The following is a 55,674-nucleotide window of genomic DNA, read 5'->3' as shown; positions in this document are numbered from 1 at the left end:
TCTGTGCGCTGACGGCCGAGATCGGAGAGGATCAGCTCCACCTCCGGCGGCACGCAGACCGCCTCATTGAACGCTTCGGTCATCATGTTCAACGTGGCGCTGATGTTGCCCACCAGTTCGACATCCGGCCGATAGCAGGTGTCGATATCCGCCGGCAGCACGTCGATGTGCACCAGCTTCAGCCGCCCGTGGCTGTTCCACATGCAGGGATCGTATTCGATCGGATCATAGCCGACGCTCACCACCAGATCGGCCTTCTGCAACAGCTGATCGGCCGGCTGGTTGTTGAACAGGCCGACGCGGCCGGCGAAACGGGCGAAGTGGTTGACGTCGATCACCCCCGCCGCCTGATAGGTGCCGACCACCGGCATATGGGTGCGGTACAGCAGATGGCGCACCGCCTCGCTGTTCTCCGGCCGGCTGGCCTGCAAACCGAGCAGCAATACCGGGCATTTGGCCTGGCGAATCAGTTTCACCGCCGCCTGGATGTCGTCCGCCGCCGCGGCCCCCATGCGCGGCAAGCGGCAGCCGGCCAGCACCGGCGCGCTGACCGGTTCATTGACGATATCCATCGGCAGGCTGACGAATGATGCTCCCGGCCGGCCAAACTCGGCGCGGCGGAAGGCGTTGGCGATCACCTCGGAAATCGCCGAACCGGCATGCACTTCGGCGCAATACTTGGTCACTGGCCGGAACATGCTGACGGTATCCATGCTCTGGTGCGTCTGCTTCAGGCTGTCGGCGCGCTTCACCGCCCCGCCAAAGGCCACTACCGCGTCCCCCTCCGAGGTGGCGGTGGCCAGTCCGGTGATCAGGTTGGAGCTGCCCGGCCCGGAGGTGACCAGCGCCACCCCGGCCTTGCCGGTCAGGCGGCCGACCGCCGCCGCCATAAAGGCCGCGTTGGCCTCATGCCGCACCACCACCGTTTCAATCGATGGCGCGTCCTCCAGCGAGTCGAACACCCGGTCGATCTTGGCGCCCGGAATGCCGAAAACGTGTTTGACGCCCTGCGCTTCCAGATTTTTCACCACCAAATCGGCGCCGCATTGCCAGTCATTGCCTGTTTTTTCCTGTGCCATGGTTCCACCTCCTAAGAAAACGATCGCCGGGGTTAGCCCTCGGCGGAACGAATCGCGCGATCCAAATCCTCTGGGCAGAGGTTGGCGCGCAAGAAATCCGCATCATGCGGCAACTGAAGATTGAGACGGGTGATGACGCCGAACTGCAGGCGGCCGTGATCGAGCTGGTAATCCAGCACGTGGCCGCCGCCGCTGCGGTCGTCGGTAACGAAATGTTCGTGATAGCCGGCCACGCCGATGCCCTGCATGTAATCCGGCGATCGGAAGCCAACCAGCGTGCCGCGCCGTTGATGAAACGAGAAGGTCGGCTGCTCTTCTATCGCTTCCAGCATCGGGCGATAGGGCCGTTCCTGACGCGGCACGGTGCGGGTTTCCACGTGGCTGAACTCACCGTCGACCCGCACCGCGCAAAACAGGTTCGGCGAGGCGACCTGTTCATCGATGCACTGGTGCAGCTGCGCCTTGGTGATCGGCCGGTCGAACTGTTGGCTGATGCTGGGCTGGAAAAAGGTGACGACGGCGAAAGGGGTTTTCTGTTGCAAACCGGCTGGGCGGGCGCTGCCGTCGGCGCGCAGCTGGTGTATTTCCTGGTCGAAAGCGATCAGTTCGCCGTCCAGGTGATTGAAGGTGCCGAGGCCGAAATCACCGTGTTTGAGCAACTCGGCAATGGTGGTTTCACCCTCGTAGACCCCGTCGATGAGCGCGCTCATCAGCGAGATTTGATAGATTTCGCCCTCCCCGGCGTTGATCGACTGCCTGGCAAAACCCTGCGCCAAATGGCGCGCACAGGAACACCCGTGTTTTTCGTTCATGACTCACTCCTCCACCAGCGCGGGATCGCGATTCCGCGCGTTCAAAAGACCCACCGACGGTGGGCCAAGATGCCCCCCAAGGCGCGTTCATCAGTTGGAACGATTCAGCCTGAGGCGACAAAAAAACCGGCACGGCTGGCCGGCCGATATCCAGAACCCACGGCATGATGTGTGAAAGTAAAGGCTCACTAATCATTAATGCTGAGTCGGATATCAAATTGAACGGTTAATCTGGTGTTGGAGCGACAATCAACTCCGCAGGCGGCTCATGCAGCCTGGGAAAAACATCTGTTATTTAGTGCTAAGCGCCGCGAGGTTTATGCGTTTTTTCTCTATACGGCCAGGATGCGGCGGCGTTGAAGCCCGCCGTCAACCCGCAGCCAGAGTAGCCGCAGCGCCGCCGACAGAGAAGCGGGTATTCATAAGAAACGCTTTTGCATATAATGCAAAAATGAATGACGCCCGTTATGTTGAACATCTGCCGATCTTTCTCGACGTGGCCCGCCTGGGCAGCTTTTCCGCCGCCGCTCGCCGGCTGGGCATGGTGCCCTCCTCGCTGGTGCGCCATATCGACGCATTGGAAAGCGCGCTCGGCGCCGCGCTGTTCGTCCGCTCCACCCGTGGGCTGCTGCTGACCGACGCCGGCGAGCTGCTGCTGACGCGCGCCGCCGCGCTGATGGCGGACATTACCGGTATTCACGCCGAGCTGAGCGCGTTAAACGAAACGCCGCAGGGCACGCTGCGCATCAGCTGCCTGCCGACCTTCGGCAAAACCTATGTGCTGCCGCTGCTGCCGACGCTGGCGGAACGCCATCCGCAGCTGTCTGTCGATCTCGATCTGACCGAACGCCAGACCGATCCGACCCAGGAACGGCTGGACGCCGCCCTCCGCATCGGCGAACAGAAGGACAGCGCGCTATACGCCAGCCGTATCGCCACGCAACGCTGGGTGATGTGCGCCAGCCCCGCCTACGTCGCCCGCTATGGCCTGCCGAGCGATCTGGAAGCGTTGCCGCAGCATCGGCTGATCGCCCGCTACCACAAACAGCAGCCGGCCTGCTGGGCGCAGATCCTCGACGCGGCGCTGATGAGCCGCTGCACCATGGCGCTGCGCTGCGACGACTTCACCGCGCAGCGCCAGGCGGCGCTGCTCGGCCTCGGCATCGCCTTTCTGCCCAACTGGGTGGTGGGGCCAGACGTGCAGAATGGGCAACTGGTTCAGATGCTCGAAGATCCGCGCCATGAGCAGCAAGGCATCTATCTGCTGCGCCCGATGGCGAAGGTGTCCGCCCGGCTGGCGGCCTTCACCGCCCTGCTGCAGCAAACCCTCGGTCAGCCGCCCAGTTGGGGGTAAAGCGGTGTCACCCGGTTGTGCAGCGCCGGATTGTCGCTCTCGTCCTTCAGCTCGATGCCGCTCAGCCGCCGCTGGAACGCCTGCTCCAGCAGCCAGGCCAGACGGAACGCCGCATGCGGGTAATCCAGCCCCTCCGGCCGCACGTTGGAGATGCAGTTACGCTCGGCGTCCGTTCTGCGCGCATTCGGCTCCCAGGTTAAATAAATGCCCAGGCTGTCCGGCGACGACAGCCCCGGCCGTTCGCCGATCAGCACCGCCACCGCCCGGGCCTGCAGGCATTCGCCGATCTCATCCCCCAGCGCCACCCGCGCCTGATGCGCCAGCACCACCGGCGTCACGCTCAATCCCAGCGTATCGAGATAAGGTCGCAGCGCCTGCAGCAGCGGCAGCGCCTGACGGTGCACCGCCTTGGAGGAGAGGCCGTCCGCCACCACCAGCAGCAGATCGACACGGCGCGATGGTAAGCCGAGCAGCAGGCTGCGGCTGTCCGGCGCCAATCGCCGCCCCAGATCCGGTCGGCGCAGGTAGGCGGCGCGGTCGGCGGCCTGGCTGTGCACCGCCAGCGTGGGCCAACCGGCCTCGTGCAAATCCGCCGCCAGCCGCTCGCTGTCGAAAGGCTGATGCACCGCGTCGCGCGCCTGGGCATGGGCCAGGCCGAAGCGCAGCAGCTCGTCGGTCGGCAGGCTGGCGCCGGTGCGCCCCAGCGCGATGCGCGCGTCAGTAAAGGCGCGCAGCGCGTCCCAACTGTTGACGTGAACCGATTTGCTCATGTCCGTTCTCCCTGCAGCGCCAGCAACAACGGGTGATTGGCGGCGGCGTCGCGCAGCCGCCCGCGTTCGTCGGTGATGTTCATCGCCGCCAGCCAGGCGGCGAACTCCGGCGCATGCTTCAGCCCCAGCAGCTCGCGGATATAGAGCGCGTCATGGAACGAGGTGCTTTGGTAGTTGAGCATGATGTCGTCCGCGCCCGGCACGCCGATCAGGAACGTCAACCCGGCGGCGGCCAACAGCGTCAGCAGCGTGTCCATGTCGTCCTGATCGGCTTCGGCATGGTTGGTGTAGCAGACGTCGCAGCCCAGCGGTAGGCCGAGCAGCTTGCCGCAGAAGTGGTCCTCCAGCCCGGCGCGAATAATTTGCTTGCCGTCATACAGGTATTCGGGGCCGATAAACCCCACCACGGTGTTGATCAGCAGCGGTGAGAAATGGCGCGCCACCGCATAGGCGCGCGCCTCGCAGGTCTGCTGATCGACGCCGTGATGCGCGTTGGCCGACAGGCAACTGCCCTGCCCGGTTTCGAAGTACATCACGTTATCGCCCAATGTGCCGCGCCTAAGGCTCAGCGCCGCCTGCTGCGCCTCCGCCAGCAGCGCCAGGCTGATGCCGAAACCACGGTTGGCCGTCTCGGTGCCGGCGATCGACTGAAACACCAGATCCACCGGCGCGCCGCGCTCCATCAGCCGCAGCGTGTTGGTCACATGGGTCAGCACGCAGGATTGGGTGGGAATGGCGAAGCGCTGGATCACCTCGTCCAGCATATAGTTGAGCTTTTCCAGCAGCGGCAGGCTGTCGCTGGCCGGGTTGATGCCGACCACCGCGTCGCCGCTGCCGTACAGCAGACCGTCCAGCATGCTGGCGGCGATGCCCTGCAGGCTGTCGGTCGGGTGATTGGGCTGCAGCCGCACGCTGAGGTGGCCCGGCAGACCGATCGTGTTGCGAAAGCGCGTCACCACTCGGCATTTCTTCGCCACCAGGATCAGATCCTGATTGCGCATGATCTTGCTTACCGCCGCCGCCATCTCCGGCGTAATGCCGGCGGCCACCTGCGCCAGCATGGCGCTGTCCGCCTGCTCGCTCAGCAGCCAGTCGCGAAAATCGCCGACAGTGAGGTGCGAGATGGGCTCAAAGGCGGCGGCGTCGTGGCTGTCGATGATCAGGCGCGTCACCTCGTCCTGTTCGTACGGCACCAGCGCCTGCTGCAGGAACGCCTTGAGCGGCACATCCGCCAGCGCGATGCGCGCCGCCATGCGCTCTTCGGCGCTTTCCGCCGCCACCTCCGCCAGATAATCGCCGGAACGCGCCGGCGAAGCTTTCGCCATCAGTTGACGCAGATCGCCAAAGCGATAGCCGCGTTGGCCCACCGTTGCCTGATACATAGCCCCCTCCCTTGCCCCGGGTGACGAGATAACAGCCCTGCACCAAGTGTAGTCAGTGAAGCAAGAAAATTAATTTGCCTGCTATCGCCGCCATCGCGCATCCCCCCATTTCACCCGTTGCCGCTTCGGGTTACAGTAGCCGCGAAAACAGGAGGGGTGATGGATCCGCAACGTCAAATTATCAACTGGCTGCAACAGGATAACGCACGCATGGCCGCCCTGCGCACCGTGCGCCGGCTCGGCCTGAATGACTGGTGCCTTGGCGCCGGCTTTGTGCGCAATCTGGTGTGGGATCGGCGCCATGGCTATACGGAGCCCACGCCGCTCAACGATATCGACGTGATCCACTTCGATGCGGAGCGTGCGGACGCTGAGCGCGATCGCATGCTGGAGGCGCGGCTGCAACAGTGGCTGCCGCGGCCTTGGTCGGTCAAGAACCAGGCGCGGATGCACCTGCGCGGCGGCCGGGCGCCTTACCGCGACAGCGAAGAGGCCATCAGCTTCTGGACCGAAGTGGAAACGGCGATCGGCGCGCGCCTGAACGCCGACGACAGCATCACGCTGGTGGCCCCCTTCGGGCTCGCGGCGCTGTTCGACGACACCATCACCTTCAACGCGAAAAACGGCGATCGCGCGGCCTATGCCCAGCGCGTGGTCGACAAAGGCTGGCTGCTGCGCTGGCCGCGTCTGCGGCAGGTAAAGATTTAGCCGCCGCTGCCGATACCCTGAACAGCGAGATCCAGACTCAGGGAGAGCAACCATGTCGACCACCATCACCATGATCGTACCGATCAAGAATACCGTCCCCGGCGTCAGCAACGTCTTCAGCGCGCCGGGCCATCAGGGCGAATTGCTGATGGCCAAGCCGGTCAACAACCAGCCGCAAGGCGGCAAGATGGAGAAAAACGAACGCGCCAACGGCAATGACGAACCGGTTAATCTCAACGAAAGCCGCGCCTCGGCGCGCATCAAGGCGCTGAACCGGCAGATTCAGGCGCTGCAGCAAAAGCTGGTGGAACTGAAGGACTCCAACGCCGATCCTAAGGAAATCGAAAAGCAGAAACAGCTGATCGAAGCGCAGATCAAGATGTTGCAAGCCGAGATCGCGCGCATCCAGAAAGAAGAAATGGAAAAGCAGCAGCAGGAGCAAATGGAAAAAGCCGCGGCGCGAGCCGGCGACGGCGTAAACCGCCCAACGCCGCTCAACGCGGTGGACGTCTATATCTGAGTCAATATTCCGCGTTTTCCCGCCGGCGCTGTTGCAGCAGCGCCGCCTGCTGACGCGCCACCTGCCAGATGGCCTCCGCCGCCGGCGTCAGCGAGCGGTTCTTGCGCCGCACCAGCATCAGCGCGCGGTTAATTTCCGGCACCAGCCGCCGTACCCGAAGCCGCCCCCCTTCCGGCAGCGGCAGCGCCAACGCCGGGAAAATGCTGATGCCGATCCCCTCCGCCACCATCGGGAACAGCGTCGCCGGATGGCCGATTTCCTGCACCACCTGCGCTTCCACCCCCTGCTGCCTCAGCGCGCTGTCGATCAGCGGCCGGCTGCCCGACGCATAATCCTGCAGCACCAGACGGCAGCCGTTCAATGCCGACCAACGTACCGCCTGCTGCGCAGCAAACGGGTGATCGTCGCGGCACAGCAACAGGAACGGTTCATACAGCACCGCTTCGCACTCCAGATCCACCGCTTGCACCGGATCGACCACGATGCCGAAATCCACCTCGGCGTTACGCACGCTGTGCAGCACCTGCTGCTGCGCCTGATCGCGCAGCATGATGCGGATCTCCGGGTATTGGCGCTCGCCGGCGGCGATGCACTGCGGCATCAGATGGGCGGAAATGGTCTGGCTCGTCGCCACCCGCACCGTGCCGCTGCGCTGTACGCCAAAGCTGCGCGCATCCAGCAAAGCAGCCTGCAGTTCGTCCAGCAACCGTTCAACCCGGTTGGCCAGCCGCAGGCCGGCGTCGGTCAACACCACTTCACGCGTGGTGCGATCCAGCAAACGCACGCCGACCTCCGCCTCCAGCTCTTTCACGCTGTGGCTGACCGCCGATTGCGTCAGGCCGATCGCCTCGCCGGCGCGGCTGAAGCTGCCGTGGCGGGCGACAACGACGAACACCCGCAGCTGTTTGAGTGAGTAATTCATGTGTTTTATTCATAGATGAATTAAATAAATCAATTTAATTATTATATCCCCGCGCGGGAGAATAGCCCCATCGATTTTCTACCCGAGCGCATCGCCATGAGATTCCTGCCCGATCGTTTTACCCTGACGCTGATCGCCACCGTGCTGCTGGCGTCGTTCCTGCCGGCGCGCGGCGAGTTCGTCGGCTGGCTCAACGCCCTGACCATCGCCGCCATCGCCCTGCTGTTCTTCATGCACGGCGCCAAGCTGTCGCGCGAGGCCATCCTTGCCGGCAGCAATAACTGGCGGCTGCATCTGTGGGTGATGTTCAGCACCTTCATCATTTTTCCGGCGCTGGGGATGCTGTTCGCCTGGTGGGCGCCGATCGACTTCAGCCCCGAGCTGTACGCCGGTTTCATCTACCTGTGCATCCTGCCCGCCACCGTGCAGTCAGCCATCGCCTTCACCTCGCTGGCGGGCGGCAACGTGGCGGCGGCGGTGTGCAGCGCCTCCGCCTCCAGCCTGCTGGGGATCTTCGTGTCGCCGCTGTTGGTCGGCCTGCTGATGAACGTGCACGGCGATACCGGCAGCCTGCGGCAGGTGGGCTCGATCGTGCTGCAGCTGCTGGTGCCGTTCGTCGCCGGCCACCTGCTGCGGCCGCTGATCGGCGGTTGGATCGAGCGCCATCGCCCGCTTATCGGCAAAACCGACCAGACCTCGATTCTGCTGGTGGTGTACGCCGCCTTCAGCGAGGCGGTGACGCACGGCATCTGGCATCAGGTAGGGATGGGCTCACTGGCGTTTATCGTCGGCGGCAGCATCGTGCTGCTGGCGTTCGTGCTGGTGGTGAACACTTACATGGCGCGCTGGCTGGGGTTCAGCAAGGCAGACGAAATCACCATCGTGTTCTGCGGATCGAAGAAGAGCCTGGCGAACGGCATTCCGATGGCCAATATCCTGTTCCCGGCGGCGACGGTGGGGATCATGGTGCTGCCGCTGATGGTGTTTCATCAGGTGCAGTTGATGACCTGTGCGGTATTGGCGAAAAGGTATCAGCGCAAGCAGCAGGCGCAACAGGCGGTGCCCAACGCGCAGGCGACGCGCGGGTAAAAAAAGACGGGCCAAGGCCCGTCAGTTCAGTTTTTCTTCAGCGGCTTGACCAGGTGGTCAAGCCCTTCGATTTTAATCGCCAGCGTCATCTCCATCAGCATGCCGAGCTTGCCTTTGGGGAATTCGCCCTTGCGCGCGAACCACAGCAGGTACTCTTCGGGCAGATCGATCAGCACCCGCCCCTGGTACTTGCCGAACGGCATCACGGTATTGGCGATCTCCAGCAGGTTTTCCTTTTCCATCAGTCACCCAGCAGGCGGATCATTTCCGCTTCGTCGATCACGGCGATACCCAGCTCCTGCGCCTTCGCCAGCTTGGAGCCGGCCGCCTCGCCGGCGATCACCAGATCGGTTTTCTTCGACACGCTGCCGCTGACCTTGGCGCCCAGCGCCGTCAGGCGATCTTTAGCCTCGTCGCGCGACAGCTGGCTCAGCGAGCCGGTCAGCACCACGGTTTTGCCGGCGAACGGGCTGTCGATCTCTTCCGCCACCACCACCACCGGCGCCGGCCAGCGGATGCCGATTTCGGGGCCCACCAGCTCGTTGATCACCTGCTGATTAAGCGCTTCATCGAGGAAATTGCGGGTGTGTTTGGCCACCACTTCACCGACGTCCGGCACTTCTTTCAACGCCTCGATATCGGCGGCGAACAGCTTCTCCAGCGAACCGAAATGCGCGGCCAGGTTGGCAGCGGTCGCTTCACCGACCTCGCGAATGCCGAGCGCATACAGGAAACGGGCGAAGGTGGTCTGCTTGGATTTCTCCAGCGCGTTGACCAGATTCTGCGCCGATTTCGGCCCCATGCGATCCAGGCCGGTCAGAATGCCGGCGGACAGGCGGAACAGATCGGCCGGGTTCTTCACGTACTCCTTGTCCACCAGCTGCTCGATGATCTTGTCGCCCATGCCCTCGACGTCCAGCGCGCGACGGGAAACGAAGTGCTTCAACGCCTCTTTGCGCTGCGCGCCGCAGATCAGCCCGCCGGTGCAGCGCGCCACGGCCTCGCCTTCCACGCGCTCAACGTCGGAGCCGCACACCGGACAGTGCAGCGGGAACACCACTTCGCGCGCATCCTGTGGCCGGCGGTCTTCCAGCACCCCCACCACCTGCGGGATCACGTCGCCGGCGCGGCGCACGATCACCGTATCGCCGATGCGCAGCCCCAGGCGTTCAATTTCATCAGCGTTGTGCAAGGTCGCGTTGCTGACGGTCACCCCGGCCACCAGCACCGGCTCAAGGCGCGCCACCGGCGTAATCGCACCGGTGCGGCCAACCTGAAACTCCACTTCGCGCACCACGGTGATCTGCTCCTGTGCCGGGAATTTGAACGCCGTCGCCCAACGCGGCGCACGCGCCACAAAGCCCAGCGTTTCCTGCAGATCGATATCGTCAATCTTGATCACCACGCCGTCGATGTCGAACCCGAGCTGCGCGCGGTCCTGCTCGACCTGGCGATAAAACGCCAGCACTTCCTCGCTGCCGGTGCGGCGCTGGGCGCGATCGCTGACCGGCAGGCCCCAGGCCTTGAACTGCATCAGGCGCTCAAAGTGGCTGCGCGGCAGCTCGCCGCCTTCCAGCAGGCCAACGCCGTAGCAGAAGAAGGTCAGCGGGCGTTTGGCGGTAATGCGCGGATCGAGCTGGCGCAGCGAGCCGGCGGCGGCGTTGCGCGGGTTGGCGAATACCTTGCCGTCTTTGCGCCGCGCCTCTTCGTTCATCTGTTCAAAACCGGCCTGCGGCATGAACACTTCGCCGCGCACTTCCAGCCGGCGCGGGATATTGTCGCCGGTCAGGCGCAGCGGGATGGCGCGAATGGTGCGCACGTTGGTAGTGATGTTCTCGCCGGTGGTGCCGTCGCCGCGCGTCGCCGCGCGCACCAGTTCGCCGTCTTCATACAGCAGGCTGACCGCCAGGCCATCCAGCTTCAGTTCGCAGCAGAAGGTCAGCGGATCGCTGCTTTTGAGCCGGTCCTGCACGCGCTTGTAAAACGCCAGGAAGCTTTCTTCGTCGAATACGTTGTCCAGCGACAGCATCGGCACTTCGTGACGTACCTGGTCGAACGCCGCCAGCGGCGCCGCGCCCACGCGCTGGGTCGGTGAATCGGCGGTGATCAGTTCCGGATGCGCGCTCTCCAGCTCGCGCAGTTCGCGCATCAGGCGGTCATATTCCGCATCCGGCACTTCCGGCGCATCCAGTACATGATACTGGTATTCATGATGGCGCAGTGTGGCTCGTAGTTGATTGATTTGTTGGATTATCGATTCCATGGCTCACCATCAAAGATAAAAAACCCCCGGCTAGCGGGGGCTTTGTTGTTACGGATGTTCAGTGCGCGCGGCAACCCGGTCAGGCGTTGTTTTCCAACACTTCACGGATACGCGCTTTGTAGGTTTCCAGCTTCTGCGGCGTCATCATGCGGCGCTCGTCGTCCAGCACCACGCCGCCCACGTCGTCGGCGATGCGCTGCGCCGACTGCAGCATCAGCTTGAAGTTCTGATTGGCGTCGCCATAAGACGGCACCATCATGAACATCGACACGCCCGGCGTGGAGAAGTCGGACATCATGTCAGGATCGAACGACCCCGGCTTGACCATGTTCGCCAGGCTGAACAGCACCGGGCCGCTGCCGGCCGGGCTGATATGGCGGTGGAAGATGCCCATCTCGCCAAACTGGAAGCCCGCTTGCAACACGCTCTGCAGCAGCACTTCGCCGCCGATCACGCCGCCCTGATGGGCCGCGACATGCAGCACCAGCACGGTCTCTTTCAGTTTAGCCTGAACTGGCGCAGCGGCCGGCTGTTGCGGCTGCGGTGCAGGTTCCGACGCAGGCTTGACTTCCGGCGCTGGCTGCACAGGGGCGGGTTCGGCGTGGAATGCCGGTTCCGCCGCCAGCGGCGCCTCATGTTCATGCGGCAGATCGTCAACGCGCGGCTCGCGGCGCGCGGCCGGTTGCGATTGCTGCGGCTCGGCCGGTTCTTCGTCCGGCGCGTAGTTGTTCAGCAGGATGTCATCATACTCCGGCCGCTGAGACAGCGGAGGCGGCGTCTGATGAGCGGCCGGCTGAACGGCGCGGGGCGCAGGCGCAGCCGCCGGAGCGGGCTTCGGCGCGGCCACGGGTTCTTCGCGTGCGGCATCGAAATGGCCGAATGACGGCTCGTCTTGCGGGTGAGCGGCGCGTACGCGCACCTCACCGACGCCTTCTTCGAGATCGTCGATCGGAGTTTGTTCACGTTCCTTTTGGGAACGTTTGGCTGGGCGATCGCGGAAGAGCGCTGACCGTTCTTTGCGACTGGTCCACAGACCGTGCAATAACAGCGCTATTATGGCGATCGCGCCAACAACGATTAATATCAGACGCAAATCCTGCATCATTGCTATCTCTGTTGTTCCAATACATTGCCACCGCGGCAAACATTCACTCTTTAACTCTATTTGCCCGCGCACACAAGTGCAAGTCCGTGCTGAACTTTATGCCAATAAAGATGATTATACTGCCTTTTTCTGCTGGTTTTTCAGCCAACCCTACCCTAGCCAGTGGAAAATCATCCCTATATGATAATGATGCCTGTTCAGACAACGAGATAACTTAAGATATGTCCTATACGCAGCCCCCTCCCCGATCGACCAGCGGCATTCACTATTTCGCCGAAGGCTGGCGCCTGATTTCACGCCCGGGGATTAAACGCTATGTGGTCCTGCCGTTGCTGGTCAACGTGCTGCTGATGGGTTCCGCTTTCTGGTGGCTGTTCAGCCGCCTCGGCGACTGGATCCCGGCGATGATGAGCCACGTTCCCGACTGGCTGCAATGGTTGAGCTACCTGCTGTGGCCGCTGGCGGTCATTTCGGTGCTGCTGGTGTTCAGCTATCTGTTCAGCACCATCACCAATCTGATCGCCGCGCCGTTCTGCGGTCTGCTGGCCGAACAGCTCGAAGGCAGCCTGACCGGCAAACCGCTGCCGGACACCGGCCTGCTCGGCATCGCCAAAGATCTGCCGCGCATCATGGCGCGCGAATGGCGCAAACTGATGTATTACCTGCCGCGCGCGCTGCTGCTGCTGGCGCTGTACTTCGTGCCCGGCATCGGCCAGACGGTGGCGCCGGTGCTGTGGTTCCTGTTCAGCGCCTGGATGCTGGCGATTCAGTATTGCGACTATCCGTTCGATAACCACAAGGTGAGCTTTGCCGACATGCGCCGCGCACTGCGCCAGCACAAAACCGACAACCTGCAGTTCGGCGCGCTGGTCAGCCTGTTCACCATGATCCCGATCCTCAACCTGGTGATCCTGCCGGTCGCCGTCTGCGGCGCCACCGCGATGTGGGTCGATCGCTACCGCTCGCAATTCGTCCGATAACCGCCGTTTTTTGCCGCCGACAGCGCGGAAATTTTCGACAGGGCGCGCATTTCGCGCCCTTATCATTGTGCTTAAAACTTATTTCCTAATAACATATAGATATACCAATTCTTTACTTCCCTGCCGGTACTGTTAGCGTATGCTTTCGATGTTCCCCACATTTTCATAGAGTTAAAGGACGGGCTATGAGCAAGATATATGAAGACAACTCATTAACAATCGGCCATACGCCGCTGGTTCGTCTGAACCGTATCGGCAACGGACGCATTCTGGCCAAGGTTGAATCACGCAACCCGAGCTTCAGCGTCAAATGCCGCATCGGTGCCAATATGATTTGGGATGCGGAACAACGCGGTGTGCTGACCGCCGGCAAGGAACTGGTGGAGCCGACCAGCGGCAACACCGGCATCGCGCTGGCCTTCGTCGCCGCCGCGCGCGGTTACAAGCTGACGCTGACCATGCCGGAAACCATGAGCATCGAACGCCGCAAGCTGCTCAAGGCGCTGGGCGCCAATCTGGTGCTGACCGAAGGGGCGAAAGGCATGAAAGGCGCCATCGCCAAAGCGGAGGTGATCGTCGCCACCGATCCAAACCGTTACCTGATCCTGCAACAGTTCAGCAACCCGGCCAACCCAGCCATCCATGAAAAAACCACCGGCCCGGAAATCTGGGAAGACACCGATGGGGAAGTCGACGTGTTCATCTCCGGCGTCGGCACCGGCGGCACATTGACCGGCGTCAGCCGCTACATCAAGAACACCAAAGGCAAGGCCATCACCACCGTGGCGGTCGAGCCGACCGACTCGCCGGTCATCAGCCAGGCGCTGGCCGGTGAAGAGCTGAAACCGGGCCCGCACAAGATCCAGGGCATCGGCGCCGGCTTCATACCGGGCAACCTCGATCTTGACCTGGTGGATCGCGTCGAAAAAATCTCCAACGACGAAGCCATCAGCATGGCACGCCGCCTGATGGACGAAGAAGGCATCCTGGCAGGCATCTCCTCCGGCGCAGCGGTCGCAGCGGCGGTAAAACTGGCTGAAGAACCGGCGTTCGCCGACAAGACCATTGTGGTCATCCTGCCCTCTTCCGGCGAACGTTATCTCAGCACCGCGCTGTTCGCCGATCTGTTCACCGAGCAGGAATTGCAGCAGTAATTCCGCCACTGCACAAATCGCTAAAAAAGCACCCTGCGGGGTGCTTTTTTGTGGACTGGATCAAACTTTATAGCAGTCCAAGATTGCTTTTGCCCGTCGCCTTTAGTATTTAACGGTGCATTATTTCGATGCGCAAAATTAATCACTCTCCGAGCCTGGTCGAGGCTGAATCGATTTACTCATCTGTCGCCGACGCGGCGAATCGGGCATAATGGGGAGCGGATTGGAACGACGTCTAAAGCCGAGTTTTTTGATCTGAAGTGCCTAACGCGTCGTTTTCTGTTGCATCAACGTTCGCCCCTGTCCATAGTCAGGCGCTATAACCAGACAAGTTAAAGTCAGGCCCCTGGGCTAAACTTTAACTCCACAACATTAATCCAATAAGTTGGGGAAACATCAATGTTCCAGCAAGAAGTTACTATTACCGCTCCGAATGGTCTGCATACTCGCCCTGCCGCTCAGTTCGTTAAAGAAGCCAAAGGCTTCACGTCTGACATCACCGTGACCTCCAACGGCAAAAGCGCCAGCGCTAAAAGCCTGTTCAAACTGCAAACTCTGGGGCTGACTCAAGGGACCGTAGTGACCATCTCAGCTGAAGGTGAAGACGAGCAGAAAGCCGTTGAGCACTTGGTAAAACTGATGGCAGAGCTTGAGTAATCGGCCCGTCTTTTTAGTTAACACCAGTCAAGAGTAAGGTAGGGTTATGATTTCAGGCATTTTAGTATCACCGGGCATCGCTTTTGGTAAGGCTCTCTTGCTGAAAGAAGACGACATCGTCATCAACCGGAAGAAAATCTCTGCTGATCAAGTAGAGCAGGAAGTCTCGCGTTTTCTGGCTGGCCGCGCGAAAGCGTCCGAACAGCTGGAAGCGATCAAGACCAAAGCTGGCGAAACCTTCGGCGAAGAGAAGGAAGCTATCTTCGAAGGCCACATCATGTTGCTGGAAGACGAAGAGCTTGAGCAGGAAATCATAGCCCTAATCAAAGACGATCTGGCCTCCGCAGACGCCGCCGCCTACACCGTGATCGAAGGTCAGGCGAAAGCGCTGGAAGAGCTGGACGACGAATACCTGAAAGAACGCGCCGCCGACGTGCGCGACATCGGCAAACGCCTGCTGCAGAACATTCTGGGCATGCCGATCGTCGATCTGGGTTCCATTCAGGACGAAGTGATCCTGGTGGCCACCGATCTGACCCCGTCCGAGACCGCGCAGCTGAACCTGGACAAAGTGCTGGGCTTCATCACCGATCTCGGCGGCCGCACCTCCCACACCTCTATCATGGCGCGCTCCCTGGAGCTGCCGGCGATCGTCGGCACCAGCGACGTGACCAAGCAGGTGAAAAACGACGACTACCTGATTCTGGATGCGGTTAACAACAAAATTTACGTTAACCCGACCGCTGATGTGATCGATCAGCTGAAAGCCGCCCAGAACCAATACATCACCGAGAAAAACGATCTGGCCAAGCTGAAGGACCTGCCGGCGATTACGCTGGACGGCCATCAGGTTGAAGTCTGCGCCAACATCGGCACCGTGCGCGACGTCGCGGGTGCAGAGCGCAACGGCGCGGAAGGCGTCGGCCTGTATCGTACCGAATTCCTGTTCATGGACCGCGACTCGCTGCCGACCGAAGACGAGCAGTTCCAGGCTTATAAAGCCGTGGCGGAAGCCATGGGCTCGCAGGCTGTGATCGTCCGCACCATGGACATCGGCGGCGACAAAGACCTGCCGTACATGAACCTGCCGAAGGAAGAGAACCCGTTCCTCGGCTGGCGCGCCATCCGCATCGCGATGGACCGCCGTGAAATCCTGCACGCCCAGCTGCGCGCCATCCTGCGCGCCTCGGCGTTCGGCAAACTGCGCATCATGTTCCCGATGATCATCTCCGTGGAAGAAGTGCGCGATCTGAAAGGCGAAATCGAGACGCTGAAGGCGCAACTGCGCGAAGAAGGCAAGGCGTTTGACGAAAGCATCGAAGTGGGCGTGATGGTGGAAACACCGGCTGCGGCGGTCATCGCTCACCACCTGGCGAAAGAAGTCGACTTCTTTAGTATTGGGACAAACGATCTAACCCAGTATACTCTGGCGGTAGATCGCGGCAACGAGCTGATTTCTCATCTCTATAACCCGATGTCCCCATCAGTGCTTGGCCTGATCAAACAGGTTATTGATGCATCTCACGCGGAAGGCAAGTGGACCGGCATGTGCGGCGAACTGGCTGGCGATGAGCGTGCTACACTGTTGTTATTGGGCATGGGGCTGGATGAGTTCAGCATGAGTGCGATTTCAATCCCGCGCATCAAGAAAATTATTCGTAACACGAATTTCGAAGATGTGAAGGCGTTGGCAGCGCAGGCCTTGGCACAGCCAACGGCACAAGACCTGATGAATTGCGTCAATAAATTCATCGAAGAAAAAACGCTCTGCTAAACTTCCACGACACTGGAACGCCGCCCAATTTAATGCTTAGGAGAAGATCATGGGTTTGTTCGATAAACTGAAATCTCTGGTTTCTGATGACAAGAAAGACACGGGCACTATCGAGATCGTCGCTCCCCTTTCTGGCGAAATCGTCAATATCGAAGATGTGCCGGACGTAGTGTTCGCTGAAAAAATCGTTGGCGACGGTATCGCCATCAAACCGGCCGGCAACAAAATGGTTGCTCCGGTTGACGGCACCATCGGCAAGATTTTCGAAACCAACCATGCATTCTCTATCGAATCCGACAGCGGCATTGAGCTGTTCGTCCACTTCGGCATCGATACCGTAGAACTGAAAGGCGAAGGCTTCAAACGCATCGCCGAAGAAGGCCAGCGCGTCAAGAAAGGCGACGTCGTTATCGAGTTCAACCTGCCACTGCTGGAAGAGAAAGCCAAGTCTACCCTGACGCCGGTCGTTATCTCCAACATGGACGAGATCAAAGAGCTGATCAAACTGTCGGGCAGCGTGACCGTTGGCGAAACCCCGATCATCCGCATCAAGAAGTAATCGCGGATGAGCAAGAAAAACGGCGCCCTCGGCGCCGTTTTTTTTATCCCCTTCGTCTTTCGAACCGCAGCGTTGTTGGCCGCACGTGCTCACCCCGGTCACTTACCGGAGTAAGCTCCCGAAGATTCCCCCGCTTGCCGCCTAGCTGCAATTCGAAATCCTTTGGGTATGCCGCGGATAATAGACGTTATCGGCGCAGGCAGTTTGAACATGGACAGCGCGCAACCTTCGAAGCGTACACGCAGTACGTGACGAAGGCGTGCACTGCCCTAGTTCAAAATGGCAAGTAAGATAGTCTATTATTGCCAGCGCGGGATACGCAGGGTAATGACCAGCCCCTCTTTGTCGCCGTTGCGCGCCTCAACCTGGCCACCGTGCGTCAACACCACCTTGCGGGTAATCGCCAGCCCCAGGCCGTAGCCCTTGCCCGACTGCGCCGACTTCACGCGCACGAACGGATCGAAGATGCTCGACAGCTTCGCCTCTTCGACCCCCGGCCCCTGATCGCTGACGGCGATCTGGAACTGGTTATCGACGCGCGACAGCGCCACCGTCACCCGCTGCCCGTGGATGGAAAAGCGCAGCGCATTGCGCACGATGTTGTCCACCGCTCGCCGCATCAGCTCCGCATTGCCCTTGACGGTATACTCCACGTCCGATTCGGCCTGCAGCACGATATCCACGCCGGGCACCTGCGCCTCGTAGCGCGCATCGCTCACCACCGCATCCACCAGGCCGTACAGATCGAAATACTCTTCGTCCGGCAGGCTGCTGTGTTCGGTACGCGACAGCGCCAGCAGCTCGCCGATCATTTTGTCCAGCCGCCCCGACTCATGTTCGATGCGCTTGAGTGAGGTTTCGACGTTGCCGGCATTCTGTCGCGCCAGTCCGATCGCCAGCTGCAGGCGCGCCAGCGGTGAACGCAGCTCGTGCGAGACGTCGTGCAACAGCTGCTCGCGGGCGCTGACCAACAGCTCCAGGCGTTCGGCCATAGTGTCGAAATCGCGCGCCACGTCGGACAGCTCGTCATGGCGGCGCCGCATCGTCGGAAACAGCCGCACCGAGAGATCGCCCTGCGCCACCCGATCCAGGCCGCCACGCAGCTGACGCATCGGCCGGGTCAGGTTCCAGGCCAGCACGGCGCTGAACAGCAAACCGCCCAGCCCGCCGACCCACAGCATCGGCGCAGGAATGTTGAAGAAGTGGGAACGCCGCTCCGGCCGATACTCTTCCCGCAGCCCGCGCACGTCATAGCTCAGCCAGTAACCCTGCCCTTCCCCGGTCTGCACCCAGGCGGAAATCGCTTTCGGCATCCGCCGCCCTTCAAACACCGATTCTTCCGGTGCAGGCGGCGGTTGGGTCATTGGCGTCACCGACAGCAGACGCCGATCGTCCTCGGGCCAGTCGCGCATCAAGGCTTCCAGCGCCGGCATGCCGCCGCGGCGCAACTGAGCGGCGGCCGAGGTCAGCTGCAGGCCGATGACCCGCCGCGCCATGGCGTTCTCCGGCGGCACATAGCGATCGCCATAGAGAGAAAACGCCACCCACAGCGCCTGCGTCATGATGAGAAAGGTCAGCCAAAAGCCGAGTAAAATTTTCCAGAACAGTCTTCCACGCATGTCAGGTTACCGAATGCGATAGCCGATGCTGCGCACCGTCTCGATGCTGAGCTTACTGCCGGCCAGCGCGCTCAGCTTCTGGCGGATATTGCTGATATGCACGTCCACGCTGCGATCATAGGCCTCGCGCGGGCGCCCCAGCCCCTTCTCGGACAGTTCGTCCTTCGATACCACGCGATCCGGCGCGCGCAGCAACAGCTCCAACAGATTGAATTCCGAAGCGGTCAGATCAAACGCCTTACCGCGCCATTCGCTGCTGCGGGTTGAAGGGTTCAGCGTCAGCTCGCCGAAGCTGATGGCGGCCTCCTCGTCCGCCTCTTGCGGCCGCTCTTCGAAACGGCGCAGCACCGCGCGCAGACGCGCCACCAATTCGCGCGGGTAGCACGGTTTGGGCATGTAATCGTCAGCGCCCATCTCCAGGCCAATCACCCGATCGATGTTGTCGCCTTTGGCGGTCAGCATGATGATCGGCAGCCGGCTCTTTTTACGCACATCGCGCAGCACGTCGATGCCGCTCATGTCCGGCAGCATGATGTCGAGGATCATCGCGGTATAGTCGCCCGACAGCGCGCCCTCAACCCCCGCCTTGCCGGTCAGCACCAGCGTGGCGTCGAAGCCTTCGCCCGTCAGGTATTCGCTCAGCATGGTGCCAAGCTCCAGGTCATCGTCGACCAGTAAAATTTTCATGCCTTGCTCCTTCACCGATTTTCGTTATTTTCCCGCCAATTCCGCCGGCCCGCAGCCGGTTTTACTCAATCCTTACACATCGCTCTTTGCGTCTCGCCACCGTTATTGTGGTCGCTGCCGCGCAATTTCTCTACTTCAGTCATGGCATTGGCGCACGAGCAAGCGGCAGCTACCACGCAAGCGGGGCTGCCGTCTGTCGGAAGGAAAGTGGGAAAGATTCTCCCGACGGAACACACCGCCGGGAAGGAGCGATCAGTCGAACACGCCGGTAGAGAGGTAACGGTCACCGCGATCGCAGACGATCGCCACCACCACGCTGCCAGGATGGGCCGCCGCGATGCGCAAGGCGCCGGCTACGGCACCGCCGGAGCTGACGCCGCAGAAAATGCCTTCACGCTGCGCCAACTGGCGCATGGTCTGCTCGGCATCGCCCTGTTCGATATCCAACACCTGATCCACCAGCTCCGGGCGGAAAATCCCCGGCAGGTAAGCGGGCGACCAACGGCGAATGCCGGGGATGCTGCTGCCCTCCGCCGGCTGCAGGCCGACGATCTGCACCTGCGGGTTCTGGCTTTTCAGATAACCGCCCACGCCGGTAATGGTGCCGGTGGTGCCCATGCTGGAAACGAAGTGCGTGATGCGCCCTTCGGTCTGGCGCCAGATCTCCGGGCCGGTGGTGGTGAAGTGGGCATAGGGATTGTCGAGATTGTTAAACTGATCCAGCACCTTGCCCTGCCCCTGGCGCTGCATCTCCAGCGCCAGATCGCGCGCCCCTTCCATCCCCTGCTCACGGCTGACCAGGATCAGTTCCGCACCGTAGGCGCGCATCGCCGCCTGCCGCTCCAGGCTCATGTTCTCCGGCATCAGCAGCTTCAGCGCATAGCCTTTCAATGCAGCGATCATCGCCAGTGCAATGCCGGTGTTGCCGCTGGTAGCCTCGATCAGCACGTCGCCGGGCTTGATCTCCCCGCGCAGCTCCGCCTGCTGGATCATCGCCAACGCGGCGCGATCCTTCACCGATCCCGCCGGGTTATTGCCTTCCAGTTTGACCCATACCTCGCTGCCCGCCTGGGCGGCCAGCCGTTGCAGTTGTACCAGCGGGGTATTCCCGATGCATTGTTCGAGCGTTGTCACGATCTTTGCCTGTGTGTTGGTGTGCGTAAAGTAAAAAGGCAACCCCGGGGTTGCCTTGAAGAAAAGGACGGCTAAAACCTATCAGGCGCTTTTGGCTAACGCAACAGGTTGCAGCAGTTGATCGCCGGCATACAGCCGCGCATTGAGGCTGCCGACGTAATAACGGCCGCCGCGCACCGGCGTGGCGTTGCCTTCCGGCAACACCACGCCGATCGGTTCCTGATGCCAGCCGATCGGCTGCACCGTCAGCTGCCAGAAGTGACCACGCGGGCTGACTTCCAGCACCTGCACCGGCAGCGGGCAACGCTCGCTGCTTTCGGTCGCCACTTCCATTTCCCACGGGCGCAGAAACAGATCGACGCTGCCCTGGTGCATCGGCTGGAACGACAGCGGCCACTGGTGCGCGCCGACGAACAGCTGGGAGCCGCGAATTTCGCCGTTCAGGCGGTTCACTTCCCCCATGAACTCCAGCACGAAGCGGCTGGCCGGTTCGCGCATAATCTCTTCCGGCGACCCGACCTGTTCGATATTGCCCTGGCTCATCACCACGATGCGGTCGGCCACTTCCATCGCCTCTTCCTGATCGTGGGTGACGAACACGCTGGTGAATTTCAGCTCTTCGTGCAGCTGACGCAGCCAGCGGCGCAGCTCTTTGCGCACCTGCGCATCCAGCGCGCCGAACGGTTCGTCCAGCAGCAGAATTTGCGGTTCCACCGCCAGGGCGCGCGCCAGCGCCACGCGCTGTTTCTGGCCGCCGGACAGCTGCGACGGATAGCGGTTGGCCAGGTGGCCCAACTGCACCATTTCCAGCAGCTGAGTGACTTTCTGTTTGATCGCCGCGGCGTTCGGGCGCTCGCGGCGCGGCAGCACGGTCAGGCCGAAAGCGATGTTGTCGAACACCGTCATGTGGCGGAACAGCGCATAGTGCTGAAACACGAAGCCCACGCGCCTGTCGCGCGCGTGCATGTGGCTGACGTCGGTGCCGTGGAAGCCCAGCTTGCCGCCGCTCTGGCTTTCCAGCCCGGCGATGATGCGCAGCAGCGTGGTCTTGCCGGAACCGGATGGCCCAAGCAGCGCCACCATCTCGCCGGAAGCAATATCGAGCGAGATATCGTTCAATACCTTGGTGCGACCGAAGTACTTGTTGATGCCGTTAATCTCAATGCTCATGATTTTCCTCCCGCTCGAGACGCGCGTTTTGGCGTTCCAGACGCCACTGCAGCGCACTCTTCAAAAATAGGGTAACGATCGCCATCAGGGTCAACAGGGCGGCGGCGGTAAAGGAGCCGACGGTGTTGTAATCCTGCTGCAACAGCTCGACCTGCAGCGGCAGGCTGTAGGTTTCGCCGCGAATCGAACCGGACACCACCGACACCGCGCCGAACTCGCCGATGGCGCGCGCGTTGGTCAGCACCACACCGTATAGCAACGCCCAGCGAATGTTGGGCAGCGTCACGCGGCGGAACATCTGCCAGCCGGACGCCCCCAGCAGAATGGCGGCCTCGTCTTCCTGGCTGCCCTGGCTGAGCATCATCGGCACCAGCTCGCGCACCACGAAGGGACAGGTGACGAAAATGGTCACCAGTACCATGCCCGGCCAAGAGAACATGATCTGGATGTTATGCGCATCCAGCCAGCCGCCCAGCAGGCCGTTGCTGCCGTAAAACAGCAGGTAAATCAGCCCCGCCACCACCGGTGAAACGGCGAACGGGATATCGATCAGCGTCAGCAGCAGCTGGCGGCCGGGGAAGGTGAAGCGCGTCACCAGCCACGCCAGCAACGTGCCGAACACCAGGTTGAACGGCACGGTGATCAGCGCGATCAAGACCGTCAGCCAAATGGCGTGCAGCATGTCCGGATCGAGCAAGTTGCTCCACATCGCGCCGAACCCTTTGGAAAAGGCCTCGGCGAAAATCGACATCATCGGCACCACCAGCAGCAGCACCGAGAACAGCGCGCCGATGGCGATCAGCGTCCACTTGCCCCAGTTGACGCGCGGGCGCTCGGCGCCGTTGAAGGCGGAAACATCAGCCATCAGTGCCCTCCTCCCAAACGTCTGCCGAAACGGCTTTGCAATACGTTAATGCTGAACAGCAGCAGCAGCGACGCCGCCAGGATCACCGAAGCGATAGCGCTGGCCGCCGGGTAATCGAACTCCTGCAAACGTACAAAAATCATCAGCGAGGTCACTTCCGTCTTCCAGGCGATGTTGCCGGCGATGAAAATCACCGCGCCGAACTCGCCCAGGCTGCGGGTAAAGGAAATGGCGGTGCCGGCCAGCAGCGCCGGCGCCACCTCGGGCAACACCACGCGGCGAAAGCTCTGCCAGCGCGTGGCACCCAGCGTCTCGGCCGCCTCTTCGTATTCCGGCCCCAGCTCTTCCAAAACCGGCTGCACGGTGCGCACCACAAACGGCAGGCTGGTGAACGCCATCGCCACCGCGATCCCAAGCCAGGTGAAGGTGACCTTAATGTCAAAGTGCGCCAGCCACTGACCGTACCAGCCCGTGGTGGAAAACAGACCGGCCAGCGTCAGGCCGGCCACCGCCGTCGGCAGCGCGAACGGCAGATCGATCAGGCCGTCCAGCAGTGAACGGCCGGGAAAACGGTAGCGCGTCAGGATCCAGGCCATCAGCATGCCGAACACCGCGTTGAACAGGCTGGCGACGCCGGCGGCCAGCAGCGTCACTTTGTACGCCGCCACCACCTGCGGGTTGGAAATCACTTCCCAATATTGCGCCAGGCTCATCTGCGCCAGCTGCATCACCAGCGCGGTGAGCGGCAGCAGCAGGATCAGACAGGTATAAAACAGGCTGCTGCCGAGGCTGAGGCCAAATCCGGGCAGCACCCGCTTACTGGACGACAACGCCAACATTTACTTGCGCCCTGCCGCTAACAGCTGATCCAACTCGCCGCCGGTGGCGAAGTGAGTTTTCATCACCTGCGGCCAACCGCCGAACTGGTCTTCCACCCGGAACAGTTGGGTGTCCGGGAATTGCCCCTTCGCCGCCGCCATCGCTTTCTGGTCATAGACGCGGTAGTAGAAGCTGGTGATCACCTGCTGCGCCGCCGGGCTGTAGAGGTAGTTCAGATAGGCTTTGGCCGCCTGCTCGGTGCCGTTGCGCTCGACGTTTTTGTCGACCCAGGCCACAGGAAACTCCGCCAGAATATCGACCGGCGGCACGATCACTTCGTACTTGTCTTCACCGTATTGCTTACGGATGTTGTTCACTTCGGACTCGAAGCTGATCAGCACGTCGCCCAAGCCGCGTTCGACGAAGGTGGTGGTCGCGCCGCGGCCACCGGTATCGAACACCAGCACGTTTTTCAGGAAACGAGTCATAAAGGCGCGGGTCTTGGCCGCATCGTTGCCGTCAGCCTGGCTGGCGGCGCCCCAGGCGGCCAGATAGGTGTAGCGGCCATTGCCGGAGGTTTTCGGATTCGGGAACACCAGCTTCACGTCGTCGCGCACCAAATCGTTCCAGGTGTGGATGCCCTTCGGGTTGTCCTTGCGCACTAAAAACGCCATGGTGGAATAGAACGGCGAGCTGTTGTTGGGCAGGCGCGCCTGCCAGTCCGCCGGGATCAGCTGCCCGCGATCGTGCAGGATCTGCACGTCGGTCACCTGGTTGTACGTCACCACGTCGGCGCGCAAGCCTTGCAGGATAGCCAGCGCCTGCTTGGAGGAGCCGGCGTGCGACTGTTTGATGGTCAGCTTGTCGTTCGGGTGCTGTTGATTCCACTGCTGTTCAAAGCCGGGATTCAGCGCGACGAACAATTCACGGGAAACGTCATAAGAGCTGTTCAGCAATTCCGCCGCCGACGCGGCGCCGCTCGCCAACAGCGCAGCCGCCAGCCAACCTTTCAGCACGAGATTTTTAACCCGGTTTTGTTTCATTCTGCACCTTATCACTGAGTCATTCCTTCAGGCTTTCGCCTTATTGACGACCAGTGTATTTATAACTCGGTGCGGAGCTGTAACGCTTTTATATACCGTTTAGTGATTTACAAGCATCAAACGCTATAAGGCAGGGAATGCGAGGCGTTTTCGGGACGGGAAAACGGACCGAAGCCGGACGCGCCGGCTTCGGCGACGGCGTCAAAGTGACAGCAGGCGCGTCAGCGATGGCGCAAAGTAGTAGCTGCCGGTCACTGCACGGCTGAAGCGCAACATCGCGTCACGTTTGCCGTCCAGATCGCCGAACATGCTCAGCAGTTGCTGCTCGATATTGTGCAGGCGCGCGCAATAGGCGATGAAGAACAGGCCGTGCTTGCCGCTGGCGGTGCCGTAAGGCAGGCTCTGACGCAGAATTTTCAGGCCCTTGCCGTTCTCTTTCAAATCGACGCGGCTGACGTGCGAGGTATCCGGGCGCTGATCGGCCGGCAGCTCTTCGCTATCGTGCTTGGTGCGGCCGATGATCTGCTCCTGCTGTTCGGTGGTAAAGCGCTGCCACTGGCGCAGGTTGTGCTCGTAGCGTTGCACCAGCACGTAGCTGCCGCCTGCGTCCTCTTCGCCTTCGGCGATCGTCGCCACTGCCGGGCGCTGATCGCCCTGCGGATTTTCGGTGCCGTCGACGAAGCCGCTCAGATCGCGCTCTTCCACCCAGCGGAAACCGTGGGTTTCTTCTTCAATCTTGATGACGTTGCCGAACGCCGCCAACGCCGCCTGCGCCAGCGTGAAGTTGACGTCGTGACGCAGCGACTGGATGTGGATCAGCATATCGCGCTGGGTGGCCGGCGCCAGCCCTTTGCCGAGCGGCGTGAACGGCTTCAACTCTTTCGCGCCCTGGCCGCTGGAGAGATCGTGCCAGACGTCGTAACCGAAAGCGATCACCGCGCCGAGGCGCGCATCGGGGAACTGCTGCTGCAGCTCGCTCAGGGTCTGACAAAACTGCTTGCAGCCCTGGCGCAAGTCGGCGAATTCGCCCTGTACGCTGGCTTCCATAAAAATGGCGAAACGGCAGTGCTCCAGCAGAATGCCGCTCTGAACCTGTGTCATGTTGTTATCCTCAATACCAAAACCAGGCAACAGGTATGGCGGTTGACGCGCGGGTTCCCTGTTACAAACGCGCGCTATCATACCGCAAGCGCGGGCGATTGCCTTGCAGCAGCGCAAAGAAAATAGGGGTAATGGCTTGAAAAGGCAGGCGCCGCGAACCGGCGCCCGTTGAACGCGTTACTGCTGCGGCTTGGCGTGCCAGATGATTTTGCTGACCGTCCAGCTTTTCAGGGTGTCGTCCGGCGGAATGATATCCTGCGCCCCGGCCCACTTGCCGCTGAAGATGTAGGTGACGTACTTGCTCTGCTCCGCCACGCACTCCACTTTACCGGCGTCTTCGCCGCTGCCCGGCTTACAGGAGCCGAACGCCTTGCTGTACATATCGCCGAACGGCGTGCCGAGCTTGTTGCCCCACTCCGTCGCCACTTTCGGATCCAGCACGTCCACGCGCTGCAGGCGCCCTTTCGGTTCGCCGGTGATCACCAGTTTCACTTCGTCGCCGGACAGCGCCTGGTAATAAGAGACGATCTGGCCGTTGTTGGTCGCCATGCCACCGCGCAGGCGGTAGTTGCCGTCCAGCCCGTCATTGATGGCGCTTTCCGACATCGGCGTGCCGGCGTTGAGCTTGCCGACGCCCTTGGCGCCGACCTCCAGGCTGCTGCCGAACCAGTTGAACGGCGACAGGCTGGACCAAGAGAAATTGGACATGCTCGAACAGCCGGTCAGTAACAACGGAAGCCCTAACAACAGGGGGCGAATATTCATCTCTAGCTCCTTAAACATCAATGGCACGGGGCGGTAACCCGCCCCTGCCGCACTCGGCGTTTTGCTGCATGCCAGCCTCTCACAACGGCCCGCACTACGCCAACGGTTGCCAGCTTGGAGTGCGGAAAATGCGAAAAGTGCCGCACTTCTCGGCAATTAGTCGGCGTGCTCCGCCGGTGCGAAACAGGCTTTCAGACGCGCATTCAGCAACAGATAGCTCAGCGCCAGCGCGTCGAGCAGCGCCAACGTCAGCTCCAGCCCCGGCGCATCGCCGTCCTGGCGCCACAGGCTGAACAGCGAGCCGCCGAGCGACGCCAGCAGCGAGACAGCCAGCCCCCAGCGCCAACCGCGCCACAGCCGCGGCCATTGGTGGCGACGGCCGCTCAGCAAAAACGCCAGCGCCGCCGGCAGACCGAGCAGCATGCCGTACCAAAAGCGTTGGGTATCCGGATAAAACAGCGCCAGCAAGCTTTCGCCCTGCTCATGCGAAACGCCGGCCATCACGAACAATAGCCAGGTGCGCGCCTGCAAAATCAGCACGGCCCAAAATCCCAGCGGCAGCCGCAGCGCGCCGTGCTGGTCGTAATCATCCGGGGAAAACCGGGGTGAGAATGGCTTCAACGATCGTTCCTTGCCAACAGAATAAAGACTATGGCTACAGATGGGCGCCGGCGATGGGAATTTCAATGCGTCGGCTTAAGAAGCTCTTAAGATCGGCGTGTTTTAATCCCTATCACTAAGCAAGCCCCCGATATCAGCGGGATGTGATTTTCAATAACGATAAGGAAGCGCAACATGAAAAAACTGACTCTGGCCGCTCTGATCGCGCTGTGCAGCGCACCGGTACTGGCGCAACAAGGCGGGTTCCTCGATCCGGCCGCGCCGCAGGCTCAAACGCAAACCACCGCACAAGGTGGTTTCTCCGGCCCCAGCGCGGCGCTGACCACCGTGGACAAGGTGAAATCGCTGAGCGACGACACCTGGGTGATGCTGCAGGGCAACATCGAGCAGCGCATCGGCGACGATACCTACACCTTCCGCGACGCCACCGGCACCCTGACGGTCGAGATCGATCGCAAGCGCTGGAACGGCCAAACCGTCACGCCGAAAGACAAGGTGCAGTTGGAAGGGAAAGTGGATAAAGACTGGAGCAGCGTGGAAGTGGACGTGAAAACCGTCAAAAAGCTGCCGTAATGCGATGCGGCGGGCGGGCTATACCGCCGTCCGCCGCTCGATCAATATTCCTGATCTTCGATCAGCCGCTTGCCCAGGCTGGTGATGCCCTGGATTTCGTAGCCGAGCTTCTCGTACATCTCAACCACCGTGTCGTTGTCTTCGCGCACCATAATCTGGATCTTCGGGCAGCCGCGGGCGATCAGCTTCTTCTCCAGACGGTTGATCAACGCATTGGCGATGCCGCGCCCGCGATAGTCGGGATGCACCCCGAGGTAATACGCCGAGCCGCGGTGGCCGTCATAGCCGCCCATCACCGAACCGACCACTTCGCCGCCGACTTCCGCCACCAGGAACAGCTCCGGATCGTGGTTCAGCTTGCGCTCGATGTCCATTTCCGGATCGTTCCAGGGCCGCAGCAGATCGCAGCGCTCCCACAGGGTAATGACTTCTTCAAAGTCGTCTTGTCGAAATACGCGAATTTCCATCGATGTTGGCCGCTGTTAATTAAGGTGTTTATCTGATTATCGCGTGATTATTCACTTACGCAATATCAAACTGCGATTTAGCGCGCTATTTTGCCCGGAAATCGCCGGTAACAGGCGTAATAAATGGAAATAGTTATCGGGTCGATTAATGATTATCAATACGATATAACGTCGCAAAATAGAAACGTCGACGGAGCGTTGCGTAATGAAAAAGCAGGGTAAACAATTCCTCAATTTTAAGCCGCTTGCCGTTTCCCCGACGCGACGCCAACTGTTGCTTTCCGGCCTGGCGGTGGCGCTGTTCGGCGTGAAAAACCACAGCGCCAAGGCGGAAGGCCTGCTGCGCAATCAGCACAGCAAACCGGCGGCGAAACCGGCCGGCGGCAAAAAGCGGGTGATGATCGATCCCGGCCACGGCGGCATCGACTCCGGCGCGGTCGGCCACGAAGGCTCGCAGGAAAAACACATCGTGCTGGAAATCGCCAACCACGTGCGCCGTTTCCTGCATGAGCACGATCACGTCGAGGCGCGCCTGACGCGCGAAGAAGATGAGTTCATTCCGCTGTTCCAGCGGGTCGAGATCGCCCACCAGCACCAGGCCGACCTGTTCATTTCGATTCACGCCGACGGCTTTACCAGCCCGTCGGCCTCCGGCGCTTCGGTGTTCGCCCTCTCCAACCGCGGCGCCAGCAGCGCCATGGCGCGCTACCTGTCCAACCGTGAAAACGCCGCCGACGACGTGGCGGGCGGCAAGTACAAGGATCAGGACAACTACCTGCAGCAGGTGCTGTTCGATCTGGTGCAAACCGACACCATCAACAACAGCCTGACGCTCGGCCGCCACGTGCTCGGTCAAATTCGCCCGGTGCACCATCTGCACAGCGACAGCACCGAACAGGCGGCGTTCGCGGTGCTGAAATCCCCGTCCATCCCCTCGGTGTTGGTGGAAACCTCGTTCATCACCAACCCGAACGAAGAACGGCTGCTGGGCACCACCGCGTTTCGCGAGAAAATCGCCCGCGCCATCGCGGACGGCATCGTCAACTTCTTCGACTATTTCGACGCACACCAACGCAAACCCCGCTGATGCCGCGGGCGGCGAATAAGAGTATACTCAGCGCCTTGTTCAGCCAGACGCTATAAAGACCCCGCATGAGTTTACCTAACATCGCTGAAGTAAAATCCTTCCTGCTGGCGCTGCAGGATCACATCTGCGCGCAGCTCGCCCAGGCCGACGGCGGCGCCGTGTTCACCGAAGACCAATGGACGCGTGAAGAAGGCGGCGGTGGCCGCAGCCGCGTGCTGACCAACGGCGCGGTGTTCGAACAGGCAGGAGTCAACTTCTCGCACGTCTCCGGCGCCACCCTGCCGGCCTCGGCGACCGCGCACCGTCCGGAACTGGCCGGACGCAGCTTCCAGGCGATGGGCGTCTCATTGGTTATCCACCCGCTCAGCCCCTACGTGCCCACCAGCCACGCCAACGTGCGCTTCTTCATCGCCGAAAAACCGGGCGAAGCCCCGGTGTGGTGGTTCGGCGGCGGTTTTGACCTGACGCCGTTCTACGGTTTCGCAGAGGATGCCGTGCACTGGCACCGCACCGCGGCCGAGCTGTGCGCGCCGTTCGGCGACGAGGTCTACCCCAAATATAAACAGTGGTGCGACGATTACTTCTTCATCAAGCATCGCAACGAAGCGCGCGGCATCGGCGGCCTGTTCTACGACGATCTGAACACCCCGGATTTCGACCATTGTTTCGCCTTCACCCGCGCGGTGGGCCAGGGCTTCCTCGACGCTTATCTGCCGATCGTCGAAAAACGCAAGGCCTTGACCTGGGGCGAGCGCGAGCGCCAGTTCCAGCTGTATCGCCGCGGCCGCTATGTGGAGTTCAACCTGGTGTGGGATCGCGGCACGCTGTTCGGGCTGCAAACCGGCGGGCGCACCGAGTCCATCCTGATGTCGATGCCGCCGCTGGTGCGTTGGGAATATAACTACCAGCCGGAGGCCGACAGCCCGGAAGCGGCGCTGGCGCGCGATTTCCTGCCGGTGCGCGACTGGCTGCAGGAGTCGAAATGATGCAGATTTGGGTCGATGCGGACGCCTGTCCGAACGTGATCAAAGAGGTGCTGTTCCGCGCCGCCGATCGCACCGCCATCACCGTCACGCTGGTGGCGAACCAGCCATTGCGCACGCCGCCGTCGAAGCACATCCGTTCGCTGCAGGTGGCGGCCGGCTTCGACGTGGCCGATAACGAGATCGTGCGCCGCTGCGAAGCGGGCGATCTGGTGATCACCGCCGACATCCCGCTGGCGGCGGAGGTGATCGAGAAAGGTGCGGTGGCGCTGAACCCGCGCGGCGAACGCTACACGCCGGACACCATCCGCGAGCGCCTCAACATGCGCGATTTTATGGATACCCTGCGCGCCAGCGGCATTCAGACCGGCGGCCCGAACGCCCTGAACCAGCGCGACCGCCAGCAGTTCGCCAACGAGCTGGACAAATGGCTGCTGCAGGCGAAACGGGCGCAGTGACTGCGCCCTGCTCTGCTGCGGTTTAGAAGCGCAACTCCCCCCCGAAGATATAAGTCCGCCCACGGGCGGTGTTGGTCGGCGTGAAATCTTGTGACTGCGAAGGCAGCGAATTCATCTTGTTCAGCGCGTCCGAGTAGTCCTTGTCCATCAGGTTTTGCACGCTGAGCTTCAGCAGCAGATTGCGATTCACCTGATAGGTGCCGTACAGATCGATAATGGTCGGAATATGCGGCGCCGGCTCCTTCATCAACTGTTCGTTTTCATCGAGAGTGGAATCAGGCGACAGGCGCACCGCTTTGCCGGTGTATTTCACCACCCCGCCCAGCGTCAACGTCTCGTCCAGCAGGCGCACCCCGCTGTCCAGCGTGAAGTAGAATTCCGGCAGTTCGCTGACATCACCCGCGCCGAACACGTTGCTGGCCTGGTTGGTCGGCTGGGAAGTATGCTCCTTGCTTAACGACAGTTTGGTAAACGCGAAACCGGCGTCGTACAGCGCTTCGATCTCCACACCGCGCATTTTGACCGGTTCGGGGGCGTTGCTGTACATGGTCATGCTGACGTTGACGTCCGCGTTATCCCACTCTTCCTGCGTCGCCTGCGAACGGTTGCACTTCTGGCGGTCTTTACACACCAGGTAGGTTTGGCTGGAGATGTAGTTTTTGATCCTGGTTTCGAAATAGACCGCTTTCAGTTGGAAGCTGTCCTGCTTGAACAACAGATCGTGGGCATTGGCGTTGAACCCGCCCTGCCAGGTCTCCGCTTTTTCGCCCTTGAGGAACGGGTTCATCGACTGGCCGCCGCTGTTGGCGAAGAACACCTCCTGGATATTCGGCCCGCGCATCGACTTGCTGTAGCTGACGAACGGCTGCAGCCACGGCGTCACCTGCGCCGACAGCATGACCGACGGGTTGAAGCCGTGTTCGTTACGGTTGATATTGCCGGCGCCCTGCGGGAAGCACTCTACGCGCTCGTCACAGGCCGGCTTATAGCCGGAGAGGCGATAGGCGGTGTAGTTCAGATCGAAATTCCCCTGCCAGATGCCGTAGTTGGCCTGCAGGCCGCTGTACAGGCTGGAGATATCCTGCTTGCCCGACATTCCCACCGGCATGCTTTCCGCCTGATTGTCATCCGTCACCAAACCGGAGGCCTTTTTCTTATACTCGTTGCGCACCAGCTTGCCGCCGTAGCTGAACGCGAAATCGACGTCCTGCAGGCTGAAACGGCTGGTGTTGTTGATATCTAGCGCATCGGAGATGTTTTTCGCCGTGCTGTCGCTGAATCCCGCCATGTTGTCGGACATGAACTTCTGCTCGCCGCGGCTGGTGCTGGCGGTCAGGTTGAAATCGATCAGTTCGGAGAACGGCGCGTAGTGGTATTTAAGGTAGAAATCGTCGCTGTCGATGTGCCGGCGGGTGATTTTATTCTGGTAGCTGCGCGCCGACAGTTCGATGCTGTTGAAGGCATCCGGCTTGATGTCCACCTTGAACAGCTGGGATTTCGGGTTCTGGCGGTAGGTTTTATCGACGTTGAACATCTCGCTGTCGAAACCGGCGCCGTTTTTGTAGTTGGAGGTGATGGAGCTGCCGCTGATCGCCGCCATCGCCCCCAGACTGCCGCCGTCGGCAAAAGCGGCGGTTTTGGCGCCCACGGCGATCATGCCGCTGCGGCCGATGCCGTTATTGCCCACCGAGAATTTGGTGCGCACGCCGAACGGGTTATCGGAAAACACCACATCGTCCACGCCGATGGTGCGGAAGTTGGCGCTGCCCGCCAGGGCGTTCACCCCGTCGGAACCGGTGGCGTTGCCGCGCGCCACGTCGACGCCGACGATAAAGTTAGGATCGATCAGCGCCCCGAACTGGCTGGTGGGCAATCCCCCGTGCGCCGCGTCGCTCGGCGAGTTGCCGTAGTAGTTTTGCGTGATGCCGTCGACCATGGTGTTGACCCGGCCAAAGCCGCTCAGGCCGCGAATATTGACGCTGACCGATCCCTGGCCGGGATCGATCTGGGTATAGGTGCCCGGCATGCTGCGCAGAATGCTGTCCACCGACTCCAGATTTTTGTTTTCGTCGCGCGAGCTGAACGCGCCCGGCCTGGCCAACGCCTCTTTTTCGCTGCTCTTGCCGCCGTCGGCGGCCGAGACGTTGAGCGGGCTGAACGCCACGCTGCCTTTATTATTTTCCGCCTGTTCCTGCGCGGCCGCAGCCGGCCCGTACAGCGCCAGTCCCGCGCCGATCAGGCTCGCTATCATTTTGATTTTCATATATCCCCAGAAATAGCCAATAAGGTTTGATGGCCGACAATGCCCAGCAAAAAGCCCGCCGAAAGCGCGGTAAAAGTTGTTATTGTTTTATTGCGCCGCAGCGTGCCGCGGCGCTGAAGGTTATTTCTGCGCCTGCCGATCCGCCGCCAGAATAAAGGCGTACTCCAGCGCGCCGTTTTCCAGCCGCGCCAGGCGGCCCGATTTGCCGCCGTGGCCGGCGGTCATGTCGGTGGAAAGCAGCAGCAGCGAATCGCCCTGCTTGAAGCGCCGCAGCTTCGCCACCCATTTGGCCGGTTCCCAATACTGCACCTGCGAGTCGTACAAACCACTGGTGACCAGCAGGTTCGGGTAACGCTGCCTGCGCACGTTGTCGTACGGGCTGTAGGACTTCATCAGCGCATAGGCGGCCGGCTGGTGCGGGTTGCCCCACTCCTCGTATTCCCCGGTGGTGAGCGGAATGCTGTCGTCCAGCATGGTGGTCACCACGTCGACGAACGGCACCTGCGCCACCACCGCGTTGTACAGCTGCGGCGCCTGATTGATCACCGCCCCCATCAGCAAGCCGCCGGCGCTGCCGCCCATGGCGTAGATGCGCCCCGGTTGGCCGTAGCCGTCGTTGATCAGCGCTTGGGTAGCGTCGATGAAATCGTTGAAGCTGTTCGGTTTGTGCGTCAGTTTGCCCTGTTTGTACCAGCGCTGCCCCAGCTCGCCGCCGCCGCGCACGTGGATCAGCGCATAGACGAAGCCGCGATCCAACAGGCTGATGCGGTTGGCGCTGAACGCCGGATCCATGCTCATGCCGTAAGCGCCATAGCCATACACCAGCAGCGGGTTATGCCCGTTTTTGAACAGCGATGTGCGGTACACCAGCGAGACCGGCACCTTCACGCCGTCGCGCGCCGCGATCCAAATGCGTTCGCTGTGATACAGGCTGGGATCGACGCCTTTCACTTCCTGTTGCTTGAGCAGGGTGCGCTCGCCCTTGTTCAGATCCCACTCATAGGTGCGGGTCGGCGTGGTCATCGCCGAATAACCGTAGCGCAACCGATCGCTGTCCGGCTCCGGGTTATAGCCCAGCCAGGCCATGTAGCTGGCGTCGTCGAACGGGATGGCGCGCTCGGTTTTGCCGTCCCAGCTGATTTGCCGCAGCTGCACCAGCCCGTTGGCGCGCTCCTGCACCACCAGCCAGTCGCGGAACAGGCTGAAGCTCTCCACCTCGTGCTGCGCCTGCGGCGCGATCAGCGTCTGCCAGGGTTTACCCGCCGCCGCCGTGTGGTACAGGCCGAAGTTCGGGTCCTGATGGTTAGAGCGCAGGTAGAACTCGCCGCGGTAGTGATCGAGATAATACTCGCGGCCGTTCTGCCGGGCGGCGAACAGCTGCGGCTCGCGCTGCGGCTGGTTGGCGTCGATCAGGCGCACTTCGGAGGTGGTGTTGCCGCTGATGGTGAGTATCAGGTAGTCACGCGAAGAAGAACGGCTGAGGCTGAGGTAGAACGCCGGGTCGTTTTCCTGGTACACCAGCTTATCTTCCGCCGGCGGCGTGCCGTACTGATGACGGTAGACCTGATACGGCAGCAGCGTTTGCGGGTGGTTGCGCACGTAGAACAGGGTTTGGTTGTCGTTGGCCCACACCATGTTGCCGGAGGTGTTTTCCAGCGTTTCCGGCGACCAGCGTTCGCTGCCTAACTCGCGCAGGGAGATGCGGTATTGGCGGCGGCCCTGCAGATCTTCGGCCACCGCCAGACGGCGGTTGTCCCGGCTAATGTCCATCGCCCCCAGGCGATAGTAAGCGTGGCCGGCGGCGCGCTGGTTGGCGTCCAGCAGGGTTTGCCACGGCGCGTCGGCGGTGAGCGCCTGGCGCTGATACCGCGCGAACTCTTTACCGGCGGCGTAGCTTTCCTGATAGCGATAACCGTTGAGCTGATACGGCACCGAACGATCGTCAGGACTCATGCGGCCCAGCATCTCCTGATACAGCGTGGCGCGCAGCTTCTGGTACGGCGCCATCATCTGCTCGGTGTAGCGGTTCTCCGCCTTCAGGTAATTCAGTACCTTTTGCTCTTTTCGGCTGTCGTCGCGCAGCCAGTAATAATCGTCGGTACGCGTCTCGCCATGCGCCGTCAGCGCTTTCGGCGCGCGTTCCGCCAACGGCGGCTGCGGTTGCGCCAGCGCGGCGCCGGCGACGCCTAAAGAAAGCCAGAGCGCGGCCGCAATGCGGCGACGCGGGGTGAATAACAGCGGATTCATAATCCCTCACGAAGTTTGAAAAGGCGGACGGCGGCGAGGCGGCGTCTGCAGGCATTAACGGCGGGCGTTCAGCTCCGCCAGATTGAAATCGATCGGCATCGTCACCCTGACGGCCCCCTGCTGCAGCATCTCCGGCGGCGGCGGCGGCAACGGCTGCGCGCGCGATACCACCGCCACCGCTTCCCGATCCAGCGACGCGGTGCCGGAACGCGCCAGCAGGATCACGTTCGATACCCGCCCCTGCGCATCGACGCTGAAACTGACCTGCGGCATGCCGCTGCGCCGGCGGCTGCGGGCATCCAAAGGGTAATCCTTGATGCGGTTCAGCTTGCCTTTCACCAGGCTCTCCCACGACAGCTTGGCCTGCGCGTTGCTGTTGGCGTCGCTGTTGATCGGGGCGGCGGTGTGGTGGGAGAGCGTCTGCGCCTGCGGCGCGGCGGCGCTGGACGCGGCGGCATTGCGCGTCTCTTTGGCCTGTTCCTGCGGCTTCGGCTGCGCTTTTTGCGGGGGACGGTGTTCGGCGCGCTTCTTCTGCGCCGTCACGATTTTCGCTTTATCGGCGCGCGCCAGCTTGGGCAGATCCGGCTGTTGCTGCTGCTCAGCGGGCTGCGCTGCGGCGGACTCCGCCTGCTGCACGCCCAGCGGCAGCGGCTTGCTTTCCGGCGCTTCAATCTGCGCCGCCCAGCTCATCATCACCGCCGGCGGCGGCAGCGCCACCGGCTCCAGCGCCGTCTGCGGCCAATAAAACAGCAGCACCAACGCCGCGTGCGCCGCCAGGGCGAGCAGCAGGCCGCGCGCCCAGCGCGGCTGCGGCAGTTCAAAGGCCGGGAGGGAGTAAGACTGACTTAACATAGGGGCATTAGCTTGCTTAATTGCGAATGATTGCAGATCACATTTACTAATGATAATCATTTGCAACTATAATTAACACCCCTTTTCACTCTCTTAACGTATTCATTTCACTGATGGTGTGATCCACAGGTAGTCTGCGGTGTTCGCATCGACCTGTACGCCCGGTTCCGCCAGCATCAGCACCGTCGGCACCGCCGCCGGTTGCAGATCCCGCACGTGCAGCGGCACCCCCACCGATTTGGCGGCGTGATAACCACCGGCGATCAACAGCGCGGGCGTCGGTGCCGCCAGCAAGCGCTCAGCCATGCGCCGATCGCGCTGCTGCTGGATCGCCAACATCGCATGCAGTTGATCGGCCTCAATCTTGCCGCCGTGCGAAGTGCGGATGGTCTCTTCCAGCGCCTTGCGCACCGCCGGCTGCGCCGATAGCTGCCCCGCCGGGAACTGCGGCTGCTGATAGAACGCCGTAATCTCGCTGCGATCCAGGTTGGCCGACCACAGCGGGTAAGGCGCGCGCATCGCCGCCATCGTCACCCCGCCATACAGCTCCCACTTCCAGCCCGGCTGCCAGGCGATCAGTTCCGCTACGCGGCCGTCACGCACCGTGGGATCGCTCTGCAGCCACTGTTTGACCTTGTCTACCTGCGCCTGCTGGTTCGGGTTGATCATCTCCATCAGCACGCTGCCCTGCGGCCGCCGCTGCGGCAGTTGCTGCACCAGCCATTGCTCAATCTGATGGTGGCAAGGATTGTCATGCTTTTCCCCAACGATCACCCGCGGCTGCTGCGCCAATCGCGTCAACAGCTGCTCCGGCGTCAGGGCCGCGCCGCTGTGCAGATCGGTGATGCTTCCCAAACTCGCGACGTCATTGGCCGGCGCCTTCACCGACGTTTGGCTGCAGGCGCCGAGCGCCAAGGCCGCCAATAAAATCAAATATCTCATCATGTTGCCCCATTATCGAAAATGGCGACATTATAGATAATAATTATCATTTGCATATAGATCCGGCTTAATGATTTTTTTACGCGGCGATCGCCGGTGGCGCATTGCGTTAAAAAGGCATTACGGGTATAACCAATAGCCATTCAGATATTTAGACGTCTATACGGATAGATTATTATGCACGCATCGGCGCCCGCCGCAGGGCAGTTCAAACGCAGCATGAAGGCCCGGCACCTGGTGATGTTGTCGCTGGGCGGCGTGATCGGCACCGGGCTGTTTTTCAACACCGGCTACATCATCTCCACCACCGGCGCGCTCGGCACGCTGCTGGCCTACCTGATCGGCGCGCTGGTGGTGTATCTGGTGATGCTGTGCCTGGGTGAGTTGTCGGTGGCGATGCCGGAAACCGGCGCCTTTCACGTCTATGCTTCGCGCTATCTGGGGCCGGCCACCGGCTATGCCGTCGCCTGGCTGTATTGGCTCACCTGGACGGTGGCGCTCGGCTCCAGCCTGACCGCCGCCGGATTCTGCATGCAGTACTGGTTCCCGCAGTCGCCGGTGTGGCTGTGGTGCCTGCTCTTCTGTGCGGCCATTTTCCTGCTTAACGTGGTGACCACCCGTTTTTTTGCCGAAAGCGAATTCTGGTTTTCGCTGATCAAAGTGGTGACCATTCTGGCGTTCATCATACTGGGCGGTGCCGCCATGTTCGGCCTGCTGCCGATGAAAGACGGCACCCCGGCGCCGTTCCTGCATAACCTGACCGCTTCCGGCTGGCTGCCGCACGGCACGCTGCCGATCCTGATGACCATGGTGGCGGTGAACTTTGCCTTCTCCGGCACGGAGCTGATCGGCATCGCCGCCGGTGAAACCGAGAACCCGGAAAAAGTCGTACCGCTGGCGATCCGCACCACGGTGATCCGCCTGATGCTGTTCTTTATCGGCACGGTCTTCGTGCTGGCGGCGCTGATCCCGATGGATCAGGCGGGGATCGTCAAAAGCCCGTTCGTGCTGGTGTTTGAACGCATCGGTGTGCCTTACGCCGCCGATATCTTCAACTTCGTGATCCTGACCGCCATCCTGTCGGCGGCCAACTCCGGCCTGTACGCCTCGGGGCGCATGCTGTGGTCGCTGGCCCACCAGCGCACCCTGCCGGCCTACTTTGCGCGCGTCAATGCGCGCGGCATTCCGATCAACGCCCTGACCTTCAGCATGCTCGGCGGCGTGCTGGCGCTGTTGACCAGCGTGATCGCGCCGGACACGGTGTTCGTCGCCCTGTCGGCGATCTCCGGCTTTGCGGTAGTGGCGGTGTGGCTGAGCATCTGCGCGGCCCACTATGCTTTCCGCCGCGCCTACCTGCGCAGCGGCCAGCTGATAAGCGGCCTGAAATACCGCGCGCCCGGCTATCCATTGACGCCGATCCTCGGCTTTGCGCTGTGCCTGCTGGCCTGCATCGGGCTGGCGTTCGATCCGGAGCAGCGCATTGCGCTCTACTGCGGGCTGCCGTTCGTCGCCCTGTGCTACCTCACCTATTTCCTGACCCGGCGCGCCGGGCAAAAAAATGCTTTGGGAGAACAACATGTCGGTTAACAACCCCGTCGCCCGCCTGCTGGCCGAACAGTCGACGCTGATCCTGGACGGCGCGCTGGCCACCGAACTGGAAGCGCGCGGCTGCGACCTGACCGATCCGCTGTGGTCGGCCAAGGTGCTGATTGAAAATCCCGAGCTTATCTATCAGGTGCATCTCGATTATTTCAACGCCGGCGCCCAGTGCGCCATCACCGCCAGCTATCAGGCCACACCGCAGGGCTTCTTGCGCCGCGGCCTGGATCAGGATCAGTCGCTGGCGCTGATCGCCAAAAGCGTGCAGCTGGCGCAGCGGGCGCGCCGCGATTATCTGGCCGCACACCCGCAAGCGGCGCCGCTGCTGATCGCCGGCTCGGTGGGCCCGTACGGCGCCTATCTGGCCGACGGCTCGGAATACCGCGGCGACTATCGGCTGGCGCAGGATGACTTCATTGCCTTCCACCGCCCTCGCCTCGCCGCGCTGGCCGCCGCCGGCGTCGATCTGCTGGCCTGCGAAACGCTGCCGTCGTTCGCTGAACTACAGGCGCTGCTGACGCTGTTGCAGGAGTTCCCGACGCTCGGCGCCTGGTTCGCCTTCACCCTGCGCGACAGCCAACACCTCAGCGACGGCACGCCGCTGACGGAGGTCATGTCCGCACTGCGCGGCAACCCGCAGGTGCTGGCGATCGGCATCAACTGCATCGCGCTGGACAAGGTCGCCCCGGCGCTGCGTCAGCTGAGCGCGCTGGCCGACAAACCGCTGCTGGTCTACCCGAACTCCGGGGAGCATTACGATGCGGTGAGCAAAACCTGGCACGCCTGCGGCGGCGAACACGGCAGCCTGGCCGATCAGGCGGTAGAGTGGCGTGCGCTCGGCGCACATTTGATCGGCGGCTGTTGCCGCACCACCCCGCAGGATATCCGCGCCATCGCCGCGCGCTGCAAGGCATGAGAATGGGAGTTACTCGGTTAGCCGGCGCAGTTGCTCCGCGGCTTGTTCAACGTTGAGGCGGCCTTGAGCTGCTTCAACCGTAATTTCGACCAGTTCTGCGTCTTCCCGCAGTGCAATGCCATTAATACCGAGAAATAGCGCCATGCTTTGGAAGGCCGTACGTTTGTTGCCATCAAGAAAAATGTGACCGTGGCTGATGGCGATGAGATAGAGCGCGGCCAACCGGTATACGTCTGTGACGTTCTCGTAGTGGTAAGCATTGAGCACGCGGTTGGCTACAGCCTCAACTTTGCTGCCTTCCTGGCGGCCGTGAGGCACAATTTCAGCATTGAACTCCGCAATATCCTCTGCGGTCAAAAAGATCATCTATTCGCCAGCGCCTTAATCGTATCCGCGTGTTTAGCCTGAATGCGCGCTTTCACTTTGGCTTTGACCAAAACCTCATAGTCGGCCTTACTGATGATGTAAACCTCATCGTGTCCGCGGCGCGTCACTTCCACCGGCTGTTTTTGCGCTTCCAAAAGCACCTCGGCCAAATTGTTTCTCGCCGCCGTATAGCTAATCGTAGTCATTTTCTTTACCTGTACATGTACATATTTGACGATTATTTGTACCACGCCCGCTGGAAATAAAAAAGCCCCCGGCGCCAACGGCACAGGGGGCCAGTCACTCAACCCGGGCTTACAGCGGTTCGGTCTGGGCTTCCACCACCGCCAGCGCCACCATGTTGACGATGCGGCGCACCGAGGCGATCGGCGTCAGGATGTGCACCGGTTTGGCGACCCCCATCAGCACCGGCCCGACGGTCACCCCTTCCGAGCAGGAGACGCGCAGCAGGTTGTAGCTGATGCGCGCCGCTTCCATGTTCGGCATGATCAGCAGGTTGGCCGAGCCTTTCAGCGGGCTGTCCGGCATCAGATCGTGGCGGATGCTCTCCACCAGCGCGGCGTCGCCGTGCATTTCGCCGTCGATCTCCAGCTCCGGCGCCAGCTCGTTCACCAGCTCCAACGTTTTGCGCATCTTGCGCGCCGCCGGGCAGTCAGACGAGCCGAAGCTGGAATGAGACAGCAGCGCCACCTTCGGTTCGATGCCGAAGCGGCGCACGGTTTCCGCCGCCATCAGGGTGATCTCCGCCAGCTGTTCCGGCGTCGGATCGTCGTTGACGTAGGTGTCGGCGATGAAAGTGTTGCCGCTCGGCAGCAGCAACGCGTTCATCGCGCCGGCGACGTGCGCGCCTTCACGGAAGCCGAACACGTTCTTCACCACGTCGTAATGCTCGTGGTAGCTGCCGATGGTGCCGCAGATCATCGCATCCGCTTCGCCGCGATGCAGCATGATGGCGGCGATCAGCGTCGGGTTGCCGATCACCGCGCGGCGCGCCTGCTCTTGCGAAACGCCGCGGCGTTTCATGATCTGGTAGTACTCTCCCCAGTATTCGTTGAAGCGCGGATCCGACTCGTTGTTCACCACTTCGAAATCTTTGCCCGGCGTCAGCTGCAGGCCCAGCTTTTTCAGGCGCATCTCGATCACGCTCGGCCGGCCGACCAGGATCGGGAAGGCCAGCCCCTGCGACACCAGCTCCTGCGTGGCGTGCAGCACGCGCTCTTCCTCGCCTTCCGCCAGCACCACCCGCTTCACCTCTTTGCGCGCCTGCGAGAAGATCGGTTTCATGAACAGGTTGGTTTTGTAGACGAACTCCGCCAGCTTCTCCACATAGGCGTCGAAGTCTTCGATCGGGCGCGTCGCCACGCCGGAATCCATCGCCGCCTTGGCCACCGCCGGCGCGATCTTGACGATCAGGCGCGGATCGAACGGTTTCGGAATGATGTATTCCGGCCCGAAGGAGAGATCCTGATCGTCATACGCGGAAGCCACCACGTCGCTCTGCTCCGCCAGCGCCAGATCGGCGATGGCATGCACGCAGGCCAGCTTCATCTCCTCGTTGATGGTGGTGGCGCCCACGTCCAGCGCGCCGCGGAAAATGAACGGGAAGCACAGGACGTTGTTCACCTGGTTCGGGTAGTCGGAACGGCCGGTACAGATGATGGCGTCCGGGCGCACCGCTTTGGCCAGCGGCGGCAGAATTTCCGGTTCCGGGTTGGCCAGCGCCATGATCAGCGGATCGCGCGCCATGGTTTTCACCATATCCTGCGTCAGGACGCCCGGCCCGGAGCAGCCGAGGAAGATGTCGGCATTCGGGATGGCGTCGCCCAGCGTGCGCTGGCCGTTATCCTCGATGGCGTAGGCGGCTTTGGTTTGTTCCATATTGGCGTCGCGGCCTTTATAGATGACGCCCTTGGAATCGCAGACGGTGATGTTCTGCTGACGCAGCCCCAGCGCCACCAGCAGGTTCAGGCAGGCGATGGAGGCCGCGCCGGCGCCGGACACCACCAGCCGCACGTCGGAGATATTCTTCTTCACCACGCGCAGGCCGTTGAGCACCGCAGCGGTGGTAATGATCGCCGTGCCGTGCTGGTCGTCGTGGAATACCGGGATCTTCATGCGCTCACGCAGTTTCTGTTCGATGTAGAAACACTCCGGCGCCTTGATGTCTTCCAGGTTGATGCCGCCGAAGGTCGGTTCCAGCGCGGCGATAATGTCGATTAACTTGTCAGGGTTATGCTCATCCACTTCGATATCAAATACATCGATACCGGAAAACTTCTTGAACAAAACGCCCTTGCCTTCCATCACCGGCTTACCGGCCAACGCGCCGATATTGCCCAGACCCAGTACCGCCGTGCCGTTGGAAATCACCGCCACCAGATTGCCACGCGCGGTGTATTTGTAGGCCGCCAGCGGATCTTCGGCGATCTCGAGGCAAGGCGCGGCGACGCCCGGCGAATAGGCCAGCGCCAGATCGCGCTGGGTCGCCAACGGTTTGGTAGGGGAAACCTGGATCTTCCCTGGGACAGGAAACTGATGGAAATCAAGGGCACTCTGTTTGAGCTGTTCGTCCATTATGGATTCCTTTGTTTTTTGCTTTTATGTTGAGGTAAGGCTTTGAGGCTGCGCCCTGCCGTGGGCCATGGCGCCCAATTACAATGACAGGGCACAGCCTTGAAGTATAGTGAGAGAAACATCACAAACTTTGAAGCGCGCCATAACCTTGGTCGAAAGAGCGTTTTAAAAGTAAAAAAAGAAGATCTGCGAGACGAGCAGAGAAACGCCGCCGTCAGCGCGGCGGCAGCGTGGCGCGCCAGGCGTTGAGCGTCTCCACTTGGCCGGCGCAAATGTGTAACGAGGTTTGTAACGCCAGGACATAGCTCACCGCATCCCCCCAGGTCTCCCCCTGCAACTGCGGCTGCTCACAGGGAGCGAACACCGACTCAGGGGGCAACAGCGGCACGGCCTGCGGCGTCGGCGGCAGCCGGGCGCAGGAGCTCAAGCACAGCGCCAGGCAGAGGCTGAGCGGCGCAGGGATCGTTTTTAATCGCTTCACGGTATTTCCTCTGATAAGCCTCGTGTTGTTGGCGCAACTGCCGTTCCTGCCGCTGCTGCGCCGCCATCAGCGCGCGATTTTGCGCATCCTGTGTCTGCAAGGTGGCGATAAGCCCCGCCTGCTGCGCCAGGCTTTTTTGCAGTTCCGCCGCCTGTTGCCGCGCGGACGCCAACTGGTGCGACAACAGCGAGCTATAGCCGCCCAGGCAGATGGCCGCCAGCAACAACAGCAGCAAGCCGCCCTGCATCAGTTTTTGCAGCCAGCCGCTCATGCCGGATAGTCCCGGAACGGCAGTTGGAAGTGCGGGCCATCCTTGAGGGTTTTCCACTCGCCGCCCCATTCGACGTTGATGCCGCATTCACGCGCCGCGCGCCGCACCGCCACCGCAATCTGCGCGTAGTAATCCCACTCCCAGGAGGCCACGCCCGCCGGCATCGCCACCACGTCCACCGCGTGCCCGGTCAGGTGGCGGCTGCGCAGCGTTTGGCTGCTGCCGGCGCGCACCATTTCCCGCTGGCGCGCCATGCTGCGCAGCCCCTCGCTGACGGAAAACGGCACCAGCGAATAACGCAGCGCCAGGCGAATAACGCGCACCAGATCCGGGTGCACACCGCGCAGGTTCTCTTCGCTGCGGGCGGTAAAACGAATCTCTTCAATGTCATTTAACATTTTTAAACCCCGTCTTTTTTCCGATGAATTTTTTAATTAAGGCGTTGATGTAATCCGCCCCCATAAAACCAATCAGTACGCTGGCCAAATTCGCCCACTTTAATTCCAGGCCCATCAACGCCAGCGCATCGCGCACCGTCCAGGCCAATAACGCGCACATCGCCGCATTCAATAAACGGCGCCGAATACCCACGTTGCGATAGGCACCGTGTAATAGCGCCATCACGCCGGCCAGAATGGCGTTCAATACCGGCTGAAGATATTCACATACTCGCTGGACTATTAAGCCAACAGCGTCAGGCTCTATGCTGGACATAGCTCATCTCCTTTTTATTTTTAATTAAATGCCAATCACGGCCGGCGGGACATCGGATACTCAGAATCTAGTTAAGGATGCTATTACAAAGCAAATGAATAAATACAGGCCCTATGGTCGAATTCATTCACGCTGAACGTTGGCACAACACATAAAACGCCAATGCATGCGGCAGTTAATAAAAATTCATTCTTATGGTGATTTATTTCGACTTTTATTCTCGATGAAAATAAACATTAATGGCGACGGGGAATATTCCCCCATTGAAAAACATCCACTCTGGAGAAATGCCATGTCCACACGCAAAGCCGTTATTGGGTATTATTTTATTCCGACCAACCAAATCAATAATTACACCGAGACCGATACGTCTGTCGTACCGTTCCCGGTTTCCAACATCACGCCGGCCAAAGCCAAACAGCTGACGCACATTAACTTCTCGTTCCTGGATATCAACAGCAACCTGGAATGCGCCTGGGATCCGGCCACCAACGACGCCAAGGCGCGCGATGTGGTCAACCGTTTAACCGCGCTCAAAGCGCACAACCCCAGCCTGCGCATCATGTTCTCCATCGGCGGCTGGTACTACTCCAACGATCTGGGCGTGTCGCACGCCAACTACGTCAACGCGGTGAAAACCCCGGCGGCGCGCACCACGTTCGCCCAATCCTGCGTGCGCATCATGAAGGATTACGGCTTCGACGGCGTGGACATCGACTGGGAGTATCCGCAGGCGGCGGAAGTGGACGGTTTCATCGCCGCGCTGCAGGAGATCCGCACCTTGCTGAACCAGCAAACCATCGCGGACGGCCGCCAGGCGTTGCCGTATCAGTTGACCATCGCCGGCGCTGGCGGCGCCTTCTTCCTGTCGCGCTATTACAGCAAGCTGGCGCAAATCGTCGCGCCACTCGATTACATCAACCTGATGACCTACGATCTGGCCGGCCCCTGGGAGAAGATCACCAACCACCAGGCGGCGCTGTTCGGCGACGCGGCCGGGCCGACCTTCTACAACGCGCTGCGCGAAGCCAATCTGGGCTGGAGCTGGGAAGAGCTGACCCGCGCCTTCCCCAGCCCGTTCAGCCTGACGGTCGACGCCGCCGTGCAGCAGCACCTGATGATGGAAGGCGTACCGAGCGCCAAAATCGTCATGGGCGTGCCCTTCTACGGCCGCGCCTTCAAGGGCGTCAGCGGCGGCAACGGCGGCCAGTACAGCAGCCACAGCACGCCGGGCGAAGATCCGTATCCGAACGCCGATTACTGGCTGGTGGGCTGCGACGAGTGCGTGCGCGACAAGGATCCACGCATCGCCTCCTATCGCCAGCTGGAGCAGATGCTGCAGGGCAACTACGGCTATCAGCGGTTGTGGAACGATAAGACCAAAACCCCGTATCTGTATCATGCGCAGAACGGGCTGTTTGTTACCTATGACGATGCCGAGAGCTTCAAATACAAAGCGAAGTACATCAAGCAGCAGCAGCTGGGCGGCGTAATGTTCTGGCATTTGGGGCAAGACAACCGCAACGGCGATCTGCTGGCCGCGCTGGATCGCTATTTCAACGCCGCAGACTACGACGACAGCCAGCTGGATATGGGCACCGGCCTGCGATACACCGGCGTCGGCCCCGGCAACCTGCCGATCATGACCGCGCCGGCCTATGTGCCGGGCACCACTTACGCCCAGGGCGCGCTGGTGTCCTATCAAGGCTACGTCTGGCAGACCAAGTGGGGTTACATCACCTCGGCGCCCGGCTCAGACAGCGCCTGGCTGAAGGTGGGCCGCCTGGCGTAAGCCGTAAAAAAACCCCGTAGCCGAATGCTGCGGGGTTTTCATTGAGTTAACCGTTTGATTTTCGCGTCCCTTCGTCTCTATTCCTTCAGTTGTGGCACCATGGATAACCGCCATCCCGCACCACTTCGCGGCCCATCAGGCTGTAGACATCGCTTTTGCGCGTCAGCCGCTCATGCCACCAGTTAAACCCGGCGCCCTTGCTGGCCGGATGCCACGCCAGCCAAATCATTTCGTCCCCCTTTTGCATCTCCACCGGCACCGTCACCAGTTCACCGCTGGCCAGTTCCTTTTCAATCAGCGCAGGCGGCAGAAAAGCGTGGCCGATGCCGCGCTTGAGCAGCGCCAGATTGCTTTCCACATCGCATACCACCAACTGACGCTGCAAGGGCAGCGTGCCGTGATTGCGTTTGGGCAGCTCATGGCTGCTGTCGGCGATCGCGACCACGATGTCGTTCAGCCGCTGCTTCTTGCATACCGGCGTTCTCTGCGCCGCGAACGGGTGGGAAGGCGACACGCACAGCACAAAGTCGAGCTTGCCGAGCATCAGGGTTTTGGCCTGCACGCTGTCGGGGATTTGGCCGATGGCGATGATCAGGTCCGCCCGGTTGTTCTTCAGCGCATCCCAGGTGCCGTTCAACGCTTCCCGCTGCACCGAGATATTGGCGTTCGGGCAATGCTGAATATAGTCGCGGATATCCTGCGTCAGCGTTTCCAGCGGGAAGAAGGTGTCTACCGCCAAGCGGATATTATTGTCCAGCTTGGGAATGTTGCGCACCCGGCTTTCCAGATCCTGCACCGCATTTAATATCCAGCTGCCCTCCTGCAGGAGAAACTCCCCTTCATCCGTCAAGGTAATCATGGGGCCATTACGATGAAAAAGTTTCACGCAGAGTTTGCTTTCAATATTGGAAACCCGATAAGAGATCGCCGAAGGCGTTTTATGCAGCGCCTCCGCCGCCATAGAGAAAGATCCGGTGTTCTTGATGGTGCTGATTATTTTAATCGCGTCCAGGGATAATCTAGTCATACAAATTCCTCTTTAAAATAAAATAAGAAAAATGACACTAAATTCCCAAGGTGGTGGCGCACAAAAATCGATCAAATCAAACAAGGGTACTCAACGCAACAAGCAATATACTTCATAAATGAGAGCGCTATCTTAAATACTATTCATCACTACTTGATATAAATTTCATCATAGCGCCGTGCTTTTACACTGTGACAGTTAAATAAATTCGGCCTAACGATCAAAGATCGTCATCATAATATTTTTCGTTAATAGCCGGTAAAACATTCCAATCTACGGCCAAACCAGAATGGTAAAAATAAAACAAGCCGACAAGAAGGGTTATTTCCAATTGCGTTATTAGTCTCTCATTTTGTCGGTGAAATACGCTCAACTTACAACATAATTTCAGTCAGGAGTGACTTATGAACAAAACTTCCCGTACCCTGCTCTCTCTGGGCCTGCTGAGCGCGGCCATGTTCGGCGTTTCGCAACAGGCGAATGCTCACGGTTATGTCGAATCGCCGGCCAGCCGCGCCTATCAGTGCAAACTGCAGCTCAACACACAGTGCGGCAGCGTGCAGTACGAACCGCAGAGCGTCGAAGGCCTGAAAGGCTTCCCACAGGCCGGCCCGGCTGACGGCCACATCGCCAGCGCCGACAAGTCCACCTTCTTCGAACTGGATCAGCAAACGCCGACGCGCTGGAACAAGCTCAACCTGAAAACCGGCCCGAACTCCTTTACCTGGAAGCTGACCGCCCGTCACAGCACCACCAGCTGGCGCTATTTCATCACCAAGCCGAACTGGGACGCTTCGCAGCCGCTGACCCGCGCTTCCTTTGACCTGACGCCGTTCTGCCAGTTCAACGACGGCGGCGCCATCCCTGCCGCACAGGTCACCCACCAGTGCAACATACCGGCAGATCGCAGCGGTTCGCACGTGATCCTTGCCGTGTGGGACATAGCCGACACCGCCAACGCCTTCTATCAGGCGATCGACGTCAACCTGAGCAAATAATCGGTCAAATGAGGAGATCGTTGAGGGTTCAGCCTGGCGCTGAACCCTTTTTTTTTGCAGGTGCCGCTATTGCGACATGTTGAGGATAGTGCGCACATTGAGCGCGCTGGTGGCGATAATGTCGATGGCGCCGGTGCGCAAAGCGCCCAAAATCGCCAACGCCTTGGTATTCTCGGAAGCAATGGCGATCACGCAAGGGATTTTGCGCAGCTCATCAATGCTCAGCCCGATCACTCTGTCATTCATCACCGTGTCGACATGCTGCCCCTGAGCATTGAAAAAGTCATAGCCGGCGATGTCGCCGATCACGCCCTGATTAAGGCTGGCGTCGATAATCTCGTGCGGCGTAAACCACCCCAATTTCACCATATAGCTGTTTTCATTCATGTCGCCAATACCGACTAACGCCACATCGGCCTTACGCGCGCGGTCCAGCGTTTCCTTGATCGTGCCGTTCTGCATGAAGGCGTCTTTCAGCGCGCGATTTTCGACGTAGGCCGGCGCGTAAAGCGTCTCGCTGCTGCCGCCGAACTTCTTCGCCAAGCGCCGACTGATATGGTCGGCGTTGATCGCATCGCCCGGACGGTGGGTGCCGCCGATGCCGCAGATGAACTTGCAGTTGCGTTCCGTCACGCTGCCGACGTGATCGGCGATCGCCGCCACGTTGCGTCCCTGGCCGACCGCCAACACCATATCGTCTTTCAGCGACATCGCCAGATAGTTGGACACCAGCGCCGCCACCTGCCGACGCTGTTCCTCTTCGTCCTGATGGTCGAGCGCGATCAACGCGCGGCTGATGGGAAAACGTTCCATCATCTGCTGTTCCAGCCGGGTGCTGAATACCGGGTGATAACGCACGTTGATCTCGACGATGCCTTCTTCCTTGGCGCGCTTGAGCAAACGACCGACTTTGATCCGTGAGATGCCGAATTTTTTGGCGATCTCTTCCTGCGTGATCTCATCCTGATAATAAGCAACGGCGATTTCGGTCAGCAGTTCGTTATCCTGGGACACAGTTTGTTTTTCCATCCGTTAGACGTTTCCCCACGGCAGGCCGGTTGATGATGGCGGAGGGACGATACACGCCCCTCCGACAAGGCTGAATGCCCGCTAGTATAACGCGTTCAAGCGGCAACGGTATTCAGTCGTTGTTCCACCTCGTCCGCCAATCGGGTCAAGAGCAGGCAGCAAGATACCGCGCCGGCGTCCAGTACGCCGCGCGAACGCTCGCCCAGACGGCTGGCGCGGCCGATTTTCGCCACCAGCTCGCGCGTGGAATCGCGCCCGCGTTCCGCGGCGATCCTCATCTTTTCCAGCGCTGCGGCGAAGTCGTCACCGCGCCCGGCCGCCTGCTCAAACGCCGCCACCGCCGGTATCAGCGTATCCATCAGACACTTGTCGCCCACGCCCGCGCTGCTGATGTCCTGCAGTTCGCTCAATCCGCCGTGCAACATCGCCAAAAATGCCTGCTTATCCAGCACGCTGCGCTCACGGACGCTCTCCGCCATGCCCATGAACAGGCTGCCGTACAGCGGCCCCATCGAACCGCCGATGCCCTCCATCAGCGCATCCGATACCGCATCGAACGCCTGCGCCAGCGTGAGCTCGCGGCCGCGAATGGCATCGCCGCACATCGCGAATCCCTTCGACATATTAATGCCATGGTCACCGTCGCCGATGGCGCCGTCGATTTCGCTCAGGTATTCGCGGTTGCTGACAATGGTTTCTATCAGCCCCGTAACGATCTCACTGCCGTACCGGGTTGAAATTTGTTCCGTCATGATTCACTCCACCTGGGTTAAGCCTAAAGATTGCGCCGGCATGTCCAGCAGCGTTTTCAGTTCGTCATCCAGCGTCATCAGCGTCAGCGTCACGCCCATCATTTCCAGCGACGTGAAGTAATTGCCGACGTAGCGCCGATGCACCCGCACGCCTTTCGCCGTCAACCGGCGCTCTATTTCGGCATAATAGATATACAGCTCCATCACCGGCGTGGCGCCAAGCCCGGAGATCAGCAACGCCACCTCCTGGCCTTGTTCCAACGGCATATCGTTGAGCACAAAATCGAGCATGGTGCCGGCCATCGCCGACGCCGACTGGATCGGCGATACCTCAATGCCCGGTTCGCCGTGATGGCCGATGCCGATCTCCATCTTGCCGTCTTCGATATGAAAATTGGGTTTGCCGACCGCGGGAATGGTGCAGGAACTGAGGCCGACGCCGATCGAACGACACCGGTCGATGGCTTTTTGCGCCGCGCCGATCACGCCGTCCAGATCGTATCCCTTGGCCGCCGCCGCCGCGCCGACCTTCCACATCAGAATTTCGCCGGCCACGCCGCGTCGCTTATCCCTCTCACTGGCCGGCGCCGAGGCGACGTCATCGTTGGCCACCACGGTTTTCACCCGTATGCCGGCCGCCGTCGCCTTCTTGATCGCCATCTTGACGTTCATGTTGTCGCCGGCGTAGTTGCCGTACAGGCAAGCGACACCCGCACCGCTGTCCGCCGCCTTGAAGGCGTCGAGAAAAGCCCCCGCCGTAGGCGATGAAAAAATCTCGCCAATCGCGACGGCATCCAGCATGTTTTTGCCGACATAGCCCAGGAACGCCGGCTCATGGCCGGAGCCGCCGCCGGTGACGATGCCCACTTTGCCGGCGATCGGCGCAGGCGGATATTTCAACACCCGCGCATTGTCGGTGGTGGCGTAATAGTTCGGGTGGGCCAGCCTGTAGCCCTGGATGGCGTCTTCCACTACGTGATCGGGATCGTTAATGATTCTGTTCATCGCGGCCTCTCTGTCGCCTGAATAAGAAATTATTGAATGGTGTAACCGCCGTCGACCACCAGGTTGGCGCCGGTGATCATCGCCGCCGCGTCACCGGCCAAAAACAGGGCGCTGGCGGCGATATCTTGCGGCTCAGCAAAGCGCCGCAGCGGAATTTTCTGCTTCATCTGCTCAGCCACCTCGCCAGACCAGGCCTTACGGCCCAGCTCCGTCAAAACCACGGTGGGTGAAATGGCGTTGACCCGCACGTTGTGTGGTCCCCACTCCAGCGCCAGCACCTGGGTCAACCCGATAACGCCCGCTTTGCTGGCGCAATAGGCCAGGTGATTAGGCAAAGCCACCACCCCGGCCTGCGAGGCGAGATTGATGATGCTGCCGCCGCGCTGACTAATGAAACGGCGCCCTACCGCCTGGCAGGTAAGAAACACGCCTTTCAGATTGACCGCCAGGGTTGCATCCCACGCCGTTTCCGGCAGCTCCTCGGCCGGATGCAGCGCGACGATGCCGGCGCTGTTGACCAGCACGTCCAGCCGCCCGAAATGCGCCTCAATCTGCGCCACCGCCCGCTCCACCGACGCGGCATCGGTGACGTCGGCCACGACGCCCAACGCCGTCTCGGCGTCCAGCTGTCGCGCCACTTCCGCAACCTGCGGCGCCCGATCGAGCAGCGCCACGCGCGCGCCGTTTTGCAGATAGCGTTCGGCAATCGCGAGACCGATCCCTGCAGCGCCGCCGGTAATCAGCGCCACCTTGCCCTGCAGCGAGAGCTCGCGCGGCGCCGTAGTTTGATGATTAATCATAAATTTCCCCTTAAAACTGTGAACTTCACGATCGGTCAGGATATTTTCGCCAAACTCGCGCCGCGTTCCTCCTGCGCCGTCGCGCTTTCTTTCGGCAGCGTGACAAATTTCATCAGCACGCCGCTGAACAGGTACAAGCCGGTAAAGATCCAGATCACGCCAACGGTGCCGAGACTGCCGATAAACAGCCCCACCACCGCCGGGCCGACGAAGGTGCTCAGGCCGGCGCCCAGATTGAGAATCGACATCGCCGCGCCCTTATTATCCGGCGCCAGCGACGGCATGATGGCCGACAACGGCACAAACGCCGCCAGACAGGCGCCGAACAACCCGGCGGCGCACACGGTCAGCAGATAATTGGCGCCGAAGAATTGCGGCACGTAGTAGAACATCAGCGTGGTCAAGGCGCAGCCGACGCAACCAAACCACATCACCACATTGCGCCAGCCGAGCCCGTCGCTGATCACGCCGAAAATCAGGTTGAAAATGATGTTGACCGTCCACAGCGCGGCGTACATCTGCAACCAATGCGTGCGGGTGAACCCCATATCCATCATGTACATGGGCATGAATACGACGAAGCCGTAAGCCGCAGAGGTATTAATGGTGCGCACGATGCCGCCCAGGCCAATCTTCGGGTTTTCAAACGCGATGGTGATGCCCTTCAAGACGTAACCCAGCGACGCTTTTTCCCGGTTGCCGCTCTGTGCCGCGCCGTCGTCGCGATTGAGCATCAGCGCAATCACCGCGCCCAGCACGACGAAAATCAGCGCGCTCCACAGCGTGTGGATCTCGCCGAGATAAGGCAGCATGATGCTGGAATACAGCACGCCCAGCACGCTGAGCCCGCCGCTGTAGACGAACCAGAAAATCCCCACCGCCGACCCCAGCCTTTCCGGCGGCGCCTCATACGCCACCCACACCAGAAAACCGTAGGCAAATAGCGGATAGCCCAGGCCGCGCAGCGCATAGGTCGGCACCATGATCGCCAGGTTGTTGCTCGGCAGGCCGAACGTCAAAAAACACACCGAACCGAATAGAAAAAGCAGCAGGCCGGCCAACATCACCCGCCGGGCGGTAAAGATTTCCGCCAGCACGCCGGAAAACCAGGCGGCGATCGCGGCCGCAAAGCCATAAACGCTGAACAGCAGCGCCGATTCCTGAATGCTAAGCCCTTTGCCAATCAAATAAGGCGACAGCCATCCTTGTTCCAGCCCTTCGCCCATCATGAACACCAACACGCCGGCATAGCCCAGCAGCAGTTTCGGTGACAGACCAATGCGATGAATCAGTCCATGCAACATAGAACACCCCAGCACATGTGATTATGGAGGCGCAGGCTCGCCCGCACCCGAGGAACGACGCAGGTTTCAGAGGTTTGGATTAAGCACCACTTTGATTGAACCGATGCCGCGCTTCATCAGCTCGAAACCTTCGGCGAACTGTTCCAGCGGCAACGTATGCGTCACCACGCCTTCGGTCGGCAGATCGCCATTGGCGATGCCTTCGATCACCAGCGGGTAGCAGTAAGGGCCGAGGTGCGAACCGAGCACGTCCAGCTCCTTGCGGTCGCTGATGATGCTCCAATCGACGGTCACCGGATCCTTGAACACGGAAAATTCGACGAAGGTGCCGAGCTTGCGGATCAGCGTCAGGCCCTGTTCCACGGACTTCTGTGCGCCGGTCGCCTCGATGTAGATGTCGCAGCCGTAGCCGTCGGTCATCGCTTTAACCGCGGCGGGCACGTCGTCACGGGTGGGATTCAGCGTCACATCCGCGCCGAAGCGCTTCGCCAAGGCCAGACGTTCGTCGGACAGATCCAGCACCACCAGCTTCGAAGGCCCGGACTTTTTGATCGCCCCGATCATGCCCAGCCCCAGGGTGCCGGCGCCGGCCAACACCACCACATCGCCCAGTTTGATATTGGCGCGTTGCACCGCATGGAAGGAGCAAGCATAGGGTTCGATCAGAATGGCTTTTTCGATCGGCAGGTCGGCCGGCACATGGTAGTTAATCGCCTCTTTGGTGAACTTCATGTACTCGGCCATGCCGCCGTTAACGTTTTTCTGGAAACCGTACAGGTCATGCTTTTCGCACATCCAATACTGACCGCGGTTGCAGAAGCGGCATTGCCAGCAGGGAACGATTTGTTCTGATATCACGCGATCGCCGAGATTGAAGCCCTCGACGCCTTCGCCGTACCCCACGACATGGCCGATAAATTCATGGCCGGGGATCATCGGCGCCTTGATGTATGCCGGTTGTTTTTCATCGCCCCAGAAGCTGGGCGCCCCTTCGAACGCTTTAACATCACCGGCGCAGATGCCGCAGGCCTCGATCTTCACCAGGATCTCTTTCGGGCCGATCTTCGGTACCGGCACCTGTTCCAGGCGGTAATCTTTCGGGGCGTACGCCACAACCGCCTTCATGATCTCGGGGATACCGGCCGCCATTTTCGCCTCTGTTATGCAGGTCTGACACATAGCACTCTCCTCTGGTAGGGGAACTTATTTTGATCATTAATACAAACAAAGAACAAATGAACACTAACGCCGCGCGTTCAATTTGCCCACAGTGAACTTATCAAAGTGTGATATCGCTCAAAAACCCGTCTCAACTAGGGTAAACAACGATTGAAAGCCCTTTTTTAGTGACTGATATCACCTTTTACAGTGGCAAACTGAAAAATCCAGCAAAAAACAAAAGAACATCAATTGAACATTTGATTAAACAGGGATACGGTAATGAACGTGGCGCCACCGAGGATCGCCACCCTTTTCGTTACCAATCAGGAGACCGCTATGCTGCCTATCGCCATCGGCGCCGATGATGCCGCCATTGAACTGAAGGATCTGATCGTTGCCCACCTGCAACAACGGGACATCCCCGTCATTGACTACACGACGGATCGCGCCGCAGAAACGGGGATCTATCCCGATATCGCCTATCGCGTCGCGCAGGCGATACGGGAGGAAAAACATCGGCGGGGCATCCTGCTGTGCGGCACCGGCATCGGTATGAGCATCGTGGCCAATAAAGTGCCCGGCATTCGTGCGGCGCAATGTCACGATACCTACTCCGCCCAACGGGCGCGCAAAAGCAATGATGCTCAGATCATCACGCTGGGCGCGCGGGTCATCGGTGCCGAACTGGCGAAAACCATCGTCGATGCCTGGCTGGAATCGGAGTTTGAAGGGGGAGGATCGGCGCCGAAAGTCGAGCGAATCGGCTATTACGAAAACGCGGCCGGACGGCGTTAAACCGCCTGCAGTCTCGATGGCGGTCGCGCGCAAGCCGCGCTCCGCCTGGGTTTATTCGGCATTCATTGTTATTATCCATCGCAACAATCAGAAAAAGCGCATTTTCATTCTCGATCCGATGATGCAGTGTGTTCCCCCTATGATGAAAAAGGTTCTCATTTCCCTACATTGAGCTTGGTCAAGGAGCTTATCAATGAATCAATTAGACGCACTCAAGCAGCTGACCACGGTGGTCGCCGACAGCGGCGATATCGAATCCATCCGCCAGTTCGAACCCCAGGACGCCACCACCAACCCTTCGCTGATCCTGAAAGCCGCCGCGCTGCCGCAGTACAAAGCGCTGATCACCGAAGCGCTGGAGTATGCCCGCCGCCAGGGCGGCAGCAAGGAAACCCAGCTGATCAACGCCAGCGATAAACTGGCGGTCAACATCGGCGTCGAGATCCTCAAAAGCGTGCCGGGCCGCATCTCCACCGAAGTGGACGCCCGCCTGTCGTTCGATCGCGGCATGTGCGTCGCCAAAGCGCGCAAACTGATCGGCATGTATCAGGAACAGGGCATCGACAAATCGCGCATCCTGATCAAACTGGCTTCCACCTGGGAAGGCATCAAAGCCGCCGAAGAGCTGGAAAAAGAAGGCATCAACACCAACCTGACGCTGCTGTTCTCCTTCGCCCAGGCCCGCGCCTGCGCCGAAGCCGGCGTGTATCTGATCTCGCCGTTCGTCGGCCGCATCTATGACTGGTATCAGGCCAAACAGCCTGCCGCCGACTACGACGCCGATCAGGATCCGGGCGTGAAATCGGTGCGCACCATCTATGAATACTACAAGCGTCATCGTTACCAGACGGTGATCATGGGCGCCAGCTTCCGCAAGGTTGAGCAAATCCTGGCGCTGGCCGGCTGCGATCGCCTGACCATCGCGCCAAACCTGCTGGAACAGCTGAAAAACAGCGAGCAGCCGGTCGAACGCAAGCTGACCCCGTCTACCGAAGGCTTCCACCAACCGGCTCCGCTGGCCGAAGCGGAGTTCCGCTGGCTGCATAATCAGGATGCCATGGCGGTGGAGAAACTCGCCGAAGGCATTCGCCTGTTCGCCGTCGACCAGCAGAAGCTGGAAGACATGTTGGCCGCTCAACTGTAATCGCACTGGAGTTTCGTTATGTCTTCTCGTAAAGAGCTTGCCAACGCCATCCGCGCACTCAGCATGGACGCCGTACAAAAAGCAAATTCCGGCCACCCGGG

57 protein-coding genes (1 of these 57 only partly in view) are annotated in these 55,674 nt (G+C 60.8%); 20 read left to right on the top strand and 37 right to left on the bottom strand.

Annotated elements, in window-relative coordinates; genetic code table 11:
• Positions 1-1,079, bottom strand: partial view of an acetolactate synthase AlsS gene (gene alsS / locus ACTJJ6_RS22625; RefSeq protein WP_049299534.1) — the 5' portion only. Its footprint begins 607 nt before the window's first position; only the first 1,079 of its 1,686 coding nucleotides appear in the window; its start codon is at positions 1,077-1,079; its stop codon lies off the left edge, out of view.
• A 32-nt stretch (positions 1,080-1,111) separates the two neighbouring features.
• Entirely contained in the window at positions 1,112-1,891 is a 780-nt protein-coding gene (gene budA, locus ACTJJ6_RS22620; protein ID WP_004936416.1) for an acetolactate decarboxylase, read from the bottom strand.
• A gap of 451 nt (positions 1,892-2,342) precedes the next feature.
• On the opposite strand from budA, the gene ACTJJ6_RS22615 reads away from it, so the two are divergent.
• The gene (locus ACTJJ6_RS22615; RefSeq protein ID WP_016926796.1) at positions 2,343-3,245 is read left to right on the top strand and encodes a LysR family transcriptional regulator; all 903 of its coding nucleotides are present in this window, start codon (positions 2,343-2,345) and stop codon (positions 3,243-3,245) included.
• On the opposite strand, the gene eutC is transcribed toward ACTJJ6_RS22615, so the two are convergent.
• Entirely contained in the window at positions 3,224-4,015 is a 792-nt protein-coding gene (gene eutC, locus ACTJJ6_RS22610; RefSeq protein WP_049299536.1) for an ethanolamine ammonia-lyase subunit EutC, read from the bottom strand. The genes ACTJJ6_RS22615 and eutC overlap by 22 nt on opposite strands.
• On the bottom strand, positions 4,012-5,397 hold the full coding sequence (locus ACTJJ6_RS22605) for an ethanolamine ammonia-lyase subunit EutB (protein ID WP_079450334.1): 1,386 nt from the start codon (positions 5,395-5,397) through the stop codon (positions 4,012-4,014). Before ACTJJ6_RS22605 ends, eutC begins: the two co-directional genes overlap by 4 nt.
• A gap of 159 nt (positions 5,398-5,556) precedes the next feature.
• On the opposite strand from ACTJJ6_RS22605, the gene ACTJJ6_RS22600 reads away from it, so the two are divergent.
• Entirely contained in the window at positions 5,557-6,105 is a 549-nt protein-coding gene (locus ACTJJ6_RS22600) for a nucleotidyltransferase family protein (RefSeq protein WP_151254461.1), read from the top strand.
• A gap of 52 nt (positions 6,106-6,157) precedes the next feature.
• Entirely contained in the window at positions 6,158-6,625 is a 468-nt protein-coding gene (locus ACTJJ6_RS22595; RefSeq protein ID WP_239043730.1) for a FlxA-like family protein, read from the top strand.
• A gap of 1 nt (position 6,626) precedes the next feature.
• Here the strand turns inward: ACTJJ6_RS22595 and ACTJJ6_RS22590 are convergent, their stop codons facing one another.
• Positions 6,627-7,547 carry a LysR family transcriptional regulator gene (locus tag ACTJJ6_RS22590; protein ID WP_440803037.1) on the bottom strand — a complete coding sequence of 307 codons (921 nt, stop codon included), beginning with the start codon at positions 7,545-7,547 and terminating at the stop codon, positions 6,627-6,629.
• 96 nt (positions 7,548-7,643) lie between these two features.
• Between ACTJJ6_RS22590 and ACTJJ6_RS22585 the strand changes: the two genes are divergently transcribed.
• Positions 7,644-8,636, top strand: a complete 993-nt coding sequence (locus ACTJJ6_RS22585; protein WP_440803035.1) for a bile acid:sodium symporter family protein — start codon at positions 7,644-7,646, stop codon at positions 8,634-8,636.
• Positions 8,637-8,662: 26 nt separating this feature from the next.
• Here ACTJJ6_RS22585 and ACTJJ6_RS22580 read toward each other — a convergent pair whose 3' ends face one another.
• The 3 genes from ACTJJ6_RS22580 to zipA form a co-directional block, all read right to left on the bottom strand.
• Positions 8,663-8,878 carry a DUF3820 family protein gene (locus ACTJJ6_RS22580; RefSeq protein WP_033654988.1) on the bottom strand — a complete coding sequence of 72 codons (216 nt, stop codon included), beginning with the start codon at positions 8,876-8,878 and terminating at the stop codon, positions 8,663-8,665.
• Positions 8,878-10,899 (bottom strand): NAD-dependent DNA ligase LigA, encoded by a 2,022-nt coding sequence (gene ligA / locus ACTJJ6_RS22575; protein WP_049299540.1) that lies wholly within the window; start codon positions 10,897-10,899, stop codon positions 8,878-8,880. The genes ACTJJ6_RS22580 and ligA overlap by 1 nt, the downstream gene beginning before the upstream one ends.
• A 79-nt stretch (positions 10,900-10,978) precedes the next feature.
• Positions 10,979-12,004: a cell division protein ZipA gene (gene zipA / locus ACTJJ6_RS22570; protein WP_016926788.1), complete on the bottom strand. Its 1,026-nt coding sequence runs from the start codon at positions 12,002-12,004 to the stop codon at positions 10,979-10,981.
• A 221-nt stretch (positions 12,005-12,225) separates the two neighbouring features.
• Between zipA and cysZ the strand changes: the two genes are divergently transcribed.
• The 5 genes from cysZ (at position 12,226) to crr (ending at position 17,128) form a co-directional block, all read left to right on the top strand.
• A complete protein-coding gene (cysZ, locus tag ACTJJ6_RS22565; protein WP_033639704.1) occupies positions 12,226-12,984 on the top strand; it encodes a sulfate transporter CysZ in 759 nt (252 codons plus the stop codon).
• A 185-nt stretch (positions 12,985-13,169) separates the two neighbouring features.
• On the top strand, positions 13,170-14,138 hold the full coding sequence (gene cysK / locus ACTJJ6_RS22560) for a cysteine synthase A (RefSeq protein ID WP_440803033.1): 969 nt from the start codon (positions 13,170-13,172) through the stop codon (positions 14,136-14,138).
• A 399-nt stretch (positions 14,139-14,537) separates the two neighbouring features.
• Positions 14,538-14,795 carry a phosphocarrier protein Hpr gene (gene ptsH, locus ACTJJ6_RS22555; RefSeq protein ID WP_004936458.1) on the top strand — a complete coding sequence of 86 codons (258 nt, stop codon included), beginning with the start codon at positions 14,538-14,540 and terminating at the stop codon, positions 14,793-14,795.
• 46 nt (positions 14,796-14,841) lie between these two features.
• A complete protein-coding gene (gene ptsI, locus ACTJJ6_RS22550) occupies positions 14,842-16,569 on the top strand; it encodes a phosphoenolpyruvate-protein phosphotransferase PtsI (RefSeq protein WP_015378671.1) in 1,728 nt (575 codons plus the stop codon).
• Between the two features lie 49 nt (positions 16,570-16,618).
• On the top strand, positions 16,619-17,128 hold the full coding sequence (gene crr / locus ACTJJ6_RS22545; protein ID WP_004936467.1) for a PTS glucose transporter subunit IIA: 510 nt from the start codon (positions 16,619-16,621) through the stop codon (positions 17,126-17,128).
• A gap of 299 nt (positions 17,129-17,427) precedes the next feature.
• Here crr and ACTJJ6_RS22540 read toward each other — a convergent pair whose 3' ends face one another.
• From ACTJJ6_RS22540 to ACTJJ6_RS22495, 10 genes are all read right to left on the bottom strand, one after another.
• Positions 17,428-18,747 carry an ATP-binding protein gene (locus ACTJJ6_RS22540; RefSeq protein ID WP_440803030.1) on the bottom strand — a complete coding sequence of 440 codons (1,320 nt, stop codon included), beginning with the start codon at positions 18,745-18,747 and terminating at the stop codon, positions 17,428-17,430.
• Between the two features lie 6 nt (positions 18,748-18,753).
• Entirely contained in the window at positions 18,754-19,434 is a 681-nt protein-coding gene (locus tag ACTJJ6_RS22535; protein WP_016926783.1) for a response regulator transcription factor, read from the bottom strand.
• Between the two features lie 252 nt (positions 19,435-19,686).
• A complete protein-coding gene (cysM, locus tag ACTJJ6_RS22530; protein ID WP_028127766.1) occupies positions 19,687-20,568 on the bottom strand; it encodes a cysteine synthase CysM in 882 nt (293 codons plus the stop codon).
• Positions 20,569-20,649: 81 nt separating this feature from the next.
• The gene (gene cysA, locus ACTJJ6_RS22525) at positions 20,650-21,738 is read right to left on the bottom strand and encodes a sulfate/thiosulfate ABC transporter ATP-binding protein CysA (protein ID WP_440803027.1); all 1,089 of its coding nucleotides are present in this window, start codon (positions 21,736-21,738) and stop codon (positions 20,650-20,652) included.
• A complete protein-coding gene (cysW, locus tag ACTJJ6_RS22520) occupies positions 21,728-22,603 on the bottom strand; it encodes a sulfate/thiosulfate ABC transporter permease CysW (protein WP_019453851.1) in 876 nt (291 codons plus the stop codon). Before cysW ends, cysA begins: the two co-directional genes overlap by 11 nt.
• Positions 22,603-23,442, bottom strand: a complete 840-nt coding sequence (gene cysT / locus ACTJJ6_RS22515; protein ID WP_019453852.1) for a sulfate/thiosulfate ABC transporter permease CysT — start codon at positions 23,440-23,442, stop codon at positions 22,603-22,605. The genes cysW and cysT overlap by 1 nt, the downstream gene beginning before the upstream one ends.
• Positions 23,443-24,465: a sulfate ABC transporter substrate-binding protein gene (locus ACTJJ6_RS22510; protein ID WP_033632428.1), complete on the bottom strand. Its 1,023-nt coding sequence runs from the start codon at positions 24,463-24,465 to the stop codon at positions 23,443-23,445.
• A gap of 201 nt (positions 24,466-24,666) precedes the next feature.
• On the bottom strand, positions 24,667-25,566 hold the full coding sequence (locus ACTJJ6_RS22505) for a Dyp-type peroxidase (protein WP_016926778.1): 900 nt from the start codon (positions 25,564-25,566) through the stop codon (positions 24,667-24,669).
• Positions 25,567-25,743: 177 nt separating this feature from the next.
• The gene (locus ACTJJ6_RS22500) at positions 25,744-26,331 is read right to left on the bottom strand and encodes an RpoE-regulated lipoprotein (RefSeq protein ID WP_004936494.1); all 588 of its coding nucleotides are present in this window, start codon (positions 26,329-26,331) and stop codon (positions 25,744-25,746) included.
• Positions 26,332-26,487: 156 nt separating this feature from the next.
• Positions 26,488-26,952, bottom strand: a complete 465-nt coding sequence (locus tag ACTJJ6_RS22495) for a DUF2919 domain-containing protein (protein ID WP_016926777.1) — start codon at positions 26,950-26,952, stop codon at positions 26,488-26,490.
• 174 nt (positions 26,953-27,126) lie between these two features.
• Here ACTJJ6_RS22495 and ACTJJ6_RS22490 point away from each other — a divergent pair, with 174 nt between their 5' ends.
• On the top strand, positions 27,127-27,525 hold the full coding sequence (locus ACTJJ6_RS22490) for a YgiW/YdeI family stress tolerance OB fold protein (protein WP_016926776.1): 399 nt from the start codon (positions 27,127-27,129) through the stop codon (positions 27,523-27,525).
• A 41-nt stretch (positions 27,526-27,566) separates the two neighbouring features.
• Here the strand turns inward: ACTJJ6_RS22490 and ACTJJ6_RS22485 are convergent, their stop codons facing one another.
• On the bottom strand, positions 27,567-27,992 hold the full coding sequence (locus ACTJJ6_RS22485; RefSeq protein WP_004936504.1) for a GNAT family acetyltransferase: 426 nt from the start codon (positions 27,990-27,992) through the stop codon (positions 27,567-27,569).
• A 205-nt stretch (positions 27,993-28,197) separates the two neighbouring features.
• On the opposite strand from ACTJJ6_RS22485, the gene amiA reads away from it, so the two are divergent.
• The 3 genes from amiA to ACTJJ6_RS22470 all read left to right on the top strand — a co-directional run bounded on the left by amiA (position 28,198) and on the right by ACTJJ6_RS22470 (position 30,520).
• The gene (gene amiA, locus ACTJJ6_RS22480; protein WP_049299544.1) at positions 28,198-29,079 is read left to right on the top strand and encodes an N-acetylmuramoyl-L-alanine amidase AmiA; all 882 of its coding nucleotides are present in this window, start codon (positions 28,198-28,200) and stop codon (positions 29,077-29,079) included.
• Between the two features lie 65 nt (positions 29,080-29,144).
• A complete protein-coding gene (gene hemF, locus ACTJJ6_RS22475) occupies positions 29,145-30,065 on the top strand; it encodes an oxygen-dependent coproporphyrinogen oxidase (RefSeq protein WP_016926774.1) in 921 nt (306 codons plus the stop codon).
• A complete protein-coding gene (locus tag ACTJJ6_RS22470) occupies positions 30,065-30,520 on the top strand; it encodes a YaiI/YqxD family protein (protein ID WP_028127767.1) in 456 nt (151 codons plus the stop codon). The genes hemF and ACTJJ6_RS22470 overlap by 1 nt, the downstream gene beginning before the upstream one ends.
• 22 nt (positions 30,521-30,542) lie before the next feature.
• Here the strand turns inward: ACTJJ6_RS22470 and ACTJJ6_RS22465 are convergent, their stop codons facing one another.
• The 4 genes from ACTJJ6_RS22465 to ACTJJ6_RS22450 all read right to left on the bottom strand — a co-directional run bounded on the left by ACTJJ6_RS22465 (position 30,543) and on the right by ACTJJ6_RS22450 (position 36,824).
• Positions 30,543-32,783: a TonB-dependent receptor domain-containing protein gene (locus ACTJJ6_RS22465; RefSeq protein ID WP_016926772.1), complete on the bottom strand. Its 2,241-nt coding sequence runs from the start codon at positions 32,781-32,783 to the stop codon at positions 30,543-30,545.
• A gap of 120 nt (positions 32,784-32,903) precedes the next feature.
• Positions 32,904-35,030 carry a S9 family peptidase gene (locus tag ACTJJ6_RS22460; protein ID WP_080353556.1) on the bottom strand — a complete coding sequence of 709 codons (2,127 nt, stop codon included), beginning with the start codon at positions 35,028-35,030 and terminating at the stop codon, positions 32,904-32,906.
• A 54-nt stretch (positions 35,031-35,084) separates the two neighbouring features.
• Entirely contained in the window at positions 35,085-35,882 is a 798-nt protein-coding gene (locus tag ACTJJ6_RS22455) for a TonB family protein (RefSeq protein ID WP_143778435.1), read from the bottom strand.
• Between the two features lie 102 nt (positions 35,883-35,984).
• The gene (locus ACTJJ6_RS22450; protein WP_164053732.1) at positions 35,985-36,824 is read right to left on the bottom strand and encodes a ChaN family lipoprotein; all 840 of its coding nucleotides are present in this window, start codon (positions 36,822-36,824) and stop codon (positions 35,985-35,987) included.
• A 177-nt stretch (positions 36,825-37,001) separates the two neighbouring features.
• Here ACTJJ6_RS22450 and mmuP point away from each other — a divergent pair, with 177 nt between their 5' ends.
• Together mmuP and mmuM are read left to right on the top strand one after the other, a co-directional pair.
• Positions 37,002-38,411, top strand: coding sequence for an S-methylmethionine permease (mmuP, locus tag ACTJJ6_RS22445; RefSeq protein WP_440803016.1), 1,410 nt, complete (start codon positions 37,002-37,004; stop codon positions 38,409-38,411).
• Positions 38,401-39,339, top strand: coding sequence for a homocysteine S-methyltransferase (mmuM, locus tag ACTJJ6_RS22440; protein WP_440803014.1), 939 nt, complete (start codon positions 38,401-38,403; stop codon positions 39,337-39,339). Before mmuP ends, mmuM begins: the two co-directional genes overlap by 11 nt.
• Positions 39,340-39,348: 9 nt before the next feature.
• Here mmuM and ACTJJ6_RS22435 read toward each other — a convergent pair whose 3' ends face one another.
• The 7 genes from ACTJJ6_RS22435 to ACTJJ6_RS22405 form a co-directional block, all read right to left on the bottom strand.
• Entirely contained in the window at positions 39,349-39,705 is a 357-nt protein-coding gene (locus ACTJJ6_RS22435) for a type II toxin-antitoxin system death-on-curing family toxin (RefSeq protein ID WP_044030725.1), read from the bottom strand.
• A complete protein-coding gene (locus tag ACTJJ6_RS22430; RefSeq protein WP_228009741.1) occupies positions 39,702-40,013 on the bottom strand; it encodes a type II toxin-antitoxin system Phd/YefM family antitoxin in 312 nt (103 codons plus the stop codon). Before ACTJJ6_RS22430 ends, ACTJJ6_RS22435 begins: the two co-directional genes overlap by 4 nt.
• 7 nt (positions 40,014-40,020) lie before the next feature.
• Positions 40,021-42,300, bottom strand: coding sequence for an NADP-dependent oxaloacetate-decarboxylating malate dehydrogenase (maeB, locus tag ACTJJ6_RS22425; RefSeq protein WP_016926766.1), 2,280 nt, complete (start codon positions 42,298-42,300; stop codon positions 40,021-40,023).
• A 214-nt stretch (positions 42,301-42,514) separates the two neighbouring features.
• Complete coding sequence (lysC, locus tag ACTJJ6_RS22420; RefSeq protein ID WP_170913148.1) at positions 42,515-42,688, bottom strand: Rz1-like lysis system protein LysC; 174 nt, start codon at positions 42,686-42,688, stop codon at positions 42,515-42,517.
• On the bottom strand, positions 42,669-43,052 hold the full coding sequence (locus tag ACTJJ6_RS22415) for a DUF2570 family protein (RefSeq protein ID WP_049299550.1): 384 nt from the start codon (positions 43,050-43,052) through the stop codon (positions 42,669-42,671). The genes lysC and ACTJJ6_RS22415 overlap by 20 nt, the downstream gene beginning before the upstream one ends.
• Entirely contained in the window at positions 43,049-43,450 is a 402-nt protein-coding gene (locus tag ACTJJ6_RS22410) for a M15 family metallopeptidase (protein ID WP_049299551.1), read from the bottom strand. The genes ACTJJ6_RS22415 and ACTJJ6_RS22410 overlap by 4 nt, the downstream gene beginning before the upstream one ends.
• Complete coding sequence (locus ACTJJ6_RS22405) at positions 43,440-43,766, bottom strand: phage holin, lambda family (RefSeq protein WP_004936551.1); 327 nt, start codon at positions 43,764-43,766, stop codon at positions 43,440-43,442. Before ACTJJ6_RS22405 ends, ACTJJ6_RS22410 begins: the two co-directional genes overlap by 11 nt.
• A 292-nt stretch (positions 43,767-44,058) precedes the next feature.
• Between ACTJJ6_RS22405 and ACTJJ6_RS22400 the strand changes: the two genes are divergently transcribed.
• A complete protein-coding gene (locus ACTJJ6_RS22400; RefSeq protein ID WP_164053730.1) occupies positions 44,059-45,558 on the top strand; it encodes a glycosyl hydrolase family 18 protein in 1,500 nt (499 codons plus the stop codon).
• 85 nt (positions 45,559-45,643) lie between these two features.
• Here the strand turns inward: ACTJJ6_RS22400 and ACTJJ6_RS22395 are convergent, their stop codons facing one another.
• Positions 45,644-46,585, bottom strand: a complete 942-nt coding sequence (locus ACTJJ6_RS22395; protein ID WP_033639688.1) for a LysR family transcriptional regulator — start codon at positions 46,583-46,585, stop codon at positions 45,644-45,646.
• A 404-nt stretch (positions 46,586-46,989) separates the two neighbouring features.
• Here ACTJJ6_RS22395 and ACTJJ6_RS22390 point away from each other — a divergent pair, with 404 nt between their 5' ends.
• A complete protein-coding gene (locus ACTJJ6_RS22390) occupies positions 46,990-47,583 on the top strand; it encodes a lytic polysaccharide monooxygenase (RefSeq protein ID WP_004936574.1) in 594 nt (197 codons plus the stop codon).
• 66 nt (positions 47,584-47,649) lie between these two features.
• On the opposite strand, the gene ACTJJ6_RS22385 is transcribed toward ACTJJ6_RS22390, so the two are convergent.
• From ACTJJ6_RS22385 to ACTJJ6_RS22360, 6 genes are all read right to left on the bottom strand, one after another.
• A complete protein-coding gene (locus ACTJJ6_RS22385) occupies positions 47,650-48,612 on the bottom strand; it encodes a sugar-binding transcriptional regulator (protein ID WP_004936575.1) in 963 nt (320 codons plus the stop codon).
• Positions 48,613-48,707: 95 nt separating this feature from the next.
• Positions 48,708-49,364: a dihydroxyacetone kinase subunit DhaL gene (gene dhaL, locus ACTJJ6_RS22380; RefSeq protein ID WP_033639687.1), complete on the bottom strand. Its 657-nt coding sequence runs from the start codon at positions 49,362-49,364 to the stop codon at positions 48,708-48,710.
• A gap of 3 nt (positions 49,365-49,367) precedes the next feature.
• Positions 49,368-50,369, bottom strand: a complete 1,002-nt coding sequence (locus tag ACTJJ6_RS22375; protein ID WP_049299553.1) for a dihydroxyacetone kinase subunit DhaK — start codon at positions 50,367-50,369, stop codon at positions 49,368-49,370.
• Positions 50,370-50,398: 29 nt separating this feature from the next.
• Positions 50,399-51,169: an SDR family oxidoreductase gene (locus tag ACTJJ6_RS22370; protein ID WP_440803002.1), complete on the bottom strand. Its 771-nt coding sequence runs from the start codon at positions 51,167-51,169 to the stop codon at positions 50,399-50,401.
• 35 nt (positions 51,170-51,204) lie between these two features.
• Positions 51,205-52,473, bottom strand: coding sequence for an MFS transporter (locus ACTJJ6_RS22365; protein WP_004936588.1), 1,269 nt, complete (start codon positions 52,471-52,473; stop codon positions 51,205-51,207).
• A 66-nt stretch (positions 52,474-52,539) separates the two neighbouring features.
• The gene (locus tag ACTJJ6_RS22360) at positions 52,540-53,652 is read right to left on the bottom strand and encodes an MDR/zinc-dependent alcohol dehydrogenase-like family protein (protein ID WP_028127773.1); all 1,113 of its coding nucleotides are present in this window, start codon (positions 53,650-53,652) and stop codon (positions 52,540-52,542) included.
• 318 nt (positions 53,653-53,970) lie between these two features.
• Here ACTJJ6_RS22360 and rpiB point away from each other — a divergent pair, with 318 nt between their 5' ends.
• The 3 genes from rpiB to ACTJJ6_RS22345 all read left to right on the top strand — a co-directional run.
• Positions 53,971-54,429, top strand: a complete 459-nt coding sequence (gene rpiB / locus ACTJJ6_RS22355; RefSeq protein WP_004936593.1) for a ribose 5-phosphate isomerase B — start codon at positions 53,971-53,973, stop codon at positions 54,427-54,429.
• 193 nt (positions 54,430-54,622) lie between these two features.
• Complete coding sequence (tal, locus tag ACTJJ6_RS22350) at positions 54,623-55,573, top strand: transaldolase (protein WP_016926754.1); 951 nt, start codon at positions 54,623-54,625, stop codon at positions 55,571-55,573.
• Between the two features lie 18 nt (positions 55,574-55,591).
• The coding region (locus ACTJJ6_RS22345; protein WP_134267863.1) for a hypothetical protein at positions 55,592-55,674 on the top strand (83 nt) is incomplete at its 3' end.

Source organism: Serratia sp. 22278, assembly GCF_052045405.1.
Classification (GTDB): domain Bacteria; phylum Pseudomonadota; class Gammaproteobacteria; order Enterobacterales; family Enterobacteriaceae; genus Serratia; species Serratia marcescens.
Note: the sequence above shows the minus strand (reverse complement) of the source record. Positions and strands in the feature narration are given on the sequence as shown.

Coding starts and splice junctions, on each gene's coding strand:
- ACTJJ6_RS22410 (WP_049299551.1), bottom strand. CDS start 43,450: ATGTTAAATGACATTGAAGAGATTCGTTTTACCGCCCGCAGCGAAGAG.
- ACTJJ6_RS22490 (WP_016926776.1), top strand. CDS start 27,127: ATGAAAAAACTGACTCTGGCCGCTCTGATCGCGCTGTGCAGCGCACCG.
- rpiB (WP_004936593.1), top strand. CDS start 53,971: ATGCTGCCTATCGCCATCGGCGCCGATGATGCCGCCATTGAACTGAAG.
- ACTJJ6_RS22375 (WP_049299553.1), bottom strand. CDS start 50,369: ATGAACAGAATCATTAACGATCCCGATCACGTAGTGGAAGACGCCATC.
- budA (WP_004936416.1), bottom strand. CDS start 1,891: ATGAACGAAAAACACGGGTGTTCCTGTGCGCGCCATTTGGCGCAGGGT.
- dhaL (WP_033639687.1), bottom strand. CDS start 49,364: ATGACGGAACAAATTTCAACCCGGTACGGCAGTGAGATCGTTACGGGG.
- ACTJJ6_RS22510 (WP_033632428.1), bottom strand. CDS start 24,465: ATGAAACAAAACCGGGTTAAAAATCTCGTGCTGAAAGGTTGGCTGGCG.
- mmuM (WP_440803014.1), top strand. CDS start 38,401: ATGTCGGTTAACAACCCCGTCGCCCGCCTGCTGGCCGAACAGTCGACG.
- amiA (WP_049299544.1), top strand. CDS start 28,198: ATGAAAAAGCAGGGTAAACAATTCCTCAATTTTAAGCCGCTTGCCGTT.
- maeB (WP_016926766.1), bottom strand. CDS start 42,300: ATGGACGAACAGCTCAAACAGAGTGCCCTTGATTTCCATCAGTTTCCT.
- ACTJJ6_RS22360 (WP_028127773.1), bottom strand. CDS start 53,652: ATGTGTCAGACCTGCATAACAGAGGCGAAAATGGCGGCCGGTATCCCC.
- cysK (WP_440803033.1), top strand. CDS start 13,170: ATGAGCAAGATATATGAAGACAACTCATTAACAATCGGCCATACGCCG.
- hemF (WP_016926774.1), top strand. CDS start 29,145: ATGAGTTTACCTAACATCGCTGAAGTAAAATCCTTCCTGCTGGCGCTG.
- ACTJJ6_RS22400 (WP_164053730.1), top strand. CDS start 44,059: ATGTCCACACGCAAAGCCGTTATTGGGTATTATTTTATTCCGACCAAC.
- cysT (WP_019453852.1), bottom strand. CDS start 23,442: ATGTTGGCGTTGTCGTCCAGTAAGCGGGTGCTGCCCGGATTTGGCCTC.
- ACTJJ6_RS22470 (WP_028127767.1), top strand. CDS start 30,065: ATGCAGATTTGGGTCGATGCGGACGCCTGTCCGAACGTGATCAAAGAG.
- ACTJJ6_RS22615 (WP_016926796.1), top strand. CDS start 2,343: ATGAATGACGCCCGTTATGTTGAACATCTGCCGATCTTTCTCGACGTG.
- ligA (WP_049299540.1), bottom strand. CDS start 10,899: ATGGAATCGATAATCCAACAAATCAATCAACTACGAGCCACACTGCGC.
- tal (WP_016926754.1), top strand. CDS start 54,623: ATGAATCAATTAGACGCACTCAAGCAGCTGACCACGGTGGTCGCCGAC.
- ACTJJ6_RS22370 (WP_440803002.1), bottom strand. CDS start 51,169: ATGATTAATCATCAAACTACGGCGCCGCGCGAGCTCTCGCTGCAGGGC.
- ACTJJ6_RS22500 (WP_004936494.1), bottom strand. CDS start 26,331: ATGAATATTCGCCCCCTGTTGTTAGGGCTTCCGTTGTTACTGACCGGC.
- ACTJJ6_RS22590 (WP_440803037.1), bottom strand. CDS start 7,547: ATGAATTACTCACTCAAACAGCTGCGGGTGTTCGTCGTTGTCGCCCGC.
- ACTJJ6_RS22605 (WP_079450334.1), bottom strand. CDS start 5,397: ATGTATCAGGCAACGGTGGGCCAACGCGGCTATCGCTTTGGCGATCTG.
- ACTJJ6_RS22465 (WP_016926772.1), bottom strand. CDS start 32,783: ATGAAAATCAAAATGATAGCGAGCCTGATCGGCGCGGGACTGGCGCTG.
- ACTJJ6_RS22365 (WP_004936588.1), bottom strand. CDS start 52,473: ATGTTGCATGGACTGATTCATCGCATTGGTCTGTCACCGAAACTGCTG.
- ACTJJ6_RS22460 (WP_080353556.1), bottom strand. CDS start 35,030: ATGAATCCGCTGTTATTCACCCCGCGTCGCCGCATTGCGGCCGCGCTC.
- ACTJJ6_RS22595 (WP_239043730.1), top strand. CDS start 6,158: ATGTCGACCACCATCACCATGATCGTACCGATCAAGAATACCGTCCCC.
- ACTJJ6_RS22585 (WP_440803035.1), top strand. CDS start 7,644: ATGAGATTCCTGCCCGATCGTTTTACCCTGACGCTGATCGCCACCGTG.
- ACTJJ6_RS22535 (WP_016926783.1), bottom strand. CDS start 19,434: ATGAAAATTTTACTGGTCGACGATGACCTGGAGCTTGGCACCATGCTG.
- ACTJJ6_RS22395 (WP_033639688.1), bottom strand. CDS start 46,585: ATGACTAGATTATCCCTGGACGCGATTAAAATAATCAGCACCATCAAG.
- ACTJJ6_RS22405 (WP_004936551.1), bottom strand. CDS start 43,766: ATGTCCAGCATAGAGCCTGACGCTGTTGGCTTAATAGTCCAGCGAGTA.
- ACTJJ6_RS22455 (WP_143778435.1), bottom strand. CDS start 35,882: ATGTTAAGTCAGTCTTACTCCCTCCCGGCCTTTGAACTGCCGCAGCCG.
- eutC (WP_049299536.1), bottom strand. CDS start 4,015: ATGAGCAAATCGGTTCACGTCAACAGTTGGGACGCGCTGCGCGCCTTT.
- ptsI (WP_015378671.1), top strand. CDS start 14,842: ATGATTTCAGGCATTTTAGTATCACCGGGCATCGCTTTTGGTAAGGCT.
- ACTJJ6_RS22600 (WP_151254461.1), top strand. CDS start 5,557: ATGGATCCGCAACGTCAAATTATCAACTGGCTGCAACAGGATAACGCA.
- ACTJJ6_RS22450 (WP_164053732.1), bottom strand. CDS start 36,824: ATGAGATATTTGATTTTATTGGCGGCCTTGGCGCTCGGCGCCTGCAGC.
- cysA (WP_440803027.1), bottom strand. CDS start 21,738: ATGAGCATTGAGATTAACGGCATCAACAAGTACTTCGGTCGCACCAAG.
- cysZ (WP_033639704.1), top strand. CDS start 12,226: ATGTCCTATACGCAGCCCCCTCCCCGATCGACCAGCGGCATTCACTAT.
- ACTJJ6_RS22485 (WP_004936504.1), bottom strand. CDS start 27,992: ATGGAAATTCGCGTATTTCGACAAGACGACTTTGAAGAAGTCATTACC.
- cysW (WP_019453851.1), bottom strand. CDS start 22,603: ATGGCTGATGTTTCCGCCTTCAACGGCGCCGAGCGCCCGCGCGTCAAC.
- crr (WP_004936467.1), top strand. CDS start 16,619: ATGGGTTTGTTCGATAAACTGAAATCTCTGGTTTCTGATGACAAGAAA.
- ACTJJ6_RS22385 (WP_004936575.1), bottom strand. CDS start 48,612: ATGGAAAAACAAACTGTGTCCCAGGATAACGAACTGCTGACCGAAATC.
- ACTJJ6_RS22415 (WP_049299550.1), bottom strand. CDS start 43,052: ATGAGCGGCTGGCTGCAAAAACTGATGCAGGGCGGCTTGCTGCTGTTG.
- ptsH (WP_004936458.1), top strand. CDS start 14,538: ATGTTCCAGCAAGAAGTTACTATTACCGCTCCGAATGGTCTGCATACT.
- ACTJJ6_RS22540 (WP_440803030.1), bottom strand. CDS start 18,747: ATGCGTGGAAGACTGTTCTGGAAAATTTTACTCGGCTTTTGGCTGACC.
- zipA (WP_016926788.1), bottom strand. CDS start 12,004: ATGATGCAGGATTTGCGTCTGATATTAATCGTTGTTGGCGCGATCGCC.
- ACTJJ6_RS22435 (WP_044030725.1), bottom strand. CDS start 39,705: ATGATCTTTTTGACCGCAGAGGATATTGCGGAGTTCAATGCTGAAATT.
- ACTJJ6_RS22390 (WP_004936574.1), top strand. CDS start 46,990: ATGAACAAAACTTCCCGTACCCTGCTCTCTCTGGGCCTGCTGAGCGCG.
- ACTJJ6_RS22505 (WP_016926778.1), bottom strand. CDS start 25,566: ATGACACAGGTTCAGAGCGGCATTCTGCTGGAGCACTGCCGTTTCGCC.
- ACTJJ6_RS22580 (WP_033654988.1), bottom strand. CDS start 8,878: ATGGAAAAGGAAAACCTGCTGGAGATCGCCAATACCGTGATGCCGTTC.
- mmuP (WP_440803016.1), top strand. CDS start 37,002: ATGCACGCATCGGCGCCCGCCGCAGGGCAGTTCAAACGCAGCATGAAG.